Here is a 57,671-nt window from a genome sequence, read left to right on the forward strand (position 1 = left end):
GACCGAAGCACAGGGAAGTGCCATATTAGGGCTCTTTTTACAATTACCAGTAAAAACAAGACTTTTCATATCCTTTTCGACAACAGTAGCCGTTTTTTTATCCTGCGTGGTGGGTGTATCGAAATTAACAATAAGGGTACCTTCCGGTTTTGTACACAATTCGCATTTTATTTTAGCCTGGTCAATAACAAGTTTCAGCCCTTCACTGACCTGCTCTTCCTGCTTCCGTTCCTCTCTTTTTTGGGAAAGCTCTTCTTTATTATTTGCTTTGACATTTTCCATAACACTACCGCTTATACACTTTGAGATGTGAACTGATTATCCTAACAATAATGTGGAATATTTAATATTCATTAGATCACTCTCGCTTTCTATTAATGCTTCAACCAAGTTGTTATCATTATAAACCAACTCACCTCTATAATTTGTTACTGATAATTCCTGGTTTTTAGGTCTTACAGTTGGGATTCCTTCAATTTGATACCGTACAAATTCTTTTTTCTCCGGGCTGATGGACTCCTGAATTTCCTGATTCCCAAAATCAGACAAAGAGTGCTTCCTTACAATAGGCATTTCCCAAAGCAGATAATGTCCGAATAAACCATTAAAATAAAGACCAAACATTTTATAATCCGATAGGAATTGAATTAGCCTGGCTTCATCATTAAACAAATTCGAAACTTCCAGGAAATAATTTCCAATATAATCTCCTTTGTATTCCTTTTGTAGCTCCTCCTGTGTTATGTTCCACCTGAGATTCAGTTCTTCCGTGTTGTATATTCGTACTATCTTTCCTGTACTATCCACTCCAGCCTCAATTTCATCAAAAGCATAGCCGATTTTACGGATCAGGAAGGCATCTGCTACTGCTGTTGTACTTTTGATGAAAATTTTTGCAGTAAAAATCTGGTACACATACAAATTATCCTGTTGCCCTAATGGCATAATCTCCACATTTCGAATATAGGATCGTTGAATAGGGTTTCGTGCATTCGATAGATCATCTACAATAGTTTCAAACCGATACAGATAGCGATCTCCAGCTTTGGGCCTGAGATGATATTCCTTTAAGCCATATACTGTAGAAATCATTTTTGTCATTTAGTGTTCAACTCTTTTTCTGTCATTACGAGGATCCATTCCCATCCAGTCTCTGTTAGCGGACCAATGTAAATACTGATTGCGCAATTTTCTTAAAATACCCTGGGGACCGCCGTAAATTACAACCTCTTCCAGCTGTACAGTTCTTGGAATATCCTCATTTTTAGTAAATTTTTCTTCGTATAAATACTGCTCTAATACTTTCGGATTATATACTCTTGTATTATCGGCTACTGCAGGTTTTGTTCCATTTGGATTTATCATACTCCATTCTTCCCTCAGCTTTTTCATGTTCTCTTCCGCTTCTCTCTGGTCAAGTTTCTTTTTTAGAACTGCATCATCTTGAAAATGCCATTCCGGACTATTATCAAATACATATTTATGCAATTGCTTTTTCGCATCCTCTAATAAATCGTGTCCCGCAATACTGTATTCCTTATCCACATTCTTAACAAGCTCCTTACTCATGTGTTTCACACAATATTCAGCCATAAAATGAAGTGGAATATAACTGTATTCTTTTTTTAAAAAACGGGTTCCTGTAAGCTTTGTATATTGTAAAACACCTTTTAAATGTTTTTCTTCACTAATAACAAGTTCTTCTTCTTGATACCAGTAATCTGTGATGAGTTTTTTTCTGAAATCATCCAGTTTTTTTTGTGGATTCCAGGAACTATAAGAATTAAACCCTACCCCTGGATGCTTGTTGACTACTTCTATTTCATCTACTGTTTCCATGCCTGTTTCGTATGCGCCACCTATATCACAATGGACACCGGGAAGGTTTTTTTCAATCCCGGAAATCATGCGGGTTAAATCAAAGTTTTCCCGATGTTCATCTTGGGCTGTAAAGTGTACGGCCTGGCTGAATCTTCCCATATTATTCAGTTGTAATTGTTCCACATCATCACCAAAATTAAAACTGGATCCTAAAGTTGCATGAACAAGACCCCGGAATCCTACTCGTTCTGCAGTACCCATATCTCCAAATTCTTCATAAGAAGATACCGTATCATATACTCCAACGAATCGGACTTTTACAGACAAATTACTTACTTCCTCCTGCGTCATGATACCTTTTTCCAAAAGCTTATACCCTAAATGCCCCAAACGTGGCATTAGATCCTCTTTTAAAACAGAACGCTGCACTTCTTTTCCATCGGTATCAACAAATATCGTTTTATATTTTTGTACCGGTTCGTCGGTATAACTTGTCATCGGATAATATCCATCAGGTACTTTTTTGTCTTTTGCTTTTTTGATTGGCTTTGCATTGACTTCATACACAAAATTACGTGCGGCGGCGGCACCTCGGCTGAAACCAAAGACATCCACCGTAACCTGAGTTAAAACTTTATTGGGTTCTTTCCTTTTTTGTTCATTAATTTTATCGGCGAGCATTTCACAACCTTTACGGACTTTACCCCTGACTCCGGTTATACCTGATCCATATTGGAATCCGTCATCAGTATCTTTTGTATTATCTAAAGTTCCAATTCCTTCAATATAAATAGTATAATTTGAATCACAGCAAAATGACATTCGTGCAACGTTGGTATAATCGTTACTAAAACTATTGTCTACACCCAATTTATCTAACGTCCCTCTATGTGAACCTTCCAAATAATTCAAATATTCGTTATCTCTCTTTGAATTATCGTATTTATTAGTTTCAAAAGTATATTTATAAAGAGTGTCTTCCCGTTTTCTAATTTCATCTACAGCTTTTTCCTCTTTCTGAACTTCCTCTCTTGAATTATCTTTTGCTAACTGATCCTCACCCGGGGTTCTATATTTTTTCCTAAGCCTAGTATTCTCCCGATTGTTCAATGTTCCATCAAAAAACAATCCGAATGTGAGATTTAATTCATCTTCCGGAACTACGCTAACGCCTGCATTATAAACAAATGTCTGTCCCATAACTATTTATTTTTTTCGCGATTCATATACTTTTACATCACTATTGGTCAACGGTATTTCTTTCCCATTACTTTTTAGCACTACAGTAATAAATGTATTGAGCTGATTCACCCGAAATTCAATTTCAATATTGGCCTTTTTGTCTACTTTATGGATTTCACTAAATGCAGCAACTATTTCTTTTTCATCAAATTTAACCGTACCACCATAACGTTTTCCATTGGCGGCCCTCCATCCGAAATTGAATGTGTTTGGAATAGCTCTGGAAACATAGTCCGCAGTTGGAATGTTTTCTTTGATTATTTCTTCTTGTTCCCCATTAAAATTGGCAAAGAAAACATCTTCCATTTTCCCCTCATTTTGTACAACGAAAACAGGACGCCAGCTATATCGTTCCCTATAACTGTCCCATAAATGGAATGGAATGGATTGGTTTTTATTTTTGTGTTGGAATTCTTTAGGCACTATTTTTTCATTCTCCATAATCTCTTTCCTGTATTCAGAACTAAAGAGAAGTTTTTCGTGACTATCCAGTTGTGCTATTTCTTCTGCAGGAATTACAATTTTATCTCCTTTATAACGTCCCACTTCCACTTGCCTTCCGGGGCCGGAAAGCCATATTACAACCACACCGCCCGGAGCCATCCCTACAACAATGTAATTGTATTTTTCATTTCGCATTTCACCATTCGCATCTTTACTGGGATATCCCTCTCTAAATAGGCGAACCATTTTATCATAGTCAATTGCGGTATCTACATGGTAGAAAGTATCCTCGGCATAAGAAAGCCATATTACATCCAAATGTTTCGGTACCCCTTTTACACCACTACTCATACTTCTCCCCGTAATACCCCATGGGCCTCCATGAGTTCCGAGATATAAACTAGTACTGCCTCCATCCCATTCCAAACTACCATGATAGACGTCTATAGGATATCCTGTTGGACATGATATTGTTTCCTGCCAATAAAATTTATCCGTGGTAATGGGTGCATTTGTTCCCGTATTTGTTATAGTCGTTGTATCCATTTGCTTTTTTGTATGTTCCTGGCAAGAAGTACCAAGAGTCAGTAACAGTGTTAATCCGTATATATAAGGTTTTATTAATTTCATTAGTCTCGAATTTTCTAATACTGAAAGCTCCACCTTATTGTGTATATCATCCATTTTGATTGCTCTTTTTCGCAGGCTTTATCCTTTATTTACTTTGGCATCTATAGCTCCCAATACAGTAGCTACCCCGGCACTCTGGAAGAAAATATCACCATGTTCTGCTTTGTGGGTTGTAGTCGCTGTACTTTCGCTTAAATCACCTCCTATTTTTACGGTTTTATTTTCATTTATGGTTTCAAAAGCTTCCATTGCCTGCAGCCTGTCTTTCATTTCTATAGTGGTTGTCCTGTTTTCGCCCACTTGGGTAATCATATCTTTTCCAACATTAATATTGAAATTCTCTCCTACAGTAAACGTCATATTTTTCGGAGCATTTACAGTGATGTTACCCTTTCCATCCATTTTCCAGGTATTGCCACTCGGATCCTCAATAAAAACACTTCCCTCTGCATCATCCATTATTACTTTGGTACCTGAACGGGTTTGTATTACTTTTTTATCGTTGCCCGAAGTATGGTATTCACTCATTGCGGGACCGTTATACATTGCGCCCAAAACAAAAGGTTTTTCTGCATTACCACCTTCAAAAGCAATCAACACTTCTTCTCCTACCTCTGGAACGAAATAAAAGCCTTTTCCTCCTCCGGAATGCGGATTTGTCATTCGGATCCAGGGTGTATTAGTACCATTGTCCTGTTGCCAGGCAAAAGCAACCTGAATACGACCTAAACCAGACGGATCATCATTGGAGATAACTGTTGCAGGTTGTGATTCTGCCATTGGAAAGCTGTGCACATTGCCATAAGGCGGAGCAGCCACAGTGTCAGGAACTGCATCGAAAGTATTATGGTAATTCCCCGATTCATCACAGACATGCGTTATATCGGTTACGAGGTAACTTCCAAAACTTTGCTCCTGTAACCCATCAGAAAGATTACCGGTTAATGAGAATGCAGGTTCTTTTATCTGTACGACATCCCCAATCCGCAATCCGGTTTCATCAGAATCACCTTTGGCAGTCACTAAATCAGCAGCGCGGGAATTGAGTTGTGTGGTCACCCGATCCATCAGATGGGTTCTGGAATTCCCTTCTTCTAAAGAGTGGGAATATAAAAGCGTTGCACTATTTGGAAACAGTAGCTTAGAAGATTCATACATTGATTTTGAATAGCCTTCTGCTGCATAATCCACTTCTGAAGAACTTGCTTTTTGGGTTTCTCCATTCGAAGGATCATAACCAACATATTCAAAAGCAAGTGATTTCGCCCGCATTTCAATATTAAAAGAATGTAATGTCCTTCCATATTCAAGGGTAAAGGTTTTTGATTTAGGGGCTCCAAAACGAAGTTCTTCCCCATTATAATAAAACCACTGCCCTTTTTTCTGCGCCATACGGCATAAAAAAGCGAAATCACTTTCCCCATATTGAACCGTATAAGGCATTGTAACACTATTCCGAATTTCAACTGCAGGTTTTAAGTTTTCCGTATTATAGCTTTTTAGGACTTCCTGTACAATATCCGAGAGGGAAGCATCAGTGAAAGAACGGGTATTAGGCGGGCCTTCCAAAACTATAGTAGGACTATATCCGTTAATGATAATACCACCCGAAGCGCCAGCTGTTCGCACCATCTGCGCCTCTGTTATTACACCCGTAAAGAGTAATGGCGAATCGGTCTGCATATTGTTTGGCGCTATTGTTATTTTTATAGTCTGCCCTACATAACCCATAGCTTTATCAATACCCTGGCTTACAAATTCCTTAGGCAACGGTTGTAGTATTGAAAAGCGATGGTGCGTATGCACTTTTTGGTTGATCACCAACTTAGAGAACCGGGTTAGGGTTTCTCCGCCAATCTGAATTGTAATCTGAGTACTTATAGGCATGGCTTAATATTTTAAATGAAACTTCCAACTGTTATCAATCCCTATAATTCTTCCGAATCACCAAAGGATGCTACAACAGGAATCGTATTATTACAGATTATACTTTTATTCTATTTCAAATTTCAATGCTAAAATTTGTGTTGTGATAGCGGTACAATAAAATGACTATTTTACTGATACAGGGCTACCAATCTATCTTTCGCCCTCGTATAATTAGGCTCCACTTCCAATGCTTTTTTATAGTCTGCCGAGGCTTTATCCTTTTTTCCTAATTCCCGGTACAAATCGCCACGATTCGTGACAATCTGGGCACTTTTGGGAAATGTATTTATAGCTACAGCATAAGCCTCCAGTGCTTCCTCATATTGTCCAGAAGCATATAATAAGGCGGCTTTAAAATTATATCCGATACTCCATTTTGGATATATTGCATTCAGTTGCTGAATCACTTTTAAAGCTGAATCTACCTGATTGTTATCTGCCAGTACAGTTGCCTGATTGATATAAAACCACTTATTATCTGGGTTTAATCGTATCGCTTCTCCAAAAGAGGCTACTGCAGCAACCGATTGTTGATTTTTGAGTTGCATTTTGCCCTTAAAATTTTTGATATCCGCATTATCCGGATCTAATCTTTCAAGTTCTAAGGCAATCTCCAATGCTTTTTCATATTCCTGGGCACGAATTGCCGCTGACGCTCGTTTATTCAATTCTTTTACAGCTGTAGAAAAGGAACTAATCCTACCGGTCAAGGCCTCATTTTCAACTTGTAATTCCTTGCGATATGCTTCATCCAGTTCGTTAGATTGCTTTTGCCCCAATACTGGAATTACAGACAGGCAAAAAACCAATAACTGATATACAAATCGCTGCATCATACTGTACTATTCAAATTATACATTTATTTTGAACCGTTTTTCAATTGCTACCAATACGGAATGATCTTTTCAATTTTAGCATCCTTCAAAGGGACGAAAAAATAGTATTCTTTATAATAATCGATAAAATTCTGATCTTCAAATTTGCCATTCCCCTCATGTGCTTTTACGATTACAAGCTGGTCTTCTTCAAGATACCCATAATAATACGTAAATTGTTTTCGGGGTGTTACATAATTTTGAATGATTATCCTGCTATCCTGCAGCTTATAATACCCTTCAAATAAAGTCGCTTTCGGATGGAGTTTCCGCGCTTCATAATCCGCTATAAGTGCATGCGCATAATCGGTACTATTTTTCAGTTGATGTTCCAGATCCAATATAAGATTCGATTGTCCACCACGATAAAATTTATAAAACTTATGCTCTTTGGGTTCTTTCTCCGTTCCTCCATTCTCATCCGTTTTTATTTTCTTCAATACATATACACCGTCAGTACGAAGTAATGTATTGGAGGGCAACACAAAATTGGGATCAAAAAAAGGATAATCTTGTTTGACATAACGCTTTTGTGCGCAGGAAGAAAAAAAGGCAACCAAAATCATCATAGCATATAAATTACTTTTCATCAGAACCCTTTACTAAAATTAGGCCCCACCTGAACTTCCCAGTAATCAGGGCGTTTTGATGGTATAAGGTGGAAATTTATCGTTCTGTGGATTACATCCTGAGAAATCATATGACTCGCACCCAATCCGTTTACCCTTGCAGTACCATTTGGTGTCCTCACAATACCAGAAGTCCTTCCCATATTCAAATCGAAAGAATGCTGTTCTGCTGACCACGGTATATTATCCCTACTGGCTTTTAAAAAATCAGTATCAATTTCGCTTGCGAATGTTGGCGTATAGTTCAAAGCACGATTCCTGGTGCGTTCCAGCCAGCTTCCCTGATTGGTCTGTGTGAATTCCTCCAGGCTTTTTTCAGCATTGAGCCTATCGCGCTCGCTTTCAGAATCGGTATCGGCTGTAAAAACATCACTGGCGACAATAACCTGATAATCGCTATTTTTAGCTCCAAATGTAAAATTACCACCACCCGTCCACCAACGGTCATGTCCATCACTGATCCCTATCTTTTTAAAGGCACCAAAATCATTATACGTCTGAAAGCTAAAATCACCGGCACGCAGTTGTACAAAACCAACATGCTGATTCCTTCCACTATTGTTCAGTATAAGATTGGTTCCCATGGTAGCAGAATATTGATACCGGTCTTCCAGTCCTGATCCGCTATCTACATGAAGAGGATAAACAGTCATAGGATTACCATGTCCAGCTCCGGTAGTAATTTTCCCGGTAAGGACAGTATCAAAATGCATCATGTTGCTATCGGATCTGGCACCAATTCCTCCGTTGTAAAAGTTAACGGCAAGATTAGCTCCCGGCTGTACAAATCCCATCCTCTTGCTCACTCCCACTCCGGCAGTTCCGCTCATATATGATTTGCCGCCACCGAAATGCCAGTTTAAACCGAAAAAAAAGGTAGTTTCAAGTTCGTCCATAACTAATTGATTAGAATTTCAAAGGCCAGTTCCTTGCAAATTGGGAACCATTCATATTGATCTCCTTGGCAGAAACCACAATTTCTATTTTCATAGACATGGTATTATATGCCACAAAAAGCTCATCATAACGAATACAGTACGCTTCTTTGAATTGTAATTCACGCATTTTCGAAATAGCATCTCTCCTGTAGAAAGTCAGCTTTCCGTTTTTTGTCTGTGAGTTACTTACCATCCAGTCAAAAAGCATGGTGCTTTTTGTAGATTCTACTACAATACGGATTTTCCCTCCGGCAGGATCTGCTGAAGGTTTACCGCTTTTGTCGGTATCCTGGCCAATAGTGCACTGGAATTCCAGTACATTCATGACTTCACCATCAATTTCGAGCTTTGCTAAAAAAGACATATATAAAAATTTAATAAATTAAAAGAATCCTGAAAACAACATGAAACAATAATAAAGGGAATGTGTGATACAGCCCCTTTATCATTTAATTTTCAGTGTAAAATTCCAATCGAATTATACCCATTCGTTAATATGTCCACCACCTCCACAGCTAATTTCTTTAGCAGAGATTGTAAATGTTTCAACCAGAGGATTTCCTCCTGTTGCATCGAATGTTTCCTTGTACTTTATTAAGTAGCCTTCTTTCCAGTTCATTTCTTTTAGTTTAGCATCAGTATCACGCTTAACATATTGAATTGAACCATCTTTACGCTCGAAATTATTGGTCATCCATTCGAAGAAGAATGAATCGCCAGTAGATTCTACAGTTAAGTTAATTGTTCCTCCGCGGGTTACAGAAGATGGGCGGCCTGTTGCATCGATTTCCTGATGCAGATCATAAGAAGCACTTAAGATGTTTAGCTCTTTACCGCCAACTTTGAGTTTTGATTTGAATGACATAATAAAAAAATTTAAGGATTAAAATTTATTGATTTATATAAGTAAGGTGAATTTCTTATATTAAATAGAATAATATCTAATTTACTTAAAAATACCGAAAAGCTGTCATTAAAACTCTTAAATAAAACGAAAATTTTTGATTAACTTTTTGATTTTTAACATCTTGAACTGTCGCAATATGTCAGTTCAGTATAGTTATAACATTATTTGGATTCTGCATATTCCGTATCCCAATCATTACCATCATCTCCTTTTTGACCATCCATTTTAATAAGGAAGTTTTTTGCAGGAAAATAAGGTTTCAATCGGATATCAAGGAAAATCCTGTCTTTTTGGTTCGGATCCTGCTCAAATCTTTTGATTTCAAAATCTTCAATCAGCTTGTCCGGTCCGGCAACATTGTCCAGGAATTTCACAATCTGGTTGAGAATTTCTTTGCGTGTTTTAGCATTGAAATTTTCAAAAGCACGACGGTTCAAAAAGTCCATCAACACTTTGGTTACATAATCAAAAACACGAACAACTGAATACGTTTGCAATCCTAAGTTATCACCATTAAAAAGGGTTTTCCCTGAAAAGGCCATTACTTTACCATATTCATTAACCATCGGAATTAAACCAAGGTTTTCCAGGTTGGCAATCTCACTTTTCTTTAAGTCAAATTTTACCCCGTCCACTTCATTAATTCCACCAAATTTTTTACCTGCCGTTACCTGTGACATCAACGTGTTGTAAATTTTCCCGGCTAAAGCGGTGGAAGGAGGGATATATAAATTTTCCTGTTCGTCCACTTCATCATGCTTGCCTCTTCCTACCAACCAGTTACAAGCCATCATCACATTGGAGCGATAGGCATCACCACCGGTAAGATTGGCGGATTCAAACATTTCCATTACATCATCCGGTTCGTCCAAATGTTGAAAATCGGTAATCAGCATTACTTTATTATCATAGGCAATTTTCGCCCATTTTTCAATTACTTTATTAGAGCCTAAATAGCCTGGTATAACCAGTAAGGAATAATTCTGGCGCAAATCAAGACGGTCAAAACCATTCACCAACTCCTCCTGAATATTATCAATAAAACGGGAGTTATCAAGATCTTTCAACTGCTCCAATTCGGCATTCATAATAGAGATATTCTTTACCTTGCTTTCTTCTGTATTTTTATAGAACAAAGAAAGGGTACGGTAATTTTCTTCCAATTCCTTAGAATCAGCTACTGCCGTAGATAGATTTTTTTTCAACGCTTTTTCGGCATCCTCCGATTTTTTAGAGCATTCCGCCACTAAATCGATAAGGTTGTCGGATGTTTTTAAGGACTCAGCCCACAACTTCAACACTCTTTTCAGGGCATCGCGCTCACTTTTTTTACTGCTTTCGCTTAAAAATATATTTTTACGGGCTTTACGACCAGGATTCAGGTTCTGAACCCCTTCAATAGACCCTTCTAATAAATAAAATCCTCCAAACTGAATAAATGATTCTAATTTTTGCTCCAGCGTACGGTCGGAAAGTGGCTTGTTTTCCTGCACATTATTCAATGACGCTTTCATATTTCCCTGATTTATCATACTATTCTTTATTTATCCGTTTGTTCAATTTCCTGTATTAAAGCCTCAATTGTTTCAATAATCGATTTTTTAGCTTCAGGATCCTGCAAGGCCAGTTTTAATACTTTATTTGTTTTTAATTGCTTAATCATTTTTTGGTATTGCTCATTTTTAGTTTTGAGGTCAAGCAAAAAAGGACTCTGCGTAATTAGGCCATTAATAGAGAAATCACCTATGTTTTTAAACGCAAGCTCCTCCCGAACGTGGCGTCCCTGGTCATCTTCAAAAGCCACATTGATCCTGGGATCAAAATGCTCAAAAACTTCATCCATATTTTTTAATCCAGTGACAATCTCTGGTCTTACTGGCGTATTAGGGGTAAGCTTTTGGGCTATAAGTGTTTTATTTTGAGGAATTTCAAGGATGCTTTCCTGGCCTTCTTGTCGCACTTCGTTACCTCCTATTCCGTAACTGTTTGAAAATGTATTTGCCATATTGGGTCTACTTTTAAATGTTAATAATCTATAGGCCTTTAAAAACCTAAAAAATGGTTTTATATTTATAATTCAATAAAATTACAGTCACGCAGTTGTCTTTATCCCGCTGCAAAGTCACTTTTTTTACATTGATTCCACGGTTCCTTACTGATTCGTCCAATGCTTTAAGCGACATGCTCTTACCGCCTTTTAGTTGTACCAAAGGAAGGTTGTCTTCACAGAAATAACGGGTAAGGTTTTCATAGGACAACTGATCAGCCGAAACACCCAAAAGCATTTTTTTGAATTTTTCTTCATCAATATTGGCAATCTCAGGGCTACGTTTTGGAGCATCCGGTAATTTGTCAAAATACTCTTTCACTGCATCACCACGGGCACTTCCTCTACGCTCCAAACGCTCTTTTACAAGGTCTTTCTGTTCTTTCTTAGCAGGAAGTACCACGATAGAGGCATACTTTACATATTTGATGTCGCCATTCACCACCAGAGAAACTTTTTTCTCTCCCGGCGTTTTATACACATAGGAAGGATTTTTCTCCAAAGCATCTATTTTTTGGCTATCACCAAAACGCCATTCCCAGGATTTTGCATGCGCAGTAGAATCACTGAATTTTACAATATCTCCCTGATATACAATTTTTGGAGATTTGAATTTTGGAAACAATGCCGCATCCAGCACATCGTTTTTGGCGGTAATCGTAATCGTCTGTTCTACGGTACAATTATTATTAACAAGGAGTTTTACGGTATATTTTCCAGGTTTGGAAAAAGCATGGGCCACTTTGGAGCGATACGATATTTTCGTACCATCACCAAAATACCATCGCCATTCGTAAGAATTTTTAGAATCGTCGGAAAAAGTAATAAGTTCCCCGGTTCTAAACGAAGGGGCATCTACCTTAAATTCTTTCACTGTGCAAACTGCTTTTTCATTTATTTTAAATGCTAACAGTCCACAGGAAACTATAAAAATTACAATAAAAAATACTATAATCTTCAGGTCAAAGTGGGTCTTTATTTGGTTAGTCTTATTCATTTATAACGTATGGGGGCTAATTATAAAATGCGTAACTGGTAATCCGTAATGTTTTATTTCAAATTTATAAAAATTTCATTCACTTTCACCACTATAGCGCAAAAGGCGACTTTTTTGTTATACAGAATGCATCATTTTAACATATCAATAATTCGGCAAAGCTTGATTTTATTGATTTTCTTTGCAATGATAATATTTTGTTAAATTCACATTAACAAAAACAATATGTACTTTTTTTGACTAAAAATTATTAATTTAACACCCTGATTGATTTTAATAAATTACTTTTATTCTCAGTCTGGATACGCAATATGTGACATTATCCCATGTTCCGTATACGATTTGTATTAATAATATGTTTTGCCCCCAAATTTTATTATAATATGATTAAAAAAATAGTTATCTTAATCCTTGTGACAGGCTGCATTATCTCGTGCCGCCCGAAAAAAGATTATATCATTACTGATGAGTACGCAAACAAGGAATTAGGCGCTTTAAAAAACCCTAATTCAAAGCATGTATACAACAAAGTGTTGTCGGAAGAAGACCGGGCTTATTTTGCTAAAACATTAAATGTTGCGCCTGCCGAAATTACCAATGAAAAGCTGTACAACTTCATCCGAAGCTGGGAAGGGACGGTATATGTTTATGGTGGGGAAACCCGCCAGGGAATTGATTGCTCTGCCCTGATCCGTGAGCTGTATGTCTATGTATATAACACCAAATTACCCCGAACTGCAGATGAGATGAGTACTGATCCAAGAATGGAACTTTTTAAATCTCCCGATAATCTTCGGGAAGGCGATTTGGTCTTTTTTAGGATTTCAGACGAAAAAATAATCAGCCATGTGGGTATCTACCTCAGAAATAATAAATTTTTCGCTGCCAACCAATATGGTGGAGTGGAAATCGTCAGTCTAAAAAAGGCCTATTGGAAGAAAAATTTTATTGCCGCAGGGAGATTTCAACAATAGAAGGCTATGGTAAACAAAAAACATTTCACCGAAAACTACAGGAATCTTACGTCTTTTGACCTCAAGGCAGAATTGCTGTTTGAAGCATTGCTCAAAAACAAAAACCATGATCTGGATATTGTAATCAAGCCCAATGGGCTTTTTCACAGGAAGTTCAGTAAAGACACCATGAGCATCACTACAGATGTTAATGATTCGGATATTTTGAATATCGGCCTGAGCCGTGACGGCTATTATGATGTCCTACCGGAAAGTATAACCCATAATTATCGGAACCGCGATCAGAAAGAAGACCCTGTACAAGAGTATAAAACCCGGAAAAGAGAAGAAAAAGACGCACGTTTCTTTTACAATCCATTAGAAAATGAATTATTCCGGTTCCGCCATTCGATAGAAAAATATGAATCCGATTTTTTCGCTAACCTGAATACCACAGGTATAGCCGATATCATCAGGATCATATTGGGTGTCGAAAATAACATACCCGACATTCTGGTGGTCAAGATGTTCTATGCTCTTATGAAGCAAAAAGACAATAACGGCCAGAACATATCCGATATCACCCGTATACTCGAAAAAATAATCGGGGAAAAAGTCAGTTTTACCGCCCGGAATATTCAGCTGGAGCATGTATTTGATGTGGTGGAAGAGACTACTGAAATGATCATGGGAATCAATACAACCTTAGAAAGCAATCAGGAAATTTTCCTGAAAAAATATAATTTCAGTATTGGGCCATTGCATAATCCTGACAACCTGCCCCATTACTTCCACGATCAGGTACTGGAAAGTTTCCTGAATACATTTTTCAACCTTTTCCTTCCCTTTCAGGTACAGTTTACTTTTGAGATACACCTGAATCCGGAAGATGAGCAATTTGCAATGGACGACACAATTTATAAATCAAGATTAGGAATTTCAACCGTATTATAATGATAAGAAAATACTTAAACCATATCGGCGGAGGCCAAACGTTACTGTACGTATTTGTAATTATTGCGATCGCAATGATTATAAGCCTGTTTATCGGTATCAAAACCCCTAAATTCAGGCAGGAAAAGAAAAAGTATTTTATCTATATTTTCATACAGGCACTTTTCTTCGTCATTTTTGGAGCACTATTATATAACCTAAAAAACACGACGTTAAATGTCCGGTTCATCACTTTTCAGATCTACCTGCTGATTGCCGGGGCGATACACCTGACTACATACCATATTTATTTTAAAAGGTTTGAGGCGAAAGAACTTTACAAAGAGATTTTTATTGCTTTTGTATCTGCACTATTCCTTTCTGCTTTTTTAATACTACTGGTATGCCATTTCCAGGAAATCAATTACCTGATTTATTATTGCGGTACACTATTGTTCTTTGTCATTCCTACACTTTGTTATGGCTTGTTCCAAACTGCCGTTTCCATTCCTGTAAAATTACACAAGCGCTGGTTCTATCCTGTAACGGGGAAATATCCTTCGCCACAAATATCAGAGATGCGAAATGTGATCATCCTGAATCTGGTATTCCAGAAAAAAGCAAATGATCCCCAAATCATTAATTTTAAGGTAAAAGCCCCTAAAGGATTCGATTACGGCCGTCTGTTTTATTATTTCATCAATGATTATAATGAAAAAAATCCAAACAGCCAGATTCACTACCTCGATGATAAAAACCAGCCTTTTGGATGGTATTTCTATACAAAACCCAAATGGTTCAGTTCCTCAAATTACATCGACCCGGAACTGGCCATCGACACCAATAACATACAAGACGGAGAAACAATAATTTGTCAACGAATATAATTTTTACAATTATGGCTGAAAATATAAAACACTTTCCTGTAAACTGGATTGATGGAATGAAGATCAACAAAAACCATTTCATCACATTACAGGATAATATTGAAGATCTCGTACGTGATGCCCGAAACCTGGGTATTAACGAATTGAATTACGGGCTTTTATCTACAAATCTTACACGCCCGTTCCAATATGCGGTATCGATTGATGCACACAATGAACTGAGCGTTACGATAAAAATGCTAAAAGCGGTTACACCCGGAGGAGGACGTATTGAAATCACCGATTATACCGGGGAATTCAGTGAGAAAATTGAATTGAAAGATTTTGATTTCAAGGAGAACAACTACTATTTGATGCTCAATGTCGATCCGTTCCAAAGGATCCCGACCGGAGAACAAAATATGGAGGAAATCCCACCTCGTTTTCCCTATGCCATGTCCCGTTATTTCCTGACCAGTGTAATTGAAAGCGAAGTGAATCAAAATAATATTGGCGCACTACAATTTCCTTTGGCAAAATTTAAAACGTCTGCCAACAGTTATGAGATACTAACGAATTTCATACCGCCAAGCCTGACCGTAAACAGCCATCCGATACTGATCACATTATTTGAGAACTATGAATCCTTTTTCAAGCAACTGGAATTCAGCACGGTTCAAATCAGTCAGAAAATACGGATGCGTAACAATAATGAAGACGAAAACCTGATTGCGACCATCGTATTTGATGCCTGCGAAAAAACGTTGAATTATGTAGGGCAGCACATCAACAGAAACAAATGGATGAGTTTTAGCCGTAGTCCAATGGAAGTTTTAGACACCATTGTGAGCCTGGCGCGGGTAATGAAAAACAGTTTTGATTCTTTTTCCGGCGACGGGAAAGAAATGCTTTTCAACTACTTCTCGGAATGGACCGAGATTTCCAGTGGTGACTACGAAAGGCTTTTTTCCGACACGATAAACGTCAAATACAAAGCCTATGACATCGAACAAACGGTACACCAGGCTAACAATTTCATTGCTAAAATCGAATACCTGTTTGGCATTTTGAACCAACTGGATTATATCGGTAAGAAACGGGATACTGGAATTTTTGTCAATGAAAATATTGTCAGAAGCGAAAGAAGCACCAGTTTCTTTGGCAGTAATGATGACGATAAAGATACCCCTAACAGCGCTCCTTCCTTTTTGGCAGAATAGATAAATAAAAAAATATGGATATACTTAATAAAAAAGAGCGTACTTCTGCGTTCCTGCTTTTTCTTCTGATGTTTATCATCACTACAGGTGTATTGATCCTGGCAATATTTTTCAATTACAGGCTTCCTTTAAAGGAAAATGAAGTACTGAAAGCCGAAAATGATAAAATCCTGACGGAATTTAATTTCCAGAAAAAATTCTCCGATAAAGTCGAACACATCGGCGTACTGATTGATTCATTAGATAAAGCACCGGAAAGCTTCCAGTTTATCGAGCAGTCTATCAATTACGAACTGGTGGAGTTGAAAGAGAAAATTCCAGTAGATTCTGATCAGAGCCTTAAATTGTATGAAAATGTTATCATTACTATTAATGACCTTGTAAAAGCCAAAAAACTATTGCTGCAGGTGAACGATTCCAAAAAGGAAATAGACCAGCTTAACAACCAGATCAAGGCCTATGAAGATGAGAATAAAGATTTAATACGGGAATTACAAATCGCAAGACAACTCGGCAGCAGAGCTAACTAAATCTACGAATTATGGTTACAGAAGATATCGCACAGGCAATATTTATTGCAAAAAAACTGGCCAAAGAAAATTTCAATCAAAAATATGCGGCAGCACATTTACTAAAAGCATTACTCAACCCGCAATTCAACTTTATGAAAGAGCTGGATGCAGCTGGCATTGATGTTTTTTATCTTGATGAATGGGCGGATATTCGCATCAGTGAATACCCAAAAGCGACAAAACCCAGTGATGACCCTAATCCGGACGATAGTGTCACTACTGTAATCAATGAAGCGGAAGACCTTGCGAAAAAATCAGGTTCCGAAGTGAGCTTTGTTCCTTTGCTAACCGCACTGGTTACTCCTGGCGTAGGCTTTTCCTATGACCAGCTAAAATCATTACCATTGAATCCAGCAGAAATCAGTACAGCATTCAATGTCGGTACAGCACCAAAAACAGCTGAAAAAGCACCTGCTGCAGCCATTGGAAATTCTTCATTGCTGGAAAAATACTGTACCGATAAAATACAGTATTACAAAGAGCATGAAACCACGCCTATGATTGGCCGGGATGAAGAGCTAAAAACAATAACGGAAATCTTAAACCGAAAACTAAAACCCCATGTCATTGTAATTGGGGAATCGGGAGTAGGAAAATCTGCCCTAATCGAAGGATTTTGTGTAAAAATTGCCAACAAAACTATCCTGGACGCCTTTAATGACGCCCATGTCTTTGAGATCAATATTGGTGCATTATTTGCCGGAGCTTCCTATAAAGGGGAAGTCGAAGACCGCCTCCAGAAAATTTTCAATGAGGTAAAAAGGTATCAAAAACCGATTTTATTCATTGATGACATTCACGAATTATTTGATTCCAACCAGGGATCCGGAATTGGCAGCATCATAAAATCGGAACTTTCAAAAGGGTACATTACCTTTATTGGCGCGACCACTACCGAAAAATTCAGGAAATCATTAGGGAAAGACGATGCACTTTCGAGACGTTTTGAAACACTGGAAATCCAGGAACCCAATCAGGAATTGGCTTTCCGAATGATCAAAAATGTAATTTCCCATTATCAGGATCATCATGATTTCAGTATTGATGAAGAAGGGCTGAAAGAATCCATCCGCCTTTCAAAACGCTACCTCAAGGAAAAGTCACTCCCCGATTCTGCGCTGGACCTGATTGACCGCACCATGTCTTCGCTAAAAGTAGCCAAGGAAACGATCAAAAAAGAACTTCCGGAACTTAAAAAGCAAATGGAAGCCTTATCTGGGATCATGGAGGAATTGGAAAAAGAAGAACAAATTGCATGGCTGCATTCCGATATCGAAAATAAGTCCGGAAAACTCTTTAACGGCGCAGAAACGGACACTACCTTTTCCGCTTTAACCGGTAATGAGGAAAGAATAACGCACATCCAAATGCTACTGGATAAACTGGAACAATTACATGAAGAGGAAAATACAGTATCTCCGGGACACCTGTCTTTGGTCGTATCAGGAATCACCGGTATTCCTGCCGGAAAAGTAAAATCAGACGAAAGAGAACGCCTGCTGGATATTGAAAATACCTTGAAGCAACGCGTTATCGGTCAGGATCACGCGGTAAAAGTCGTAGCCGATGCCATTTTGGAATCGCGCTCCGGACTGACCAAACCCGGTCAGCCTATCGGGTCCTTCTTCTTCTTAGGGCCAACAGGAACCGGTAAAACCGAATTGGCTAAATCACTTGCGGATTTTCTATTTGGAGATGAGAATGCGATCATACGCTTAGACATGTCCGAATTTAAAGAAGAACATTCCGCAGCCCTATTATACGGAGCACCTCCAGGATATGTCGGATATGAAGAAGGTGGATTATTAGTGAATAAAATCAGGCAAAAGCCGTATTCCATTGTATTATTTGATGAGATTGAAAAAGCCCATAAATCGGTGTTTGATGTTTTTCTTCAAATATTGGACGAAGGAAAACTCCATGATCGTTTAGGAAAAGAAGGTGACTTCTCCAATGCTGTCATCCTGTTTACCTCGAATATTGGATCGGATTTTATTGTAAAATCATTTGAAAATGATATCATCCCGAAATCAAATGACCTGATCCAGTTAATGACAGGCTATTTCCGCCCGGAATTCTTAGGGCGCCTCACCGAAATTATTCCTTTTGCCCCAATCAATAAAAACAGCGTTTCCAGAATATTTGACATTCACCTCAAGAAAGAGTTGATTCAACTGCTGGACAAACTGGATATCACACTCGAAATTGCACCGGAAGACAAAGAGCGTATTGCCCTAATGGGCTTTAGCCCGGAATATGGCGCACGACCGATTAAAGGAACCATTCGGAACCAGCTGAAACGGCCATTATCACGGATGATTATTTCCAACGAAATAAAAAAGGGCGACCAGTTAAAAGTCACTTTAAATGATGAAGGAGAAATTAAATTTACCGTAACCCATGAAAGACCTATTTTACAAAATACCGATTGATTTCAAACGCTTATCCAGCGGTGAAGACCTTCGAAAGGTAACTATTGAAGAATCACTGGCACAGTACATCTCCCTGATCATAACTACTATTTTCGGGGAGTACAAATACGACACTGAATTTGGGACTGTCATCTGGGAAACCGATTTCAACCTGTTAGCAAATGCCAACCAGCTCAAAGACATGATTAAGGAATCAGTGCACGAAAAAGTCAAAAAATATGAAAAGCGCCTCATCATCACCGATGTAACCCTGGGTGTCAGCGAAGATACCGTGAGTTATGAAACCAATATCAGGGTCAAAAAAAGACTGGATATTGTCGTTTATGGAGTGATCAAAAAAACGAACCAGCCTTATTATTACAAAAGTTCCTATTTTTTAGCGCCCTTTTCCTTTAAATAAATTAAGTACATGAACCAACTATCAAAAGACCAGATAAAAGACCGATTATTAAAGCGCGCTGCAAAACAATGGGGTTATTCTGATGTGGAACTCGAAAATGTCTTTGATCCGATAGTAAACCTTCTTTTTGATGTTTGTGCCAAAGAATTGGAAAAAATATCGAATGAGATATTCTCCAGCCGAAGAAGAATCACAGAACGGCTGGTAGACATCCTGACCCCGACAGCATCAGCCAAAGCCAATCCGGCACGTGCCATATTGCGCGCTTATCCTGTAGAAAATGAAGTGGTCCTTAATGACTATCACCAGTTTTATTTCCAGAAAAAAGAACAAAACCCCTATAATCCAACGGAGAATGTTATCCGGAATTACTTTTTTGGCCCTACAAAACCGGTAAAATTAACCCGGAACAAACTCAGCTATGTCATATTGCCCAGTGGCGTACAGGAAATTGTAAAAGAGCAATTCCGCGAAACGGTAAGCAGTAACAACTACCTGGCACCGGCGCCACACGGCACTATCTGGTTAGGAATAAAACACCAGGGTGATGGAATCATCAAAGACCTCATGTTTTATTTCTACCTCAAAAACATCCACCACAGAAATACTTTTTTTCATTTTCTGCCCCGCGCACGCTGGTACCTCAATGAGCATCTCCTGACTACGGCACAAGGCTATAATAATGATGATAAACATTTCAATGAGGATGATGGCCTGATGCAGGAAGATTTTTACCACATCGAGCGTACTCAGGAGCATACGAATGATTATTACAAAAAGAATTTTATTACCATTAAGGATGTGATTAACATCGGGGATACCAATGCCTCCCTACCACCGGCATTATCAGCTTTTATTCCGGCAGAAGACCTGAAAAAATTAGCTGAAGAGCAATTAACCTGGATCCGGATTGAGTTTCCGAATGTCATTGGCAAAAGTATTCTATCGGAAATATTTTGTGCCAATAACTGCTTCCCGGTTATCAATAAAAAGCTGAATGAGATACAGGGTAATATCAAGAACTTACTGAACATTTATCCGCTGAACCTGAATGATGAATTTTTCATGGAATTATTCTCCGTACAGGATGATAAGAACAAGGAATTTGATATTGTCAAAAAGGATGAGGAAAAGTCCGATGAAGACTATGCTTACCTGCGTTTTGGAGGTGTTGCACGTTTTGACGAACGGAATGCCACAGAAGAAATCAATTACCTGATTGACCTGATTCGTGATGAAGCTGCGGCTTTTTCGAGATTAGGGCATGATTTTACAGACAATAATTTGAAAGAGATCAACCAGATCATTTCCCGTTTTCGGAATAAAATGTCGCAGGTGGGAATGCAGAACATCAACAATCCCTATCTTATCCTGAATACCAAAAACAGTCCGGAACGTGGAACCCTTTTTGTAAAATACTGGACTACCAATGGTGAAAATGCCAATAAGATAAATACTTTTTCCCGATTGGTATTACACAAGGGCTCAGACTTCGAAAAAGATACTATCTTATTTTTATCGACTACACAGGGCGGTAAAAATGAACTTACGAATTCCGAGAAGATCTATGCTTATCGTGAAAACCTGGTATCCAACCAAAGAGTGGTAACCCGGCAGGACATTATCATCCTGTGCAAAAATCATTATGGAGAGGCTATTACGGAGGTAGAAGTAAAAAACGGCATACAGACCAGTATGGACAGCAATGTCGGTTATACGCCTACGATAGACATTTACCTGAAACAAAAAGATCCGGAATATTATAATGAAGAAGAATGGTATTTCCTGAGTGAAGACCTGAAGCTGATGATTGAAAACCGGGCCATCAATATTGTGCCGTTTCGTATTATTTATAAATAGAGCCATAAAAAAACCCATCTCGTAAAACGGATGGGTTTCTTGTATTAGATACTCTTAATTTCTTATGCTTCGAATGGAAGGATAGAAACGTAAGATTTGTTATCTCTTTTCTTTTGGAACTTAACAACTCCATCAACTTTTGCATGTAAAGTATGATCTTTACTGATGTAAACGTTTTCACCTGGATTGTGTTTAGAACCTCTTTGTCTTACGATAATATTTCCAGCAATTGCAGCCTGTCCACCATAAATCTTAACACCTAAACGTTTCGATTCTGATTCTCTACCATTCTTGGAACTACCGACACCTTTCTTGTGAGCCATGACGTATTAGTTTTAAATGTTAATTATTCTTCTGTAGCTTCTTTTTCTTTCTTAGCAGCAGCTTTTTTCTTTGGAGCCGCTCCAGGAGCAGTGATTCCAGAAATTTGGATCTGAGTTAAAGATTGACGGTGACCGTTTTTCTTTTTGTACCCTTTTCTTCTTTTCTTTTTGAAAACGATTACTTTGTCTCCTTTTAAGTGTTGTAACACTTTGGCTTCTACTGAAGCACCTTCTACAGCTGGGGCGCCTAAAGTTACTACTCCATCAACGTCTAATAAAAGAACTTTTGCAAATGAAATTGCATCTCCTTCTTTATCAGCCAAACGATGAACATAAACCTTTAAGTCTTTGCTTACTTTAAATTGTTGCCCTGCTATCTCTACGATTGCGTACATAACAATAATGTTTAGTTAATTATTTTAAGGTTGCAAATATACAACTAAATATTTATTGTGCAATTGGTTAGCAAAAAAATTACAGCTCTTTTTTAAAGCTCCCAAAAAAGAATCTAAAATCCTCATTTTCAGTAAATGCCTAACCTTTAGCCTACAACAACGCAGAAAAAGTATTTTTATTAAGGCTACCTAAAAAAAAAATGTAGTTTTGTGTAACATATTCTATTACCAACACACTAATTCGTTAAACTAAAACAAATTTATTAATCATTATGAAAAAATCTATAATGGCTTTGAGTTCATTGCTCTTGACAGGGAGTATAGCTTCGGCTCAGAATGTAGCTTTTGAAGAGTACAATTTAGACAATGGCCTCCATGTAATTTTACACAAAGACCCTTCTGCCCCGGTAATCATTACTTCTGTAATGTACCACGTAGGAGCTAAAGATGAAAATCCGGAAAGAACAGGATTTGCACACTTCTTCGAGCACCTTTTATTTGAAGGTACTAAAAACATTGGAAGAGGAGAATGGTTCAAGATTGTAACGGCTAATGGCGGAAACAATAATGCCAACACTACAGAAGACAGAACGTACTACTACGAAGTTTTCCCATCTAACAACCTGAAACTTGCGTTGTGGATGGAATCCGAAAGAATGCTACAGCCCGTTATTAACCAAATCGGTGTAGATACTCAAAATGAGGTAGTAAAAGAAGAAAAAAGACTTCGTTATGACAATAACCCTTATGGTGCGTTAATTCCTGAAGTTAAGAAAAACATGTTTAAAAACCATCCATACCGTTGGACTACTATTGGTTCTATGGCGCATTTGGATGCTGCTACACTGGAAGAATTCCAGGCTTTCAACAAAAAATTCTACATTCCTAACAATGCAGTATTAGTTGTTGCCGGTGATTTTGATACTGCTGAGGCTAAAAAATGGATCCAGGATTATTTCGGACCAATCAGCAAAGGAACACCGATTACCCGTCAGAAATTTGAAGAAGCACCAATCACTCAAACGATAAAAGCGACTTATGAAGATGCTAACATCCAGATTCCGATGATTGTTGCTGCTTATAGAACTCCTTCTATGAAAACCCGTGACGCACGTGTTTTAGATATGATTTCTACTTACCTGACTGGCGGTAAAAGTTCTAAACTATACAAAAATATAGTAGACGAGAAAAAAATGGCTTTACAGATTGGCGCATTCAACTACAGCCAGGAAGATTACGGTACCTATATCATCTACGGATTGCCAATGGCACCACACACCGCTTCAGAAATGATGGGTGAAGTAGATAAAGAAATCGTGAAACTTCAGACAGATTTAATCTCTGAAAACGACTACCAAAAACTGCAAAACAAATTCGAGAATAATTACGTAAGCAACAATGCCAGCGTTGAAGGTATCGCAAGCAACCTTGCTACATACTATTTATTATATGGCGACGTGAATCTTATCAACAATGAAATAGAAATCTACCGTTCTATTACACGTGAAGAAATTAGAGACATCGCAAAAAAATATTTGAACCCTAATCAGAGATTACTGTTAGACTACGTTCCTGCAAAATCTGAAAACAAGAAAATATAAGTCATGAAAAAAATAATATACGCAATTGCCGGTTTGTTTTTAACATTATCTATGCAAGCACAAACAGACAGATCACAACCTAAACCAGGTCCGGCACCAACCGTAAAAGTTGGTAAGCCTGAAACGTTCCAGCTTCCTAACGGGCTGAAAGTTTTAATTGTAGAAAACCATAAATTACCGCGTGTTTCCATAACACTTACATTAGATACAGATCCTTATGCTGAAGGCGCTAAAAAAGGAGTTTCTGATTTAACCAGCAGCATGATGGGTAATGGAACCAGCAAAATAACAAAAGATGCCTTTAACGAGGAAATCGATTTTATTGGTGCCAGCATCAACTTTAGTTCAGGTGGCGCTTATGCAAGTGCTTTGTCTAAATATTATGGCCGTGTAATGGAACTGGTAGCTCAAGGCTCATTAGACCCATTATTTACACAGGCTGAATTTGATAAAGACAAAGCTAAAATGATCGAAGGCCTTAAAGCTGACGAAAAAAGTGTAGCAGAAACAGCTTCAAGAGTACAAAGTGTATTAGTTTTTGGAAAAAACCATCCTGCAGGGGAGTATGTATCCGAACAAACACTAAACAATGTAACACTTGCTGATGTAAAAGCCAACTATGCTAATTATTTCGTTCCTGAAAAAGCTTACCTGGTTATTACAGGTGATGTAAACGTGGAAGAAACTAAAAAATTAGTAGAGAAAAATTTCGGTACATGGAAAAAAACAGCAGCACTAAAAATTGCTTATGCTGATCCAAAAGACGTACAATACACTCAGATCAATTTTGTAGACATGGCAAATGCAGTACAGTCAGAAATCGCTGTAATGAATGTTACGAAATTAAAAATGACTGATAAGGAATATTTTGCTGCAATCTTAGCCAACCAAATCCTTGGTGGTGGTGGTGAAGGCCGTCTTTTCCTAAACCTTCGTGAAGCTCATGGATGGACATACGGTTCATACTCCAGCATTACAGGTAACAAACATGTAAACAGCTTTGGTTCTACCGCTTCTGTTCGTAATGCTGTTACCGACAGTTCTGTAGTTGAAATCTTAAATGAGCTAAAAAGAATCAGAACTACAAAAGTAACTGACGAAGAACTTCGTAATGCAAAAGCGAAATACATCGGAAACTTTGTAATGCAAATTCAAAAGCCACAGACTATCGCTCGTTATGCATTAAACATCGAGACACAGGGATTACCTAAAGATTTTTACGAAAAATACATCAAAAACATCAACGCTGTAACGGCTCAGGATGTAATGAATGCTGCTAAAAAATACTTCTCTTATGACAATGCAAGAATCGTTGTTGTTGGAAAAGGTAGCGAAGTATTACCAGGACTTGAAAAATTAAAAATTCCAATTTTATATTTCGACCGTTTCGGTAACCCTACTGCAAAACCAGAAGTTAAAACAGTAAGCGCTGACGTAACTGCAAAATCAATTTTGGAGAAATACATTGCAGCCATCGGTGGTGAAAAAGCAGCTAAAGCTGTAAAAACTATCGCTTCAAAAGGAACAGCTAAGCTTTCTGTTATGCCAGCTCCGGTAGAGTACACATCAAAAACTGACAGCAAAGGCCAGACTACTATGGAAATGGTAATGAGCGGCACAAGCCTGATGAAACAAGTTGTAAACACAAAAGGTGGGTACATGGTACAACAAGGTCAAAAACAAGAAATCACTGGTACTGATTTAGAAGAAATGAAAGCAAATGCTTTTCCTTTCCCGGAATTAAACCAACTGAACAATAAAGACCTGAAAGTAAAAGGTATCGAAGCTGTAAACGGTAAAGATGCTTATGCTGTTCAAAACGGCAAAACAACTACCTATTACGATGCTGCTTCAGGATTGAAAGTAAGCGAAAGCACGACAACAGAAGCCAATGGACAGTCTATGACTCAAACTACTACATTCTCTGATTACCGTGAGGTAAAAGGTGTTAAAGTACCGTACAAAATAGTAATGAATGTTGGAATTGAAATCGATGTAACCATCACTGATACAAAAATCAATGAAGGTGTCACCGATGCTGACTTCCAATAGATCGCATACAAAATAACTCTTCGGAGGAAAAATCGTCTAAAAAGTAATTTTTAGGCGATTTTTTTTTGCTTCACCAATACAGAGCAGCAACCATATTGTTCCCCTGTCGCAATCGCACATGCAAAAACAGCCTGCAGCCATTCCCGCACGCTATCCCTACAAGCGCAACACCATTTAAAAAAATACTATAGATTAAGCTTTCCTGCTGGAAAGATATACACCACCCAGAATAATCAGGGTACCAAAAAGCTGTAAAGGACTCAGGATTTCCCCATCCAAAAATCCCCAGATCATTGCTACCACAGGAATAAGGTAGGTGACTGAAGAAGCGAATATCGGGGAAGAAATCTGGATCAGCCTAAAGAAAAGGATATTGGCAATTCCAGTACCCACTATAGCAAGGACAACGATATAAAGGGAAGCGGTTTGGGTTTGCGGCAAATGAATTACTTCGAAATAACCGGAAAAATACAACATTGCCAGGGCTGGTATCAGCATCACCACAAAGTTCCCGGTAGTAATACTCACTGAATTCAGATCAGAAAGATATTTTTTAATAAAGTTCACATTCAAAGCATAACAGGCAGCCGCTATCACGACAAGTATAGCAAAATAATAGTTCTGCCCGGGATTATCCACAAAACCGCTTAAAATCAAAACCAGGCACCCTGTAAGCCCTATCAGCACCCCAAACAACTGCCGCCTCTGGAAACCCAGCCCAAAAAACAAGGCACCAAAAATAAGCGTATTGAGCGGCGTCAGGGAATTCAATATTCCGCTAACCGAACTTGAAATTTGGGTTTGGGCAAATGCAAACAGGAACACCGGCATAAAAGTCCCCACGAATGCCGATAAAAAAATGTACTTCCATTGTGTGGATCGTATTTTCTTCAGGCTGTTAAATCCTACTACGATCAAAAATAATGCAGCCGCTACAATTCGCAGCGCACCAAGCTGCACCGGATTCAGGCCCAGCAATCCTTTTTTCATCAATATAAAAGAACTTCCCCATATAAGTGCCAATGGGAGCAACAATAACCATTTTGATTGTTTCATTTTTACCTCTCGATTTATGCCCTCAAAATTCTATTATTTAAATGAATATTGAGTTTCTTTTTTCATTAATTTTGTGCACCGGTTATTTCGGATGATTACAAAATAAAAACCTATAAATAAATACCTTATGAACATTACAAAAAAACTATTAGTAGTTGCTGTAGCAGGATTATTATTTGCAAGCTGCAAAGAAACGCCAAAAAGCGACGTAGAAGGAGCACCAACAACAACCGTTGATACTACAAATACTACTGCTGCCGTAATCAAAGTGGCGCCGGAAAACCTTCAGACAGCCTCATTTACTATCGACGGTATGAGTTGCGCCGTAATGTGTGCTGCTAAAATTGAAAAAGAATTAGCTTCACAGGAAGGCGTACAGTCTGCAAAAGTGGACTTTGACAGCAAAAAAGCAACTATTGAGTACGATGCAACAAAGCAGTCTCCTGAAAAACTGGCTAAAACTGCAGAAGCCGTTGCCGGAGGAAAATTATACAAAGTTTCTAACATCAAATCTTCATCAGATCAGGCTTCACTATTAGACCAGGAAAAACCTGCAAAAAATGCAAAAGCTAAAACAGAAAAAGCTAAAACCACTACTACTACCGAAGAGAAAGGCAAATCATGCCACGAGAGCGGAACGGGCAAAAAAGCTTGTTGTGCAGAAAAGAAAACAACAACTACCTAATCGTAGCCATCATATACAAAAAATGCTGTCCTTAACGGGTCAGCATTTTTTTTTATTAAAACCAACTACACTATTTCCAGCGCAAGGTTTCCATAAGGTTCTTCACATCATGCCGGATATAATCCGCTGCCGGAAATATCGAATCAAAATTCGGTTTCGCATAAAAATAGACAGAGCCTAATACAAAATTACGAGTACTATCCGTCGCATAAAACTGAGTCGGAGAAGCCGCATTACCTCCTACTTCATAAAACATCCCATATACTTTCTGATCTGGATTAAGGAAAGGCTGGGAGATAATTTCATCCGCTTTCACCACATGTCCATAGGTCAGCTTCTGTGCGTCTTTTAACAAGGCTTCAATATTATTGTCCACTTTCTTATAATTCAGGTATACCGTAGCTTTCATCAGCGGATATTCAATCCTGTAGTTACAATCCCCTTCATGCTTGATAATGCCAAGGCTATTGTAATTAAACGCATAGGGACAGGCCGTATTGAATAATTCATATTTTGGAGCAGGATAATCCAGTCGCAGGTGACTTTTAGGCTTTGGCAGGACATCATCCTTACAACTTAAAAAAAGTACCGGCACCAATAAGACTACTGCAAATTTTACAACACTATTCAACATTTTCAATTGGAGATTAAACACATTAGACTACCGTAACCTTGATCTGTTTCACACGCTTATGATCCACCGATTCGACGGTAAAGATACAATTGGCAAAATTTATTTTTTGCCCTTTTTTGGGAAAATTTCCAGACACTTCCAAAATAAAACCGGCAAGCGTCTCCGCCTCCCCTTTTGTAGTATCAAAAAGGTCTTCATCAACCGGTACGATCCGATAGAAGTCCTTAAGATTGATCTTTCCTTCAAACAGAAAATTTTTGTCATCAATTTGGGAATAGATGATATTGTCATCGTCAAATTCATCACTGATATCCCCGACAATCTCTTCAATAATATCCTCGAGCGATACGAGTCCGGACGTTCCTCCATACTCATCAACAACTATGGCCAGGTGGTTTTTCATCGACTGAAACTCTTTCAACAGATTATCCAGCTTCTTATTTTCAGGAACAAAAAAAGGCTCCCGCAATAAGGACTGCCAGTTAAAATCATCATGGTCAATATGCAGAAGGAGATCCTTAACAAACAATACCCCTATAATAGCATCAATATTATCCTCATATACCGGAATACGCGAAAAACCTTTACTGACAATCTTTGACAGAACAACACTAAACTCCTCATCTACATCCAAGGCAAAAACATCAATCCTTGGGCTCATAATCTGCTTTACATCAGTATTTCCAAAGGATACAATGCCTTCCAGGATTTTCTGTTCTTCTGCAGAAGTATCTTTAGATGAGGTAAGCTCCAAAGCCTGTGAGAGCTGGTCTACCGAAAAGTTCGTTTTCTGTTTGGTCAATTTTTTATCCAAATACAGCGACAGCCGACGCATGGGAAGGCTCACTGGAGACAATAGAAAATCAAGCACCATAATTGGGATTGCTGCAAAAACAACAAACTGGATATTGCGCCTTCCGGCATATATCCGCGGCAGTATCTCCCCGAAAAACAGGATTACAAACGTCGCAATAACAACGACAACCGCTACCCGCCATTCGGCCGAAAGCGATACGGTAAAAATCCGGTTACTGATATAGGCAAAAAAGACAACGATACCAATGGTAAAAAAGCTGTTTGCAATTAGTATCGTAGACAGTAATTTACGAGGACGTTCGAGTAAAGAAGTTATAATACTGTAATGTCTTGAGTTTTTGAGCGTGGGGTTTTCAAGATCTTGCTTGGTCAGCGAAAAAAAAGCAATTTCCGCTCCGGAAACCAAAGCAGAACTAAGGAGAAAGATAAAAATTCCTATAAGTCCCCATAGGAGATTTGAGTCTGAAATAATATTTAAGGAAAATATACTTGAGGGGTCTGGGTCCAATTTTTTTGGAATTAGTTATACAATATCAGAAAGGCAGGTCATTTTCAGGCAACTGCGAATTCTGAGGATCAAAATCATTATTTTTGGAGTCGGACGCGATGTTCTGAGGCTTTACAAATTCAGAATCTTTTTTAGTCGTCAGGAAATTAAATTCGGTAGCCTGGATTTCAGTAGTATATTTTACCACACCATCTTCCCCCTGCCATTGCCGGGACTTGATACGCCCTTCTACATAAATCTTATCGCCTTTGGACAAATATTTCTCACAGATTTCTGCCGCTTTATTGCGCACTACAATATTATGCCATTCTGTAGAAGTTATTTTTTCATTGGTCGTTTTATTGATGTAAATCTCATTTGTCGCCAAAGGAAACCTACCAATACAATTACCACCTTCAAAATAGTGCATTTTCACTTCATCTCCCAAATGACCAATCAGCATCACTTTATTTAATGTACCATTCATTGAATTAAATTTTATGTCCTATATCAAAAATAGTCTTTTTTTTAATATGTTTTTTATAATTAAAAGCAAAGAAATCCGGCAATCCTAAAACTGCCGGATTTCATATCCTAAATTGTATGCTTTTTAGCTTGAGACCGAGTATACCTCTTCATAAGGCTGCACCAATACCCATCCGGTACCTTCAAATTTCATCTGTATGCTTTCACCACTTCCCCTACCGATTAAGGACTTAAGGGTGACATCCGTTTTGAGTTGCGGCGTCAGGTTACCGGACCATGCCACTGTAGCATTTGGATCGGTATATACCGGCTCTCCGGGTTTTACCAAAAGCGTGATAGGATGCCCGTGTGTAGTAATAGCCACATGCCCGGTTCCACTAAGATTCACCTGAAAAAGGCCACCGCTCATCATGCCGGCAATACTTTTCAGCATCTTGATATCCGACTTAATAGCCTCCTCATGCGCCAGGACATCATTCCCATTCACATTGATCGACTCGTTTTCCAGATACAGGACACGGACTTTCTTTCCGTAATCAGCCACATACAGCCTACCGCTTCCGGTAGCTTTCATCATTGTGGTTCCTTCTCCGGATAGTGCTTTCTTCAGGAAATTTCCCACACCACCGCTCAGCATCCCGCGGCGTTCAAATTTAACTTCACCCACATAGGCTACCATCGAGCCATTCTTAGCGAGGACCGTTTGGTTTTTCAGGTTCAACTCCAGTAATTCCGGCTGTTCCAGTTCAAAAAAGCTATGCTTATCGTCTTTTTGTGCAGTAAGCTCCAGAAATGAAGCTATTGAAAATTTATTCATAAAGTAAATTGGTTAGGTTACAAACAAATATAACTTTATAATTCAATAGTCAGGAAGGCCTTTAATTTATTTTAAGGTTATATTCCTTTTCAATAAAATTGATGATTACTATAGGAAAAGGATAACGCACCAGATCCTCGTAATTCAAACCATTGGCCAATTCCCCTTTTACACCCACTTCCCAAAACCGTATTGACAGGTGCTGGTGGCTTAATTTATGAACAATCGGCAAAACGGTATTAACCGCAACCGAAGTAATAGCGTATTGTGAACCAAACAGCGTATGAATCCGTTCTTCAATAACGTCGGTACTTTCAGGAGCCACCGATTCAATTACCGGAAACTCATATAAATTATGCCAGATCCCTTTCGCCTCTCTTTTATGTATAATCGTATGATCCTGCTCATCCCGGAAGACCAGGTAATCAAAATAGCGGTTCACGACTTTGGTCTTTTTCGTTTTTACAGGAAGGAGCGCCACTTTCTTTTTTTGCAACGCGACACAGCTTTCATTCATGACACAAATGCTACAATCGGGACTTTTCGGCACACATTGCAACGCACCGAATTCCATGATCGCCTGATTAAAGAGTGCCGCATTGTCTGTTGGCATAACCGCTGCAGCCAATTCCCGGAATTCTTTTTTGGCTCCCGAGGAAGAAATATCCGTTTCCACATCAAAGTAACGTGATAACACCCGAAATACATTCCCATCTACAACCGGAACGGCTTCATTATAACAAAAGGAAGCAATTGCAGCGGCAGTATATTCACCCACACCTTTCAATTGCAATAATCCGGCATAATCCGGAGGAAAGACACCTTTACTCCCGGTAGCGATATCCTGTGCGGTTTTATGAAGATTCCGGGCACGGGAATAATAGCCCAAACCCTGCCATAATTTCAAGACTTGTTCTTCGTGTGCGTTAGCAAGGTCAAAAACAGTTGGAAAGGCATCTAAAAAAGAATAAAAATAGGGCATTCCTTGTGCGACACGAGTCTGTTGGAGGATAATTTCCGACAGCCATATTGCGTAAGGATCGTTCGTTTTACGCCATGGCAAATCGCGTTTATTATCTAAATACCAGTTAATCAGAAGATTAGTAAATTGCATTGTAAAGAATTGGTTAGCAAAAATAAATCTTTATGTTATTAAATTTTAATCCTTTAAGCTTGAAATATTGTTTTTTTAATTCCTATATTTGCATGCTCAAAAAAATTATACAATAATATAAATAAGAAAGAAAATGACGAAAGCAGATATCGTAGCGAAGATTTCAGAAAAACTAGGACTAGAAAAAGGAGATGTTCAGGCTACAGTTGAGTCTTTTATGGACGAAGTTAAAAATTCACTTGAAACGGGAGACAATGTTTATCTAAGAGGTTTCGGAAGTTTTATTATTAAAACAAGAGCTGAGAAAACCGGCAGAAATATTTCAAAAAATACTACTATTAAAATACCTGCTCACAACATACCTGCATTTAAACCTGCAAAAATATTTGTTGAAGGAGTAAAAACGAATACAGAAACTAAGTAAAACGAATTATTAATCACAAAATCTACAAAACATGCCAAGTGGTAAAAAAAGAAAAAGACATAAGGTAGCAACTCACAAACGTAAAAAAAGAGCGAGAGCTAACCGTCACAAGAAGAAAAAGTAGTTTCAAACTACTTTTTTCTTTTTTACAGAAAAAGTTCATTGAAATTGAAGAATAGACTAAAATCATGCAGAAATTGGGCTAAAGCCTTAAAACTTTAATCGAATTTTCTGCTAAAGCTATTTTTCACCGGGTACAAATACCTGTAAAAAAATTGTTTAATCCATCTGTTCGTTTTTTACGAATGGATAAAAATTTACAGCGTGAATAAAGAATTAATCATCAGATCTAGTTCCGAAGCCGTAGATTTTGCCTTATTAAAAGATGGAAAACTAATCGAATTACACAAAGAAGAAGAAAAAAGCAATTTTCAGGTTGGCGATATATTTATCGCAAAAATCAGAAAACCGGTTGCCGGGTTAAATGCTGCTTTTGTAAATGTAGGCTTTGAAAAAGATGCCTTTTTACATTATCATGACTTAGGCCCCAATCTGGCTTCTTCCTTGAAATTCGTTAAACTTGTAAGCGCAGGTAAAATAAAAGATTTCTCCCTAAAAAACTTTCCTTTTGAAAAAGAGATTGACAAAGACGGCGTCATTACCGATGCCATTAGCGCCAATCAGTCTGTATTAGTACAAGTCGTAAAAGAGCCTATCTCGACCAAAGGGCCAAGAATCAGTTCTGAACTGTCTCTGGCTGGACGATATATCGTACTGGTTCCTTTCTCGGAACGGATTTCCATTTCACAAAAAATAGAATCCAAAGAAGAAAAAGACCGTCTGAAAAGACTTGTTCAATCCATCAGGCCAAAAGGATTTGGTGTTATTGTTAGAACAGTAGCAGAAGGCAAAAAAGTGGCCGAACTGGATAAAGATTTACAAAATTTGCTTGACCGATGGTCATCCATGTGTAAAAAAATTCCAACAGCCCATCATCCGTCAAAAGTATTAGGTGAACTCAACCGAGCGTCATCTATCCTTAGAGACGTTTTTAATGACACATTCAGTGGCATTCATATTGATGATGAAGAGCTGTATTATCAAACAAAGGACTATTTGCAGGAAATAGCGCCTTCTAAAGTATCAATTGTTAAGCATTATCAATCGAACGACATTCCTATTTTTGAAAAATATAACATAGAGAGACAAATCAAAACATCATTCGGAAAAACGGTTTCAATGAGCAAAGGTGCCTACCTTATCATTGAACATACAGAAGCACTTCACGTTATAGACGTGAATAGTGGTAACCGCTCTAATAAAGCGACGAACCAGGAAGATACCGCAATGGAAGTGAACATGATAGCCGCTGCCGAAATAGCAAGACAATTGCGATTACGGGATATGGGCGGAATTATCGTAGTTGATTTTATTGATATGTCAAATCCAGAAAACAGGAAAACACTCTACGAATTCCTACGGGAAGAAATGAGCGATGACAAAGCAAAACATAAAATCCTGCCTCCGAGTAAGTTTGGTTTAATCCAAATTACAAGACAGAGAGTCAGACCAGAAGTCAATATCAAGACCAGAGAAGAAGATCCCAACGATGTTAACGGTGAGATTGAAGCTCCGATTTTAGTGATTGACCGAATTACATCTGACCTGGAAAGAATTATAAAGAGCCATAAAAAGCTTGTGCTTAACGCACATCCCTTTGTGGCCGCATACCTTACAAAAGGTTTTCCATCATTACGTTCAAAGTGGTTCTTTGAATATAAAAAATGGGTGAAAATTATACCTCGTGACGCTTACACGTATTTAGAATATCATTTCTATGACAAAAATGGAAATGAAATTAAAGATTAAATCAAAGAAGCTGTCTCAAAACTGAGTCAGCTTCTTTTTTTTTAGTTTGTATTTTTATATGCAATTTTGTAAATTTAATCAGTGATAAACAGCTGATTATATATGAGATTCAAACATTATAACCAACAACAAACGATGCTTCTACCTTATTCGTTTGATGATTTAATTCCACATACACATGCGGTTCGAATAGTTGATCAAGTTGTGGAATCCCTTAATATCCAGCCTCTTTTAAAAGCGTACAGTAAAGAAGGTAATCCTGGATATCATCCAAAGATGTTACTCAAAGTGATGTTGTATGCTTATATGACTAATATCTATTCTTCGAGAAAGATAGAACTTGCACTTCGTGAGAATATCAATTTTATGTGGCTTACTTCTATGACTATTGTTGATCATAATACAATTAATAGATTTAGAAGTGATAAACTAAAAGAGAGTTTTAAAGAAATCTTCAAGCAGGTAGTTTTGATGTTGGCCTCAGAAGGACTGGTGAATCTAAAACAAATTTATACCGACGGAACAAAAATAGAAGCTCAGGCCGGCAGGTACACTTTTGTGTGGGGTAAGAGCATAAAAACCAATAAAGCAAAAATGCTCACCCAGTTGGAAGAATTATGGAACTATGCCCAAAGTATCGACAATGAAGATGACCCCAACCCGGAACCAACAGAGTTCAAAGAAATCAGCAAAGAGGTAATTGAGAAAACTGTAGCTAAAATAGATGCCAAACTCTCTGGTAATGAAAAGACCAGTTCTAAAGCAAAAGCTAAATTACGCTACATAAAAAATAATTTTACTTCCAATCTTGAAAAGTATGAAAAGCAAGAAGCTATTCTGGGAGAAAGAAACAGTTACAGCAAAACTGACACCCAGGCTACTTTTATGCGAATGAAAGAAGACCATATGTTAAACGGACAGCTCAAACCAGCTTATAATACTCAAATATCTACACAAAATCAGATCATTGTTCATTATACCATCCATCAAAATCCGACCGATACTAAAACACTCCAGCCTCATTTAGAAAATTTGGAACAAACCTTTGGTAAAAAAGTATTTAAAAAGATAAAAGAAATAACTACTGACGCAGGTTATGGAAGTGAAGAAAACTACGATTATCTGAAACAGAAGAAACTCAAAGCTTTTGTGAAGTATAATACTTTTGAAAAAGAACAAGATCAAAACTACCAAAAGAAACACAAGGCTTTTAGCAAGGAAAATCTCTATTACAATCCAGAAGAAGACTATTATGTATGTCCAATGGGACAAAAAATGCATAAAACATATCAAAACCAGAAAACAACAACTACAGGATACACCCAAACCTTATCGCATTATCAGGCCAAAAACTGTGAAGGCTGTTCACTTCGAGGTCAATGTTTTAAAGCTCAGGGAAACAGAAGCATCGAGCGAAACCACAACCTTGAAAGACATAAACAACAAGCAAGGGAATTACTACTAAGTGAAATAGGAATACAAAGAAGAAAGCAACGCTCTGCCGATGTAGAGCCTGTATTCGCTCAACTCAAGCATAATAACGGTTTTAGACGGTTTTCTTTAAAAGGACTTCAAAAAGTAGAATTAGAATTCGGATTAATGGCTTTAGGTCATAACTTAAGAAAGAAAATTGCAGCATAAAGGCAATTTTTTACTCCCGTTAAAATCTAGATAGTTAAAATCCAAAATTGTATCAAATAAAAAAACCGTCTCAAAATTTGTTTTGAGACGGCTTCTTTTTTTTGCCCTTTTTTAAACAGCAATTCCAAAATTAGCCGTCCCTCAAATCGAGAGCCTAGCAATCAAAACAAAAACGGATTATATCTTTTCACAATCGCCTGGCCCGCAACAATTAAAAAAGGAAATACTGATGCCAAAGCCATTCGTATAAATTAAACAAAATAAGCAGCACCCACTACAATTCCAGCTACAATTCCCCGTTATGTAACCATTACAGTTTGTTTAAAATTTGCCACAGCATGAAAGCCATTCGAAAATTATCCGCTCCTCTCTATCTTATGTTATTAGTATTACTGCTTAGTGTGGCATCCTGTAATGATGATGACACCGGAACTTTTAATGCCCGCGAAAGCCAGGAAATGGAAATTGTGGCGACCATCAAAACATGGGTAGGAAGAAACCGCTCGGAACTGGAAAACAAAATTATATGGAGTTCACCTGAATTTATCGCGCGAAATGCCGCCGGTGATGCAGTCGTTCGTTTTTCGGTCATCCAGGAAAACAATGCAGACCTGAACAAAATAACCTTTACTGTCGATAATGGCACAGTACTCACGGAAAAAGAAAAAGAATAATCACCAATACAGTATGCAGTCTTTTATTCCCGTACAATCTCAATACGACGTTTGATCTCATTTCCGAACTCATCTGTAACCGTAATGTAATATGTGCCGGATTTCATCTCTAACGGCATTTCATGGAAGGTTTGTGTAGTACCCAGATACGTATTATTTACATACCAGAACAATTTCGAACCCGGCTGGGAATGTGCCACTTTCAATAACACCGACTGTACCTTACTCTCAAAATTCTTTGTCAGGTAAATTTTGCTGTTTTCCTTAGGGTAAATAAAATCCATCGCAACGTTTTGTGTCGACAGGCAATCACTCCGGAACGGCGGTAACGTAAAGTAATCGGTATGTTTGCTTTTATAATACAACTCCATTACCGGCGGTAGCACAAACCAGCTTTTAGTAATGATATTTTCGATATTTTCACAGCTACTATTCACCTGGAACTTTTCTGTTGGATCCAAATGAATCATTTTGTGGTACGGGCAGACTTTGGTCCGTTTGCCATTTACCGGAATATATTGTTTTGTTTTAGGGCAATTATCCTGTGCGAGATAACCACTGAGACTGCATACTTCGGCCTCTTCCAGGTCATTGAGCGGTGTACCAAACCATCGGGAACGCTTGAGCAGGTTAAAAACATCAAACAAAACCGGGGCTGCACTACTGACTCCGGTCAGGGTGGGACGGCCTTCGCCGGTGGCATTCCCTACCCATATCCCTACCACATAGTCTTTTGTCGTTCCAATAGCCCAGGCATCACGGTTTCCAAAACTGGTTCCGGTTTTCCAGGCGATTTCCAAAGAGGAATCATAAAAGCGCCATGCTTCATCCCCCTCGGGGCGGTTTACTTCCTTCATCGCATTATAGGTAAGCCATATCGATCCCGCACCCAAAACATTTTTAGCATACACTTCCTTTCCGAAGTCCGTCAGGATAGCGGCATCAACATTCAGGTTCGAAAATTCCCTGGTGCGGTACTTTCCGGAATTGCGGTTGTATTCATTTAAGGTCGAAGACAGGTTGGCATACGTTTTACATAAATCCCAAAGATTGGATTCTGCACCACCGAGAATCAACGATAATCCGTAATGATTAGGATGTTTGTTGATATCCTTTAGCCCAAACGCCTGCAATTCTTCATAGAATTTATACACTCCATAATCCTGCAACATCAGTACCGAAGGAATATTCAGCGAACGTGCCAGGGCACGCTGCGCAGGGACTGCCCCATCAAAAGTACGGTTGAAGTTTTCAGGGGTATATCCAGATATTTGCGTGGGAACATCGGCGATTAATGTATTGGGCAATAACTTTCCATCATCCAGCATTCCGGCATATAGTAAGGGCTTTAAAATACTCCCGGTACTCCGTGGCGCTGAGATAATATCAACATCTTTTTGATGGGCTTTGTCTGTAGGTGCATTTCCAATATAGGAAACCACATTCCGGGTTTTCACATCAACCACCAATATGGCAATATTATACACCTCATTCTGCCGGTATTGGTTATAATATTGCGTGGCGATCTGGTTGACGCGGTTTTGCAGGACTAAATCAATTGTAGTCCGGATGCGCTGCCCTTCTTTCTTCTTTGCCATCCGGTCTAACAGGTGTGGTGCTACCTGCGGCAAAGTGAAAGGCTTTTGCGGTAGGCTTTCCTGCAATGATAAATCATAGGTCATTTTATCGATTACCTTTTCTTCATACAATTTTTTGAGGAGGCGATTGCGTTTCAGCAGCAATATTTCCTGGTTCTTTCCCGGATAGATCAGGCTGGGTGCATTGGGCAAAACCGCCAATACCGCCGTTTCCGCCCAGGACAATTGACTTGACTGCACCCCAAAATAACGCCAGGAAGCCATTTCAAGCCCCACGACATTACTCCCAAAAGGAGCATGTGCAGCATAGAGCCCAATGATTTTATCTTTGGAATACCGAAGCTCCAGCCGTGTAGCCAGTACAACTTCTACTAATTTTTCAAAATAGGTGCGATGCTGTCCTTTACGCGATAACCGGATTACCTGTTGTGTGAGCGTACTGCCTCCGCGCACCACCTTTCCTGCCCGGCTGTTTTGCCGAACCGCACTGACCATAGCCGCGGGATTGAAACCAGGATGGCTGTAGAAATACTGGTCTTCAAAATAGATAATACATTTTTTAAACTTATCGGGAACGGTATCCTGCTCCGGAAAACGCCACTGACCATCACGCGCAATTTTTGCCCCCAATAATTCGCCCTGCGCACTTTCAATGACAGTGGCATAAGGAGTGGCAAATAGTGTTCGGGGCAGGCAAAAATAATACCCTGCCAAAAGGATCAGGAGTATAATCGATTTTATTTTATGCCGGCGGATCCTGGTACCAATGCGATTGAGGTATGTAACAAACTTTTCTTTCAAGGATGGTAAATTGATAGCGATTATTAGGTAAAACTAAGCAATAACAACCTGATTTTCCTGCCGTTAGACAAGAAAACCAGGCTGTATCAGATATTAAAATAGTACAAAACGTACTCTGGGGCACCGAAATGCAGCATACGATTTATCGGACCACATTCACCCACTGCCCTTTCGTACGGGCGATATAACTGTTATCATACATCGCATCACACTGCACCCCAGGCAAATAATAAGTTCCCGGATATGACGCATTCAGCAGTATTTTAAATACTTTGGTTTCCTGACCTCGCAATCCAAAATAGAAGTTGGTCCTGTCATCCCGAATATCGATATAATCAGCTTTGTTATTGGCAAAATCTCCGTAATCGGTAAAACGGGTATTCACGATTTCCCATCCTGAAGGAAGAATTTGTGTTAATGCTAAATTAGCCACATACTCCATACTTTCATTTCGTATCGTTACTTCTGCTACAAATTCAGTTCCCTGTTTCAGGGTACTGATCGTTACCGGATTTCCTTTACGATCCTGGAAAACAATATTGGCATACAGGTTTTTCTCCAGCGGCTGTTCTTCTCCTACCGGCAATATCCCGCTGTTAAGCACTTTTACATAAATCGTATTGCTCTTATTGTTTTTTATCGTAATACTATTGGTACCCTGGATAATCTCCAGTTTCCTGTCGGCGAATGATTTTGCCGTTTGTATCGATTGTGTTTTACCCGATTGGGTAAATTGTACCTCTACTCCTTTACCGCCATTGAGCATTGCAAACTTAGACATCGCATATAAACAATAGGCTGTCGTCTGGGTACTCATCCATTGGTTATTGGATAGGTCTTTTGCTACGGTATTTGCCATGGCAAAAGCTTTTTCTTTCTCTCCCACCAATAATAAAGTCTCCAATATCATGGCACGGTTCCGCTCCGGAGATCCGTAATAGTAATAACTATAACGGTCGTTCTGAGCCGTGATCGCACTAAGGTTCAACAGGCTTTTTGCCGCATTTTTCTGTCCGGAAATCGCATAGGCTGCTGCCAGTCGCAATTTGGTTTCATTAGAAATACCGGCAGTTTCCCGAAGCCTGTTCATAGAGGCTAAATCCGGGGATCCTGCCAAAGCAAGCGTATACAAACGATAGGCCTGTGCAAAATCATTGCCATATTGCTGCTCAAATCGCCATTGTTTGGCGGTACGCTGCTGATAAGAAATCCATTTGTTTTTAAAATCCAGTGGCAATACATAACCTTTCTTCTCGGCTTCTATCATAAAATGTCCGGCATAGGAACTTCCCCAGTCATCGGCAGCAGCATTACCCGGCCAATAGGCAAATCCACCGCCCGGCAATTGATAACCCGACAGTTTTTGTATTCCGGCGGTTACATTGCGCTGGATGTCCTGTTTTCTTTTAGCATCAATATCGACAATATCATTCACATACAATTGTGGAAACACCCCGGAAGTCGTCTGCTCCAGGCAGCCGTGCGGATACTGGATCAAATATTCCAGTCGTTTATTAAAATCAATGGACGGAAATGAAGAAGCTTCCAAACGGGCTTTGTTACTGCCTTTGATTCCGAAAGTTTTCCAGCTAATCGTCTTCGAGCTGTTTGGCCCTAATACCACTTCTTGGTAATCATTGGTCACCGGGTTCGGGTTGATCAGGTCAAGCTCTACAGAATAGGTAGCCCGTTCTTTTCCGGAAGTGGCAATAATATCTACTTTCCCAATTCCGGTAAGGTCTGCCGCTTCCAGGTTGAAATAAACCATTTTTTCATCCGGCTGGCTAAAGGATACATTTTGGGTAGCGTTACCGATAACCTTAAGGCCATTATTCGTTTTGATTTGTACCTGTACGTTTTTCACCTGTTTTTCCATAGCGAATAAAGTAACAGGAATCGTTACTTTTTCAGATGGCGATACTTTCCTTGGCAGGGAAGCCAGTACCATTAATGGGCTTCGTACCGGAGTTGCTTTTTCTGCACTGCCATACGCACTGGTTTCCGGATCTCCGGCTACAATCATGGTACGTACAGAACCGATATAATTCGGGATTTTAACCTTATGCGTGGTACTTTGCCCTTTCCCTAAGGAGAATGGCCCAAGGTAAATTACAACCGGTTTAAAGCGGTTTGCTTTTTTAGCTTTACCACCACCGAGATCCTCATCCCCACCAATAGCGAAGACCTGGTTTACCCTTCCACCATAGGCACCGATTACATCATCATACACATCCCAGGTTTTAACGCCCAACGCTTCACGCGAATAGAAATCATTCCAGGCATTAGGGGTTTTGAATCGGGTAAGATCCAATAGGCCCTCATCGACTATCGCCAGCGTGTACGTCATTGGCTTGCCCGTTTTCTCCTTTACATTAATAGATACCGTTTGCTCCGGACGTATCACATCCGGCATGGTAATCTGGGGTTCTAATATCGTTTTTTTATCCAGCACTTCAATAGGTATGATCCCGTACATACGAATTGGCGAATCATTTTTCGTACTCGCATGCGGTTGAAGTAAAGTAATATGGATATAGACATTTGGGGCCATCTTATCCGTAATCGGAATTTCGACACGGGTTTCACCTTTGGTTGTTTTAGTCCATAAGGTTTGTACCACACCCGATCCGTTTTCAATAGAAATCAGCGCACGGCTGCCTTCACTGGACGGAAATGCCAGTTTGGCTTTCTCTCCAACATTGTATTTCGTTTTATCGGCAGAGAACATCAGCATGGTTGCTGCAGTTCCATCATTGTTCCTGGTTTTACCCGACCAGCTTGGCCAGTCGATCAGTACAGTTTCACCTGCTGCATGCCCACCCTGTGTATCGGTTACCCGAACGAGGTACCTGCCCCAGTCGTTTTCGCCCACGGCAAATTGTACACTGGCTTTACCGGTAGCATCGGTGCTTACTGTAAACGATTTATAGGCAATAGTAGCAGTAGACGCATTATAGCTCGACATATTATCGTCTGAAGCATCCCACCACCAGCGCCATTCTACCTTATAGACTTTTACATCCAGGTTGCGGACTGCTTTTGGCCTGCCGTTTTCATCCACTGTTACGATATCATACTTATTGACTTTTCCGGTTTCCAGCATTCCATACTTATTTGGCTCCGGCATTTTTACCCCCACATACGTAGTATACGGGGAATAGGTCGCTGTCATCACATCCGTGCTAAAGTCTCCTCCGTTTTCATATACTTTGGTAATAAAAGCCGCTTTTAGCATTCCGGGTGCCTGAGCCTGCAACTGCGGCTGTAGCGTCACGGATACTTTACCGTATTCATCCAGTTTCCCCGAGAAGACATTTAACTCTTCGGTATTGAATTTACGCGCGGGATCATCAAAGGTATATTTAGGATAATTTTTAAAGGTCGTTTCCTGCTGTGCAAATTTAGCCTGCATCTCAATTTTGAGGTCTTTTGCTACGGCACCATGCAGCCAGGCCACTTCTACCTGCCCCACATTCGGGCGTGAGGCTGACAGCAGGCTACCGCCAAAACTGCTCTTTATTTTCAGGCGGTTCGGCTTGATGGTCTCAATTTTAATCGCTTTATAGTACTTGGCTCCTCCCACACTCACAACTGCTTCCCAGCTTCCCGTTGGAGCATCAGGACGTGTTGGAACAACAAATCTATAATGATTTTTATCACTGTATTTCTGGATCATCTGCACGGCTAATTTCCCGTTAGGATCCGTCAGTTTTAGTTTTATTGGATGGTTCACCGGTAATTTACTCGCCCTGTCATTCAGGATAAATGACAGGTAAAGTGTATCCCCGGGACGCCATACGCCACGCTCTCCATACAAGTAACCTTTAAGCCCTTTCTGCAGCTCGTTTCCGGAGACATCAAAATTACTGAGCGACTGCGACAATCCATCGTCCAGTTTCAGGTAGGTACTGTTATTGTCTTTCGTAACGATGGCAAAAGAGGGTTTTATTTCCGGCTCAAAAGTAGCCGTACCATCCCCACCAGTAGTAGCACTGCCGCATTTTTGCTGCTGGAACGTATACAGGTCAATTTTAGCCCCCGAAACCGGTTCAGTCGTTACAATATTATTTACAGCGAAGAAATAAGAACCGTTTTTGCCTCCTTTGGCGATCACCCCTAAATCGGTAGCCAGTATATTCGTTGCTGTTTTTGCATTGTAATAATAGGAATCCGAACAAGGATCCTGGTTTTCACGCCATTCATAATTATCATAGTAATAATAATCGTCATAGCCAATCTGGAAATTATCCTGTTCTTCTTTTAAAGTGAGCTCTTCCCGCTCCGGTTCGGAATTCTCTGAATCGGACGGTGCTGTGCTGCATTTGTATAAAGAATAGGCTTTCTTAAACGATAGCTCTACCCGATAGATCGCACCCGGTTCCGGTTTTATAATGGAAGCCAGATCCAGGGCAAATACATTCCATTTGGTATAATTCGGTAGTTTGTCCTGTGTCAGCTGGATCGTCGTTTTGGCTACCGGCAAGGCAACTTTGGTCAGGTTATAACTTCCGTTGAGGTTGTTATCCTGCAAAAACTGAAGCACATTATCCTGGTATATCTTGTACACTTTCACATCTACCGCTTTCAGGTTCGAAGCCTCAAAATTAATTTTCAGGTTGCTGGAGCTCGGCAGTATGGTTCCATTTTTCAGGAAACGGACACCGGGCTTGAAGGGTTCAAAAGTGATCTTTTCCGTATGGGTCTCCCGCAATTTGGCACCATAGGTATTTTCAATCCCCTGGAACACTTCCACCAGTAAATCCCCTTTTAAAGGCTGTTCAAAAAATACTTTTAATACATTCCCATCGGTTCCATAGGTCAGGTTCGTGGCATTTTCTACTGACACCAATCCTTCAAAATTCTGGTCTTTTTTAATTGGATCTGAGAAATTGATCGATAACACCTGATTCACATCATCCGGTGTTTTGATGCCTACTACTTTAAAGTTGTCTTTGCCGGGAATGGCAAAATCCTGGTTGCCTTTCTGGTCAATATCAAAATCATCCCCATCCCATGAAATTTTTACGGCACTGTCGCCTTTTTCACGGTGGATGCTATCGATCATAAAACGAAATTCCGTCTTGGTACTGGTAGCAGCATCAAATCGTAATTTTAATTTCTTTCCATTCTGTTCTGCCACAACCAGTTTCTGGGCTGTAGCCGGATCCAGGTCATCGCTGGTACGGATGGTCGCATTGAGGTATTGCCATTCCGGGCTATAGGACTGCAGGTCCTTGGTTTCCAAGATGAAGTCCTGCTTGATTGTTTTTACCGTAAAGTTAAAGTCGGATAATTTCTCCGGTGTTTTAATGACCTTGGAAAGATGGAATTTCACCTGGTATTCCGTTCCGGGCTTTAGTTTCTTTTCCGGAATAAATGCAATGGTATTGGTTGAAAGTGCCACAACTTTGCCATTCACATCCGGGCTGATGCTAAAGAGGTTTTTATCGAGTTCCTGATTGGGCTTCCAGTCGCCTTTATCAAAAGCCAGCACGACACGGATATCGGAAGACGACGAGCGTATCCCCGATGTAAAATCAGACACATAATCCTGAAATAACGAAAAATCAGAATTGAATTCCCGTGCCGATTTCTTGCCACAGGACTGGAGTAATACGAAAACAAAAAGGAACTGTAATAAAATTCTTTTCTTCATAGTGTAGGGATTAGGGATTTATACTTAAAATCCTATTCATGCTACACAAATTTAGTTGCTTTAACAGAAATATCACATCTGTTAAGATAATTTTATACTAAATCACGTACATTTTTTATTTTCGCCTTTGCTGGAAGAAGCGTTGCATCAATTCCGCCGCTTCGGTAGCGAGAACTCCTGAAACTACTGCGGTTTTAGGATGTAATGTGATCCCCATCGCCCGGTATCCACGTTGGTCATCGGTAGCGCCAAATACAATTTTGGTGATCTGGCTCCAGTACAGCGCTCCGGCACACATCTGGCAAGGCTCCAGAGTGACATACAGCGTGCATTGCTTTAAATATTTCCCACCTAAAAAATTAGCCGCTGCCGTAATCGACTGCATTTCGGCATGTGCTGTCACATCATTCAGCATTTCGGTAAGGTTGTGGGAACGTGCAATCACTTTATTATCAATTACAATCACGGCACCGACCGGAATTTCTCCTTTATCAAAAGCAAACTCGGCTTCCTGCAATGCTTTTCGCATAAAATAATCGTCGGTAAAAATATTCTCCATAGTTGCAATACGCCCAAAGTGGGCGTTTTATATTGATGATTAAAAACAAAAGTAGAAACAATATTGTAAATTTGCCTGCTATTACGTTCAATAATGTCAGAAAACCTGCTTTCCCATATCGACACTCCCAAAGACCTGCGCCAGTTACAGGAAGCCCAGCTTCCTGCAGTAGCCAAAGAGTTGCGCGATTTTATCATTGATATCGTAGCGACCAAGGAAGGGCATTTGGGTGCCAGCCTCGGTGTGGTAGAACTTACAATTGCCCTGCACTATGTGTTTAATACCCCCCAAGACCTCTTGGTCTGGGATGTAGGGCACCAGGCATACGGCCATAAAATACTGACCGGACGCCGGGCTATTTTCCATACCAACCGGCAACTGGGCGGTATTTCAGGATTCCCCAAGAGGGATGAAAGCGACTATGATACCTTCGGTGTAGGCCATTCCTCTACTGCTATTTCTGCCGCTTTAGGCATGGCGATAGCTTCCAACCTGAAGGGAGAAACCGACAAACAGCATATTGCCGTTGTAGGTGATGCTTCCATCGCTTCGGGTATGGCCTTTGAAGGGCTGAACCATGCAGGAGTAACTGATGCCAACCTGCTTGTTATCTTAAATGACAATGCCATTGGGATTGATCCCAGTGTCGGAGCTTTAAAGAACTACCTGACTGCTGTAAAAGAAGGTAAGAATCCACGGGAGAACAATATGATCCGTTCCCTGAACTTCGATTATTCGGGTCCGATAGACGGACATGATCTTCCCGCATTAATACGGGAACTGAAACGCCTTAAAAACATTCGTGGCCCAAAATTCCTGCACATCATTACGACCAAAGGCAAAGGCCTAAGACAAGCCGAAGAAGATCAGGTGACCTATCATGCGCCCGGGAAGTTTGACAAGATAACCGGAGAGATCCCTTTTAAATCAGAAGACCATATGCCTCCCAAATTCCAGGATGTCTTCGGACTTACGGTATTGGATTTGGCACAAAAAAATAAAAAAATAATTGGGATTACACCTGCCATGCCTTCAGGAAGTTCCCTAAAATATATGATGGAAGCCCTACCCGACCGCGCCTTTGATGTAGGCATTGCCGAACAGCATGCCGTGACCCTCTCTGCAGGCATGGCCACTCAGGGGATGATCGTCTATTGTAACATTTATTCCACTTTTTTACAACGGGCTTACGACCAGGTAATCCATGATGTTGCCTTGCAAAATTTGCCTGTTATCTTTTGCCTGGATCGTGCGGGATTGGTAGGAGAAGATGGTGCCACCCATCATGGTGTTTTTGACATTGCCTACCTGCGTTGCATCCCGAATATGATCCTGTTTTCACCCCGCAACGAAATTGCCCTGCGCAATATATTATATACTGCCCAAACCGGACTGGAACATCCAATAGCCATTCGGTATCCTCGTGGCAGGGGCACTATCATCGACTGGCAGCAGCCATACGAAAAAATTGAAATTGGCAAAGCGTCATTGCTAAAAGAAGGTTCCCGCACCGCAGTATTATCACACGGTCCGATTGGGATGAATGTGACACTGGCTTTTGATCAAATGGAAGGTACCGAAGCCTTCGCCCATTATGATTTCTCTTTTGTAAAACCGCTTGATATCCCATTGTTACACAGTATCTTTACCACATTTAAAAACATAGTCACGATTGAAGACGGAACCGTAATCGGTGGTTTCGGAAGTGCCATTGTTGAATTTGCAAATGAACATAATTACCGTATTCCTGTTAAAGTACTCGGTATTCCTGATACATTTATAGAGCATGGAACTGTAGCCGAACTACAACATTCCAGCAAAATTGACGTTAAAAACCTTATAAACATTTTTTCTTTACTGTAAAATCAAGATTTTTGCAGCAAACACAAAATCCAGAATACTTGCCATGAGAAACTTACCCCTAATCTTCGGGTTCCTTTTGATCCTATTCACCTCTTCCGCTATTGCTCAAAGTGAAATCATCACTACCAAACCTGATACGATTTCCTATTGGAAGGGTAAAAATGAAATAGGGCTTGATGTGAGCCAAATTGCCTTTATGAACTGGAGTATTGGTGGAAACAGTTCCATTTCAGGATTACTCAAAGGAAAGTTTACCCGTACCTATGAAAAAAACAATGTTACCTGGTTCAATGAAGTGCTGATGCGTTATGGGATCAACAAACAGGAAGACCGGGAACTTCGCAAAACCGATGATGCGATACAGATCAACTCTACCTTTGGCTATCGGAACGATACCATATCGAAGTGGTACCATAGTGCCAAATTTAATTTCAACACCCAGTTCACCGATGGATATTCCTATCCCAACCGGGAAATTGCCATCTCAAAACCTTTTGCCCCGGCGTATGTGTTTCTAGGTATTGGTGCGGAATACATTAACAAAGAAGAAAAATTAAATTTCTATATCTCCCCATTGACGCAAAAGACAACATTGGTTTTGGACGAAAGGCTAGCCAATCAGGGTTCTTTCGGTGTACAGCCTGCCGTGTATGACGAAGATGGAAACATGATCAGCAGTGGTAAAAAATCAAAAACCGAATTGGGATTCCTGGTTACCAACCACTGGAAAACCAATGTCTATAAAAACATTACCTTCGAAAACAGGCTGAGCTTATATTCCGATTACATTAATAAGTTTGGTAACATCGATGTCGATTGGCAAATGCAACTGGACTTTGTCGTCAACGAATATGTTAAGGCCAACATTGGTACCCACCTCATTTATGATGATGATATCAAAGCCAAAGAAGAAATTAACGGGCAACAAGTAACCGTAGGCCCGAAAGTACAGTTAAAACAAACGCTTGGTATTGGGCTTACGTATCTTTTTTAGGTACAAGAGCATTCCAACATAACATCCCTTAAGGGACTGACTCCAAAGTCAGTCCCTTTTTTTATAGGCAACAATCTTTAGAATCCCTTTTTCCTGCTTCCAGACCCGGATAGCTTGCTGCCCAGCAACAAATTCCGGGTCCGGAACCAGGATGACCTACCTCTATAACCAGGATTTCCTGGTCCGGAACCAGGATGACCTACCTCTATAACCAGGATTTCGTGGTCCAGAACCAGGATGACCTACCTTTATAACCAGGATTTCCTGGTCCGGAACCAGGATGGCCTACCTCTATAACCAGGATTTCGGGGTCCGGAACCAGGATGGCCTACCTATACAACCAGGATTTCACGGTCTGGAACCGGGATGACCTACCTCTATAACCAGGATTTCACGGTCTGGAACCGGGATGGCATGGGAGTAGTCGTTAGATTGTGTAAACGTAGAAATTGATTTTAATTTGATTTGAGATTTTAAGGCTTAGCCAAAAAACAACAGATCATTAAGTATAGAATTTAAAAGAACTACATTTAAATAATTTAAAAAGAGCGGATTATGATCGAAGATGGTAAATTACCCAAAGATTTTGCAAAGCAATTTAAAAACAAAGAAGACTTCCATACTTTTTTTCAAGACCTGTATAAACAAGGCATTGAACAGCTACTCCAGGGAGAATTGGATGCTCATCTGGGATATGAGAAGCATAATATTGACGGATACAATACAGGCAATAGCCGTAATGGTTCTTTCTCAAAGAATATAAAATCAGAGACTTTGGGCAATATGGTCCTGGCTATTCCCCGGGATAGAAATGGTGAATTCGAGCCTCAGGTCATCGGAAAAGGCCAATCGATGAGTGAAAAGATTGAAGATGCTATTTTAGGAATGTACAGTCGTGGAATGACCCGTAGTGATATTGTAGAACAAGTTAAAGAAGTTTATGGGATATCAGTAAGTGAGTCCACGATTTCGACCATCTCTGATAGAATACTGGCTGATGTTGATTTATGGACTAAAAGGGCTTTAGAACGAGACTGGTCGAAATTTTGTGTAAACAGTTCTTAGTGTTTAATATTACACCTTTCTCCAAATATGACCAAGAACTGATTCATGATTAATCCCCAGCTTGGTATTGCATTTATCCAGCTTTTTTCACAATTTTGTATTGCTAAATAGACTGATTTCTTGACGCTTTTTTCATCTGGGAACTGCACTTTTGTTTTGGTATATTTTCTAATTCCCCTGTTTAAGTTTTCTATTGTATTTGTGGTGTACATTATTTTCCTGATTTCAGCAGGATAGGCCAAAAAAGGCATGAGATTTTCCCAATTCTTTTCCCAGGAGCAAACGGCATATTTATATTTTGCTTCCCAGTTTTTTTTAAATTCAGCCAGAGCTAAAACGGCTTCTTCCTGATTTATTGCAGTATATACTTCTTTCATTGCACTGCAAAATGCTTTTCTATCCTTAACTACTACAAACTTAAGGCTATTCCTTATTTGATGAACAATGCAAAGCTGGGATTCTGTATTTGGAAAAACACCTCTGATAGCTTTTGTAAATCCGGTAAGGTTATCTGTACAGGCAATGAGAATATCCTTTACTCCACGAGATTTTATGTCAGAGAGTACAGTCATCCAAAATGAAGCCGACTCTTCTTTATTTAGCCACATTCCTAATACTTCTTTCTTACCATCTGTTTTTAGTCCGATTACAATGTAAATTGCATGGTTTTCATATTTCCCATCTGTTCTTACTTTCATATGCACAGCATCCATCCAAACAATCAGATACTGTGGTTCTAAAGCCCTTTTAGTCCATAAATCAACATCAGCCAGTATTCTATCAGAGATGGTCGAAATCGTGGACTCACTTACTGATATCCCATAAACTTCTTTAACTTGTTCTACAATATCACTACGGGTCATTCCACGACTGTACATTCCTAAAATAGCATCTTCAATCTTTTCACTCATCGATTGGCCTTTTCCGATGACCTGAGGCTCGAATTCACCATTTCTATCCCGGGGAATAGCCAGGACCATATTGCCCAAAGTCTCTGATTTTATATTCTTTGAGAAAGAACCATTACGGCTATTGCCTGTATTGTATCCGTCAATATTATGCTTCTCATATCCCAGATGAGCATCCAATTCTCCCTGGAGTAGTTGTTCAATGCCTTGTTTATACAGGTCTTGAAAAAAAGTATGGAAGTCTTCTTTGTTTTTAAATTGCTTTGCAAAATCTTTGGGTAATTTACCATCTTCGATCATAATCCGCTCTTTTTAAATTATTTAAATGTAGTTCTTTTAAATTCTATACTTAATGATCTGTTGTTTTTTGGCTAAGCCTTAAAATCTCAAATCAAATTAAAATCAATTTCTACGTTTACACAATCTAACGACTACTCCCTTTAGAACCACAGTATCTGATTGTTTGGATGGATGCTGTGCATATGAAAGTAAGAACAGATGGGAAATATGAAAACCATGCAATTTACATTGTAATCGGACTAAAAACAGATGGTAAGAAAGAAGTATTAGGAATGTGGCTAAATAAAGAAGAGTCGGCTTCATTTTGGATGACTGTACTCTCTGACATAAAATCTCGTGGAGTAAAGGATATTCTCATTGCCTGTACAGATAACCTTACCGGATTTACAAAAGCTATCAGAGGTGTTTTTCCAAATACAGAATCCCAGCTTTGCATTGTTCATCAAATAAGGAATAGCCTTAAGTTTGTAGTAGTTAAGGATAGAAAAGCATTTTGCAGTGCAATGAAAGAAGTATATACTGCAATAAATCAGGAAGAAGCCGTTTTAGCTCTGGCTGAATTTAAAAAAAACTGGGAAGCAAAATATAAATATGCCGTTTGCTCCTGGGAAAAGAATTGGGAAAATCTCATGCCTTTTTTGGCCTATCCTGCTGAAATCAGGAAAATAATGTACACCACAAATACAATAGAAAACTTAAACAGGGGAATTAGAAAATATACCAAAACAAAAGTGCAGTTCCCAGATGAAAAAAGCGTCAAGAAATCAGTCTATTTAGCAATACAAAATTGTGAAAAAAGCTGGATAAATGCAATACCAAGCTGGGGATTAATCATGAATCAGTTCTTGGTCATATTTGGAGAAAGGTGTAATATTAAACACTAAGAACTGTTTACACAAAATTTCGACCAGTCTCCCGATGAGATCCTGCAAACGCAACATCCACACTCCTTCTTTATACAACAAATGCAAAAAGGAGCACTATGGCTCCCTTTTGCATTTATATTGATATCAATTCATTACAGCTTTTGGCCGGTAACGGTATTGTATAGTATCAGGGCATTTCCATCCGTAAGCAACGAGATAAAATGACAGATATGCAACAACCTATCGTACAGCTCATTCTTTTCAACGGTAAATTTTTCCGGTAACAGTTTAAGCAATAGCTTATCATAACTGGTTGCCTGGCCGTCAAAATCATTATTATAAGCCGTAATAAACTTCTCCAATAACACATTGATGATCTGGTATCCTGTAAGCTCTTTTTCGACCACCTCACGGCTTTGGTAAATATTTTTGACGCTGAGTTTGATAATATCATCCATCTGCGCTTTATACTGGCTTTTATCCGTCAGTGCATACGGAAATTTCCCCGCCAGGATCAGTTCCTCATTTTCAATAAATACCTTTACCGCATCCTGAATCAGGCTCCCGATAGCCAAAGCTCTCAGGTAACTGATCCGGTCTTCCTTAGTGGTAAGTGTATTATATTTTTCACGGATATTGTCTTTGACCAGTTTGATCAGGTATTCGAGCGCAAAATCTTCGTCGATCAGCCCCAGGTTAATCCCATCTTCAAAATCAATGATCGTATAACAAATGTCATCGGCTGCTTCTACAAGATAAGCCAACGGATGCCGTTCGTATCCAATATCATCTCCCGTTTTATTGGGGATAAGCCCTAATTCTTCTGCAACTTCCTTAAAGAAAGCTTTATCGGGCTGAAAGAAACCATATTTTTTATCGGCAATTGCTTTGGTTGGTTTTTTCGGAAGGCTTTCTTTCGGGTATTTCATAAATGCGCCCAAAGTAGCATAGGTAATCCGCAAACCCCCTTCAATACCCGGACGTGTAGCAGACAATACCGAAAAACCATTCGCGTTTCCTTCAAAATCTACCAAATCCTGCCATTGTTTTGCAGTCAACTGGCTCTTATATTGCTGCCCGTTTCCGGTTTTAAAATATTCACCAATTGCTTTCTCACCGGAATGCCCAAAAGGTGGGTTCCCGATATCATGCGACAGGCAGGCGGCGGCCACGATTGCGCCGAAATCATTGGGCTGATACCCGTGTATTTCCTGTAAATGCGGATACTTTTCTATAATTTTTTTCCCAACCAAACGGCCAATAGAGCGGCCAACCACCGAAACTTCCAAACTGTGGGTCAGCCGGGTATGAACGAAATCGGTTTTGGATAGTGGAATCACCTGCGTTTTATCCTGCAGGCTTCGGAAAGCCGAGGAAAAGATGATCCGGTCATAATCAACCTCGAATCCCAAACGGGTATCATCCTGTTCTTTACGTAATCTTTTATTTTTATCGCCTTGTCTTTTCAGGGACAAAAGCTGTTCCCAATGCATCATATATTATAGGTTTTGTCCAATCTGTTTTAAAGAATAAAAAGCTTCCTTTTTAGTAACCAAAAGTGATTCTTTTACTACGTAGGTCTTAGAAATGCTATCATGCCAACTTTTTCCAGGTTCTCCAAAAAAGGAAAGAGGTTCAAAAGGAATAAGACGGCAAAAGGTGCGTAACAGTATATTTTTAAACTTTGGTTTTTTACCAAACTCATCAACTACACGTGTCTTGGTAATGTATTTTCCAATCGTTTTAGCAAAACAAACTTCAAAAAAAACATAATATCCGAGCACTGCAGAAATTTCAAAAAGCAGCCATGCAGTAGGACCTGAATCTGCCATTATATTTTCTATAAACATTGCCAGTGCCATACTTCCTGTTAATTCACAAAAAACGCGAACGCAAAAACCGAATAAAAAGAAGCTGAATAATATGGCAATTACGTCAATAGCGAAGTTTACAAAACGCCTTCCATTTGCAGCATAAAGTGACGAATCAATTCGAAAAACTTCTAAATCTGGATTTTCAGTAACCACAACTTTACTTACTCCTTATCGTTTGCCAAGAAGAAATTCCTTGATTTTTTAGGATACTGGTTATAGCTTCTGTCGCTTGGATTTACAATCACCGTTTTGATATTGATTTCATCCCCGAGTTTAAAACTGGCTTCAGTGTATTGGAAATCGAGCAAATATTCACCACAAAAGTAATTTCCATTCTCATCTTTCTCGATGATTCCGGTATAGACTCCTTTTTTACTGCTGATTTTTTCTGGTTTTGACATGGTCGTAATTTTATTTTGTATTAGTGTATCATTTTATTTAACAGCACCATAGCGCTCTTTATCCTTATAAAAAACTCTGGATAATTTATATCCCTTGCTCTGGCTATTTGCTGCTAAAAAAAACAGCTGTCTCAATGTGACAGCTGTTTCAAATATAAGTATTTTATGTGAATTATGAACCGCACATTTCACAATCATCCGGTTCAGACGCCTGTGCTTTCAACAGCATGGCTTTGAAATCCTCTACTGCGATTTCTTCTGTTTCCAAAGCTACCGGCTGTTCTTTTTTATCGTTGTTCAATGTGAACTTAATAGCATCCACAGCACTTTTCGTTCTCAGGTAGTACATTCCGGTTTTCAATCCGGATTGCCATGCATAGAAGTGCATAGAAGTCAGTTTCGCGAAGTTGGCATTTTCCATGAACAGGTTCAGTGACTGAGACTGGTCGATAAAATACCCTCTTTGGCGGGACATATCCAATATATCTTTCATACTCATTTCCCAAACCGTTTTGTACAGTTCTTTAATATGAGCCGGGATCACATCGATATTCTGAACGGATCCGTTATGGCGCATGATTTCCTGTTTCAGGGTTTCATTCCATAATCCTAAATCTACCAGGTCTTCCAACAGGTGTTTGTTCACTACAATGAATTCTCCAGATAAGGTTCTACGGGTATAGATATTGGAAGTATACGGCTCAAAAGCTTCGTTATTTCCTAAGATTTGTGACGTAGAAGCAGTAGGCATAGGCGCTACCAAAAGGGAGTTTCTTACTCCATGCTCCATTACTTCTTTACGCAAAGAAGTCCAGTCCCAACGTCCGGAAAGCTCTTCATCTTTAAGTCCCCAAAGGTTGTATTGAAATTCACCCTGTGAGATTGGTGATCCTTTGAAAGTAGAATAAGGGCCTTCAATTTTAGACAACTCCATAGAAGCCGTTACCGCTGCAAAATACAGGGTTTCGAAGATTTCCTGGTTCAGTTTTTTGGCCTCATCACTGGTAAAAGGCATTCTCAGCATGATAAAAGCATCTGCCAGTCCCTGTACTCCTAAACCTACCGGCCTGTGGCGCACATTGGAATTTTCTGCTTCGATAACAGGATAGTAATTCCTGTCGATTACTTTATTCAGGTTTAAGGTTACTCTTTTGGTAACATCAAATAATTTCTTGTGGTCAAATTTACCGTTTTCAACAAACATTGGTAAAGAGATCGATGCCAGGTTACATACTGCAACTTCATCCGGTGATGTATACTCGATAATTTCTGTACACAGATTGGACGAACGGATAGTTCCCAGGTTTTTCTGGTTGGATTTACGGTTGGCTGCATCTTTATACAACATATAAGGCAATCCGGTCTCTACTTGTGATTCCAGGATTTTCTCCCAGATCTCACGCGCTTTGATGGTTTTACGCCCTTTTCCTTCTGCTTCATAACGCAGGTAAAGTGCATCAAATTCTTCACTGTGTACTTCCGATAATCCAGGGCATTCGTTCGGGCACATTAAGGTCCAGGTTGAATCTTCCTGTACGCGTTTCATGAATAAATCCGGGATCCACATTCCAAGGAATAGGTCACGGGTTCTCATTTCTTCCTTACCGTGGTTTTTTCTCAAATCCAGGAAGTCAAAAATATCAGCATGCCATGGTTCTACATAAATCGCAAAACTACCTTTACGTTTACCACCACCCTGATCTACATAACGTGCGGTCATGTCATACACCCGAAGCATCGGTACAATACCATTGGAAGTTCCGTTGGTACCACTGATGTACGAACCTGTAGCCCTTACATTGTGGATCGCAAGGCCAATCCCTCCGGCAGACTGTGAAATCTTCGCCGTTTGTTTTAGTGTATCATAAATCCCGTCAATACTGTCATCTTTCATGGTCAGCAGGAAGCAGGAAGACATTTGTGGTTTTGGTGTACCGGAATTGAAAAGCGTAGGTGTCGCATGCGTAAAGAACTTCTTAGACATCAGTTCATACGTTTCAATAACCGATTCGATATCGTCTTTATGGATTCCTACAGAAACACGCATCAGCATGTGCTGTGGCCTTTCTACAATTTTTCCATTTATTTTCAGCAGGTAAGAACGCTCCAGCGTCTTAAACCCGAAATAGTCATAATTAAAATCACGGTTGTAGATAATCGTAGAATCTAACACCTGAGCGTTTTTCTGGATGATTTCAAAAACATCATCCGCCAATAAAGGCGCTTCTTTCCCGGTTCTCGGATTTACGTAATGATACATATCCGTCATCGTTTCAGAGAACGATTTTTTAGTATTTTTATGCAGGTTTGAAACCGCAATACGAGCCGCTAATTGCGCATAATCCGGGTGTGAAATCGTCATCGATGCCGCTGTTTCTGCCGCAAGATTATCCAATTCAGAAGTGGTAACCCCATCATACAAGCCTTCGATTACACGCATCGCCACTTTTACAGGATCTACGAGGTCATTCAGGCCGTAACATAATTTTTTTACTCTATCCGTAATCTTATCAAACATTACAGGCTCTCTATTGCCATCTCTTTTTACTACAAACATAAGTTTACAAATTTTATACGTTTAATTTCTTCATTTCGCACGTTGCCGTACTATCATTGTTTTTTTAGGAGCTTTTTATATTCGGAATCCCTCAGGACTGCAAAATAAAAAAACTGATTGAGGATCCGACGATTTAGAAATCAGCGTCGAAGCTGATTTTCTGAGAATCACTATCACCACCGGAACCGCTGTTCAAAACACCCGCTTTCTGGTATTCGGACACCCGTTTCTCAAAGAAATTAGTTTTTCCCTGAAGCGAGATCATGTCCATAAAATCAAACGGATTACCCACATTATATTGTCTTTCGCAGCCTAATTCCACCAACAGCCTGTCAGTTACAAACTCCAGGTATTGTGTCATCAGTACTGCATTCATCCCGATAAGGCTAACCGGCAGGGATTCTGTAATAAATTCCCTTTCAATATCCAGTGCATCTACAAGAATCTGCTTGATTCTGTCTTTCGGCACTTTATTCACCAGGTGATGGTTGTGCAGGTGTACTGCGAAATCACAGTGCACGCCTTCATCACGGGAAATCAGTTCATTGGAAAACGTAAGTCCCGGCATAAGGCCTCTTTTCTTCAGCCAGAAGATAGAACAGAAAGCTCCGGAAAAGAAAATTCCTTCTACCGCTGCAAAAGCAATCAGGCGTTCTGCAAACGAATCGGAGTCGATCCACTGCAATGCCCAGTCCGCTTTTTTCTTAATGGCCGGAAAAACTTCCAGTGCACGGAAAAGCTGGTCTTTTTCTGTTTCATCTTTTACATAGGTGTCGATTAACAGGGAGTAGGTTTCACTATGGATATTCTCCATCATGATTTGGAAGCCATAGAAAAATTTTGCTTCTGCATATTGCACTTCATTTACAAAATTCTCCGCGAGGTTTTCATTAACGATACCATCTGAGGCAGCAAAAAATGCCAGGATGTGTTTGATGAAATATTTCTCCTCTTCACTCAGTTTATTGTTCCAGTCATTTAGATCCTGATGCAGGTCAATTTCTTCAGCAGTCCAGAAACTCGCTTCCATCTTTTTATACCAGTCCCAAATATCATGGTGCTTGATAGGAAAAATGACAAATCGGTTTTTATTCTCTTGTAAAATTGGTTCTATTGCAGACATATTCAATTGAGTTTTATAGTGTTGCGAAAAAAGACTTTTTCGCGTTATTGCTGATACAAAGATTGTCATTCTTATTGGTAAATGAAAGTCAAACTTATCCACAATTCGGGGTAGTTTTTAACAACTCAGATTTTTCTTCCAAAAAAGAAATCGATAATATTAAATATTTGATTACAAGGCATTTGAGCCAAATCAAAATTACGAATAAATAGTGTTAAAACGCAGATAAACCGCGGGTTTTCGAACTAAAATCACCTTCAAAACCGTAGGGTACGCAAACTAAGGGATCAAAATATTTTAAGCGTTATTTTTGAAGTTAATCCACAAATAAACCAGA

The 57,671-nt window shown here is 39.4% G+C and carries 48 protein-coding genes and 1 pseudogene (1 of these 49 only partly in view); 19 read left to right on the top strand and 30 right to left on the bottom strand.

Annotated features, from left to right (window positions below; genetic code table 11):
- The 13 genes from FK004_RS02090 to FK004_RS02150 all read right to left on the bottom strand — a co-directional run.
- Nucleotides 1–282, bottom strand: the 5' portion of a protein-coding gene (locus tag FK004_RS02090; RefSeq protein ID WP_108735752.1) for a PAAR-like protein. 1,392 nt of this gene lie to the left of the window's left edge; 282 of the gene's 1,674 nt are visible here — the first part of the coding sequence; it begins with the start codon at nt 280–282; the stop codon falls past the left edge of the window.
- A 36-nt stretch (nt 283–318) separates the two neighbouring features.
- Complete coding sequence (locus FK004_RS02095; RefSeq protein WP_157956001.1) at nt 319–1,092, bottom strand: hypothetical protein; 774 nt, start codon at nt 1,090–1,092, stop codon at nt 319–321.
- Between the two features lie 9 nt (nt 1,093–1,101).
- Nucleotides 1,102–3,021 carry a phospholipase effector Tle1 domain-containing protein gene (locus FK004_RS02100; protein WP_108735754.1) on the bottom strand — a complete coding sequence of 640 codons (1,920 nt, stop codon included), beginning with the start codon at nt 3,019–3,021 and terminating at the stop codon, nt 1,102–1,104.
- A 6-nt stretch (nt 3,022–3,027) separates the two neighbouring features.
- Complete coding sequence (locus FK004_RS02105; protein ID WP_157956002.1) at nt 3,028–4,137, bottom strand: DUF2931 family protein; 1,110 nt, start codon at nt 4,135–4,137, stop codon at nt 3,028–3,030.
- Nucleotides 4,138–4,215: 78 nt separating this feature from the next.
- On the bottom strand, nt 4,216–6,024 hold the full coding sequence (locus tag FK004_RS02110) for a type VI secretion system Vgr family protein (RefSeq protein WP_108735756.1): 1,809 nt from the start codon (nt 6,022–6,024) through the stop codon (nt 4,216–4,218).
- Nucleotides 6,025–6,194: 170 nt separating this feature from the next.
- A complete protein-coding gene (locus FK004_RS02115) occupies nt 6,195–6,902 on the bottom strand; it encodes a tetratricopeptide repeat protein (RefSeq protein ID WP_108735757.1) in 708 nt (235 codons plus the stop codon).
- A gap of 47 nt (nt 6,903–6,949) precedes the next feature.
- A complete protein-coding gene (locus FK004_RS02120; protein WP_108735758.1) occupies nt 6,950–7,531 on the bottom strand; it encodes a hypothetical protein in 582 nt (193 codons plus the stop codon).
- On the bottom strand, nt 7,531–8,466 hold the full coding sequence (locus tag FK004_RS02125; RefSeq protein ID WP_108735759.1) for a polymorphic toxin type 23 domain-containing protein: 936 nt from the start codon (nt 8,464–8,466) through the stop codon (nt 7,531–7,533). The genes FK004_RS02120 and FK004_RS02125 overlap by 1 nt, the downstream gene beginning before the upstream one ends.
- Before the next feature lie 10 nt (nt 8,467–8,476).
- Nucleotides 8,477–8,872, bottom strand: coding sequence for a type VI secretion system tube protein TssD (tssD, locus tag FK004_RS02130; protein ID WP_108735760.1), 396 nt, complete (start codon nt 8,870–8,872; stop codon nt 8,477–8,479).
- A gap of 114 nt (nt 8,873–8,986) precedes the next feature.
- Nucleotides 8,987–9,373 carry a type VI secretion system tube protein TssD gene (tssD, locus tag FK004_RS02135; RefSeq protein WP_108735761.1) on the bottom strand — a complete coding sequence of 129 codons (387 nt, stop codon included), beginning with the start codon at nt 9,371–9,373 and terminating at the stop codon, nt 8,987–8,989.
- 203 nt (nt 9,374–9,576) lie between these two features.
- The gene (locus FK004_RS02140; protein ID WP_227871699.1) at nt 9,577–10,929 is read right to left on the bottom strand and encodes a DUF5458 family protein; all 1,353 of its coding nucleotides are present in this window, start codon (nt 10,927–10,929) and stop codon (nt 9,577–9,579) included.
- A gap of 26 nt (nt 10,930–10,955) precedes the next feature.
- Nucleotides 10,956–11,420 carry a hypothetical protein gene (locus FK004_RS02145; RefSeq protein WP_108735763.1) on the bottom strand — a complete coding sequence of 155 codons (465 nt, stop codon included), beginning with the start codon at nt 11,418–11,420 and terminating at the stop codon, nt 10,956–10,958.
- A 46-nt stretch (nt 11,421–11,466) separates the two neighbouring features.
- Nucleotides 11,467–12,459, bottom strand: a complete 993-nt coding sequence (locus FK004_RS02150) for a PKD domain-containing protein (protein ID WP_108735764.1) — start codon at nt 12,457–12,459, stop codon at nt 11,467–11,469.
- A 383-nt stretch (nt 12,460–12,842) separates the two neighbouring features.
- On the opposite strand from FK004_RS02150, the gene FK004_RS02155 reads away from it, so the two are divergent.
- From FK004_RS02155 to FK004_RS02190, 8 genes are read left to right on the top strand one after another with little or no spacing between them, the layout of a single operon-like run.
- Nucleotides 12,843–13,433, top strand: coding sequence for a C40 family peptidase (locus tag FK004_RS02155; RefSeq protein ID WP_157956003.1), 591 nt, complete (start codon nt 12,843–12,845; stop codon nt 13,431–13,433).
- Between the two features lie 6 nt (nt 13,434–13,439).
- Nucleotides 13,440–14,366, top strand: a complete 927-nt coding sequence (locus FK004_RS02160) for a hypothetical protein (protein WP_108735766.1) — start codon at nt 13,440–13,442, stop codon at nt 14,364–14,366.
- Entirely contained in the window at nt 14,366–15,232 is an 867-nt protein-coding gene (locus FK004_RS02165; protein WP_108735767.1) for a TssN family type VI secretion system protein, read from the top strand. Before FK004_RS02160 ends, FK004_RS02165 begins: the two co-directional genes overlap by 1 nt.
- Before the next feature lie 11 nt (nt 15,233–15,243).
- A complete protein-coding gene (locus FK004_RS02170; protein WP_108735768.1) occupies nt 15,244–16,431 on the top strand; it encodes a hypothetical protein in 1,188 nt (395 codons plus the stop codon).
- Between the two features lie 14 nt (nt 16,432–16,445).
- Entirely contained in the window at nt 16,446–16,961 is a 516-nt protein-coding gene (tssO, locus tag FK004_RS02175; protein ID WP_108735769.1) for a type VI secretion system TssO, read from the top strand.
- Between the two features lie 11 nt (nt 16,962–16,972).
- Nucleotides 16,973–19,435, top strand: coding sequence for an AAA family ATPase (locus tag FK004_RS02180; protein WP_108735770.1), 2,463 nt, complete (start codon nt 16,973–16,975; stop codon nt 19,433–19,435).
- Nucleotides 19,404–19,835, top strand: a complete 432-nt coding sequence (locus FK004_RS02185) for a GPW/gp25 family protein (RefSeq protein ID WP_108735771.1) — start codon at nt 19,404–19,406, stop codon at nt 19,833–19,835. The genes FK004_RS02180 and FK004_RS02185 overlap by 32 nt, the downstream gene beginning before the upstream one ends.
- A 9-nt stretch (nt 19,836–19,844) precedes the next feature.
- On the top strand, nt 19,845–21,695 hold the full coding sequence (locus FK004_RS02190; RefSeq protein ID WP_108735772.1) for a type VI secretion system baseplate subunit TssF: 1,851 nt from the start codon (nt 19,845–19,847) through the stop codon (nt 21,693–21,695).
- 62 nt (nt 21,696–21,757) lie between these two features.
- Here the strand turns inward: FK004_RS02190 and rpmA are convergent, their stop codons facing one another.
- Complete coding sequence (rpmA, locus tag FK004_RS02195) at nt 21,758–22,018, bottom strand: 50S ribosomal protein L27 (RefSeq protein WP_071636208.1); 261 nt, start codon at nt 22,016–22,018, stop codon at nt 21,758–21,760.
- A 23-nt stretch (nt 22,019–22,041) separates the two neighbouring features.
- On the bottom strand, nt 22,042–22,413 hold the full coding sequence (gene rplU / locus FK004_RS02200; protein ID WP_108735773.1) for a 50S ribosomal protein L21: 372 nt from the start codon (nt 22,411–22,413) through the stop codon (nt 22,042–22,044).
- A 272-nt stretch (nt 22,414–22,685) separates the two neighbouring features.
- On the opposite strand from rplU, the gene FK004_RS02205 reads away from it, so the two are divergent.
- Nucleotides 22,686–24,014: a M16 family metallopeptidase gene (locus FK004_RS02205; protein ID WP_108735774.1), complete on the top strand. Its 1,329-nt coding sequence runs from the start codon at nt 22,686–22,688 to the stop codon at nt 24,012–24,014.
- A gap of 3 nt (nt 24,015–24,017) precedes the next feature.
- The gene (locus FK004_RS02210) at nt 24,018–26,066 is read left to right on the top strand and encodes a M16 family metallopeptidase (RefSeq protein ID WP_193844350.1); all 2,049 of its coding nucleotides are present in this window, start codon (nt 24,018–24,020) and stop codon (nt 26,064–26,066) included.
- Nucleotides 26,067–26,258: 192 nt separating this feature from the next.
- Here the strand turns inward: FK004_RS02210 and FK004_RS02215 are convergent, their stop codons facing one another.
- A complete protein-coding gene (locus tag FK004_RS02215) occupies nt 26,259–27,122 on the bottom strand; it encodes a DMT family transporter (protein WP_108735775.1) in 864 nt (287 codons plus the stop codon).
- Between the two features lie 127 nt (nt 27,123–27,249).
- On the opposite strand from FK004_RS02215, the gene FK004_RS02220 reads away from it, so the two are divergent.
- On the top strand, nt 27,250–27,807 hold the full coding sequence (locus tag FK004_RS02220; RefSeq protein ID WP_108735776.1) for a heavy-metal-associated domain-containing protein: 558 nt from the start codon (nt 27,250–27,252) through the stop codon (nt 27,805–27,807).
- Nucleotides 27,808–27,877: 70 nt separating this feature from the next.
- Here the strand turns inward: FK004_RS02220 and gldD are convergent, their stop codons facing one another.
- From gldD to mutY, 5 genes are all read right to left on the bottom strand, one after another.
- Nucleotides 27,878–28,441, bottom strand: a complete 564-nt coding sequence (gene gldD, locus FK004_RS02225) for a gliding motility lipoprotein GldD (protein ID WP_108735777.1) — start codon at nt 28,439–28,441, stop codon at nt 27,878–27,880.
- A 22-nt stretch (nt 28,442–28,463) separates the two neighbouring features.
- Nucleotides 28,464–29,765 carry a gliding motility-associated protein GldE gene (gene gldE, locus FK004_RS02230; protein ID WP_108735778.1) on the bottom strand — a complete coding sequence of 434 codons (1,302 nt, stop codon included), beginning with the start codon at nt 29,763–29,765 and terminating at the stop codon, nt 28,464–28,466.
- A 25-nt stretch (nt 29,766–29,790) separates the two neighbouring features.
- Nucleotides 29,791–30,231 carry a single-stranded DNA-binding protein gene (locus tag FK004_RS02235; RefSeq protein ID WP_108735779.1) on the bottom strand — a complete coding sequence of 147 codons (441 nt, stop codon included), beginning with the start codon at nt 30,229–30,231 and terminating at the stop codon, nt 29,791–29,793.
- 123 nt (nt 30,232–30,354) lie between these two features.
- The gene (locus FK004_RS02240) at nt 30,355–31,047 is read right to left on the bottom strand and encodes an AIM24 family protein (protein WP_108735780.1); all 693 of its coding nucleotides are present in this window, start codon (nt 31,045–31,047) and stop codon (nt 30,355–30,357) included.
- A 61-nt stretch (nt 31,048–31,108) separates the two neighbouring features.
- Nucleotides 31,109–32,161 (bottom strand): A/G-specific adenine glycosylase, encoded by a 1,053-nt coding sequence (gene mutY / locus FK004_RS02245; protein ID WP_108735781.1) that lies wholly within the window; start codon nt 32,159–32,161, stop codon nt 31,109–31,111.
- Between the two features lie 133 nt (nt 32,162–32,294).
- On the opposite strand from mutY, the gene FK004_RS02250 reads away from it, so the two are divergent.
- The 4 genes from FK004_RS02250 to FK004_RS02265 all read left to right on the top strand — a co-directional run bounded on the left by FK004_RS02250 (nt 32,295) and on the right by FK004_RS02265 (nt 36,769).
- Complete coding sequence (locus FK004_RS02250) at nt 32,295–32,585, top strand: HU family DNA-binding protein (RefSeq protein ID WP_108735782.1); 291 nt, start codon at nt 32,295–32,297, stop codon at nt 32,583–32,585.
- Between the two features lie 324 nt (nt 32,586–32,909).
- The gene (locus FK004_RS02255) at nt 32,910–34,454 is read left to right on the top strand and encodes an Rne/Rng family ribonuclease (protein ID WP_108735783.1); all 1,545 of its coding nucleotides are present in this window, start codon (nt 32,910–32,912) and stop codon (nt 34,452–34,454) included.
- 102 nt (nt 34,455–34,556) lie between these two features.
- Nucleotides 34,557–36,095 carry an IS1182 family transposase gene (locus FK004_RS02260; protein WP_108735475.1) on the top strand — a complete coding sequence of 513 codons (1,539 nt, stop codon included), beginning with the start codon at nt 34,557–34,559 and terminating at the stop codon, nt 36,093–36,095.
- 338 nt (nt 36,096–36,433) lie between these two features.
- Nucleotides 36,434–36,769: a hypothetical protein gene (locus FK004_RS02265; protein ID WP_108735784.1), complete on the top strand. Its 336-nt coding sequence runs from the start codon at nt 36,434–36,436 to the stop codon at nt 36,767–36,769.
- Between the two features lie 23 nt (nt 36,770–36,792).
- Here FK004_RS02265 and pbpC read toward each other — a convergent pair whose 3' ends face one another.
- The 3 genes from pbpC to FK004_RS02280 form a co-directional block, all read right to left on the bottom strand.
- Entirely contained in the window at nt 36,793–39,168 is a 2,376-nt protein-coding gene (pbpC, locus tag FK004_RS02270) for a penicillin-binding protein 1C (RefSeq protein WP_227871656.1), read from the bottom strand.
- 142 nt (nt 39,169–39,310) lie between these two features.
- On the bottom strand, nt 39,311–44,824 hold the full coding sequence (locus FK004_RS02275) for an alpha-2-macroglobulin family protein (RefSeq protein ID WP_108735785.1): 5,514 nt from the start codon (nt 44,822–44,824) through the stop codon (nt 39,311–39,313).
- 115 nt (nt 44,825–44,939) lie between these two features.
- Nucleotides 44,940–45,383 carry a nucleoside deaminase gene (locus FK004_RS02280; RefSeq protein WP_108735786.1) on the bottom strand — a complete coding sequence of 148 codons (444 nt, stop codon included), beginning with the start codon at nt 45,381–45,383 and terminating at the stop codon, nt 44,940–44,942.
- Nucleotides 45,384–45,476: 93 nt separating this feature from the next.
- Between FK004_RS02280 and FK004_RS02285 the strand changes: the two genes are divergently transcribed.
- The 3 genes from FK004_RS02285 to FK004_RS02295 all read left to right on the top strand — a co-directional run bounded on the left by FK004_RS02285 (nt 45,477) and on the right by FK004_RS02295 (nt 49,305).
- A complete protein-coding gene (locus FK004_RS02285) occupies nt 45,477–47,246 on the top strand; it encodes a 1-deoxy-D-xylulose-5-phosphate synthase (RefSeq protein WP_108735787.1) in 1,770 nt (589 codons plus the stop codon).
- A gap of 43 nt (nt 47,247–47,289) precedes the next feature.
- Nucleotides 47,290–48,240: a DUF3078 domain-containing protein gene (locus FK004_RS02290; protein ID WP_108735788.1), complete on the top strand. Its 951-nt coding sequence runs from the start codon at nt 47,290–47,292 to the stop codon at nt 48,238–48,240.
- Nucleotides 48,241–48,795: 555 nt separating this feature from the next.
- Nucleotides 48,796–49,305, top strand: coding sequence for a transposase (locus FK004_RS02295; RefSeq protein ID WP_108735789.1), 510 nt, complete (start codon nt 48,796–48,798; stop codon nt 49,303–49,305).
- On the opposite strand, the gene FK004_RS02300 is transcribed toward FK004_RS02295, so the two are convergent.
- The gene (locus FK004_RS02300) at nt 49,302–50,513 is read right to left on the bottom strand and encodes an IS256 family transposase (protein WP_108735429.1); all 1,212 of its coding nucleotides are present in this window, start codon (nt 50,511–50,513) and stop codon (nt 49,302–49,304) included. The genes FK004_RS02295 and FK004_RS02300 overlap by 4 nt on opposite strands.
- A 140-nt stretch (nt 50,514–50,653) precedes the next feature.
- Here FK004_RS02300 and FK004_RS02305 point away from each other — a divergent pair.
- Nucleotides 50,654–51,397, top strand: a pseudogene (locus FK004_RS02305) (IS256 family transposase); the annotation flags it as partial.
- Nucleotides 51,398–51,531: 134 nt separating this feature from the next.
- Here FK004_RS02305 and FK004_RS02310 read toward each other — a convergent pair.
- The 5 genes from FK004_RS02310 to FK004_RS02330 form a co-directional block, all read right to left on the bottom strand.
- Nucleotides 51,532–52,872, bottom strand: coding sequence for a deoxyguanosinetriphosphate triphosphohydrolase (locus FK004_RS02310; protein ID WP_108738726.1), 1,341 nt, complete (start codon nt 52,870–52,872; stop codon nt 51,532–51,534).
- A 6-nt stretch (nt 52,873–52,878) separates the two neighbouring features.
- Complete coding sequence (locus FK004_RS02315; RefSeq protein ID WP_121494805.1) at nt 52,879–53,406, bottom strand: RDD family protein; 528 nt, start codon at nt 53,404–53,406, stop codon at nt 52,879–52,881.
- Nucleotides 53,407–53,414: 8 nt separating this feature from the next.
- On the bottom strand, nt 53,415–53,654 hold the full coding sequence (locus FK004_RS02320) for a hypothetical protein (RefSeq protein WP_108735791.1): 240 nt from the start codon (nt 53,652–53,654) through the stop codon (nt 53,415–53,417).
- Between the two features lie 172 nt (nt 53,655–53,826).
- Nucleotides 53,827–56,211 (bottom strand): ribonucleoside-diphosphate reductase subunit alpha, encoded by a 2,385-nt coding sequence (locus tag FK004_RS02325; protein ID WP_108735792.1) that lies wholly within the window; start codon nt 56,209–56,211, stop codon nt 53,827–53,829.
- Between the two features lie 133 nt (nt 56,212–56,344).
- Nucleotides 56,345–57,334 carry a ribonucleotide-diphosphate reductase subunit beta gene (locus FK004_RS02330; RefSeq protein ID WP_108735793.1) on the bottom strand — a complete coding sequence of 330 codons (990 nt, stop codon included), beginning with the start codon at nt 57,332–57,334 and terminating at the stop codon, nt 56,345–56,347.
- Nucleotides 57,335–57,671 lie beyond the last annotated feature (337 nt).

Origin of the sequence: Flavobacterium kingsejongi (genome assembly GCF_003076475.1) — a bacterium.
GTDB lineage: Bacteria > Bacteroidota > Bacteroidia > Flavobacteriales > Flavobacteriaceae > Flavobacterium > Flavobacterium kingsejongi.

Coding starts and splice junctions, on each gene's coding strand:
- FK004_RS02330 (WP_108735793.1), bottom strand. CDS start 57,334: ATGTCTGCAATAGAACCAATTTTACAAGAGAATAAAAACCGATTTGTC.
- FK004_RS02150 (WP_108735764.1), bottom strand. CDS start 12,459: ATGAATAAGACTAACCAAATAAAGACCCACTTTGACCTGAAGATTATA.
- FK004_RS02285 (WP_108735787.1), top strand. CDS start 45,477: ATGTCAGAAAACCTGCTTTCCCATATCGACACTCCCAAAGACCTGCGC.
- rpmA (WP_071636208.1), bottom strand. CDS start 22,018: ATGGCTCACAAGAAAGGTGTCGGTAGTTCCAAGAATGGTAGAGAATCA.
- FK004_RS02205 (WP_108735774.1), top strand. CDS start 22,686: ATGAAAAAATCTATAATGGCTTTGAGTTCATTGCTCTTGACAGGGAGT.
- FK004_RS02310 (WP_108738726.1), bottom strand. CDS start 52,872: ATGCATTGGGAACAGCTTTTGTCCCTGAAAAGACAAGGCGATAAAAAT.
- FK004_RS02115 (WP_108735757.1), bottom strand. CDS start 6,902: ATGATGCAGCGATTTGTATATCAGTTATTGGTTTTTTGCCTGTCTGTA.
- FK004_RS02100 (WP_108735754.1), bottom strand. CDS start 3,021: ATGGGACAGACATTTGTTTATAATGCAGGCGTTAGCGTAGTTCCGGAA.
- FK004_RS02165 (WP_108735767.1), top strand. CDS start 14,366: ATGATAAGAAAATACTTAAACCATATCGGCGGAGGCCAAACGTTACTG.
- FK004_RS02240 (WP_108735780.1), bottom strand. CDS start 31,047: ATGAATAAATTTTCAATAGCTTCATTTCTGGAGCTTACTGCACAAAAA.
- FK004_RS02295 (WP_108735789.1), top strand. CDS start 48,796: ATGATCGAAGATGGTAAATTACCCAAAGATTTTGCAAAGCAATTTAAA.
- FK004_RS02210 (WP_193844350.1), top strand. CDS start 24,018: ATGAAAAAAATAATATACGCAATTGCCGGTTTGTTTTTAACATTATCT.
- FK004_RS02105 (WP_157956002.1), bottom strand. CDS start 4,137: ATGAAATTAATAAAACCTTATATATACGGATTAACACTGTTACTGACT.
- tssO (WP_108735769.1), top strand. CDS start 16,446: ATGGATATACTTAATAAAAAAGAGCGTACTTCTGCGTTCCTGCTTTTT.
- FK004_RS02300 (WP_108735429.1), bottom strand. CDS start 50,513: ATGATCGAAGATGGTAAATTACCCAAAGATTTTGCAAAGCAATTTAAA.
- rplU (WP_108735773.1), bottom strand. CDS start 22,413: ATGTACGCAATCGTAGAGATAGCAGGGCAACAATTTAAAGTAAGCAAA.
- FK004_RS02180 (WP_108735770.1), top strand. CDS start 16,973: ATGGTTACAGAAGATATCGCACAGGCAATATTTATTGCAAAAAAACTG.
- FK004_RS02110 (WP_108735756.1), bottom strand. CDS start 6,024: ATGCCTATAAGTACTCAGATTACAATTCAGATTGGCGGAGAAACCCTA.
- FK004_RS02275 (WP_108735785.1), bottom strand. CDS start 44,824: ATGAAGAAAAGAATTTTATTACAGTTCCTTTTTGTTTTCGTATTACTC.
- FK004_RS02320 (WP_108735791.1), bottom strand. CDS start 53,654: ATGTCAAAACCAGAAAAAATCAGCAGTAAAAAAGGAGTCTATACCGGA.
- FK004_RS02265 (WP_108735784.1), top strand. CDS start 36,434: ATGAAAGCCATTCGAAAATTATCCGCTCCTCTCTATCTTATGTTATTA.
- FK004_RS02280 (WP_108735786.1), bottom strand. CDS start 45,383: ATGGAGAATATTTTTACCGACGATTATTTTATGCGAAAAGCATTGCAG.
- FK004_RS02120 (WP_108735758.1), bottom strand. CDS start 7,531: ATGAAAAGTAATTTATATGCTATGATGATTTTGGTTGCCTTTTTTTCT.
- FK004_RS02095 (WP_157956001.1), bottom strand. CDS start 1,092: ATGATTTCTACAGTATATGGCTTAAAGGAATATCATCTCAGGCCCAAA.
- FK004_RS02235 (WP_108735779.1), bottom strand. CDS start 30,231: ATGAATGGTACATTAAATAAAGTGATGCTGATTGGTCATTTGGGAGAT.
- FK004_RS02290 (WP_108735788.1), top strand. CDS start 47,290: ATGAGAAACTTACCCCTAATCTTCGGGTTCCTTTTGATCCTATTCACC.
- mutY (WP_108735781.1), bottom strand. CDS start 32,161: ATGCAATTTACTAATCTTCTGATTAACTGGTATTTAGATAATAAACGC.
- FK004_RS02185 (WP_108735771.1), top strand. CDS start 19,404: ATGAAAGACCTATTTTACAAAATACCGATTGATTTCAAACGCTTATCC.
- FK004_RS02155 (WP_157956003.1), top strand. CDS start 12,843: ATGATTAAAAAAATAGTTATCTTAATCCTTGTGACAGGCTGCATTATC.
- gldD (WP_108735777.1), bottom strand. CDS start 28,441: ATGTTGAATAGTGTTGTAAAATTTGCAGTAGTCTTATTGGTGCCGGTA.
- FK004_RS02215 (WP_108735775.1), bottom strand. CDS start 27,122: ATGAAACAATCAAAATGGTTATTGTTGCTCCCATTGGCACTTATATGG.
- tssD (WP_108735760.1), bottom strand. CDS start 8,872: ATGTCTTTTTTAGCAAAGCTCGAAATTGATGGTGAAGTCATGAATGTA.
- FK004_RS02140 (WP_227871699.1), bottom strand. CDS start 10,929: ATGAAAGCGTCATTGAATAATGTGCAGGAAAACAAGCCACTTTCCGAC.
- tssD (WP_108735761.1), bottom strand. CDS start 9,373: ATGTCATTCAAATCAAAACTCAAAGTTGGCGGTAAAGAGCTAAACATC.
- FK004_RS02170 (WP_108735768.1), top strand. CDS start 15,244: ATGGCTGAAAATATAAAACACTTTCCTGTAAACTGGATTGATGGAATG.
- FK004_RS02260 (WP_108735475.1), top strand. CDS start 34,557: ATGAGATTCAAACATTATAACCAACAACAAACGATGCTTCTACCTTAT.
- FK004_RS02145 (WP_108735763.1), bottom strand. CDS start 11,420: ATGGCAAATACATTTTCAAACAGTTACGGAATAGGAGGTAACGAAGTG.
- FK004_RS02250 (WP_108735782.1), top strand. CDS start 32,295: ATGACGAAAGCAGATATCGTAGCGAAGATTTCAGAAAAACTAGGACTA.
- FK004_RS02125 (WP_108735759.1), bottom strand. CDS start 8,466: ATGGACGAACTTGAAACTACCTTTTTTTTCGGTTTAAACTGGCATTTC.
- FK004_RS02160 (WP_108735766.1), top strand. CDS start 13,440: ATGGTAAACAAAAAACATTTCACCGAAAACTACAGGAATCTTACGTCT.
- FK004_RS02220 (WP_108735776.1), top strand. CDS start 27,250: ATGAACATTACAAAAAAACTATTAGTAGTTGCTGTAGCAGGATTATTA.
- FK004_RS02325 (WP_108735792.1), bottom strand. CDS start 56,211: ATGTTTGTAGTAAAAAGAGATGGCAATAGAGAGCCTGTAATGTTTGAT.
- FK004_RS02190 (WP_108735772.1), top strand. CDS start 19,845: ATGAACCAACTATCAAAAGACCAGATAAAAGACCGATTATTAAAGCGC.